Genomic DNA, 56,060 nt, shown 5'->3' with positions numbered 1-56,060 from the left:
TTGGAATGCGCGCCGTAGGACAGGCCGACCGAGGCCGAGGCGCGGGAGATTTCCTCCATCGCCACGCAATGGGCGAGATAGCCCATGCCCGCACCGCCATATTGCTCCGGCACGGTGATGCCGAGCAGGCCGATGTCGCCCAGTTTCGCCCAGAGATCGGCCGGGAAATCGTTGTCGCGGTCGATCGCGGCGGCGCGGGGGGCGATTTCGGCCGCGGCGAAGCGGCGGACCGTCTCGCGCAGGGCGTCGATCTCCTCGCCGAGATCGAAATCGAGCATGGTGTGGCTATTCGCGCGCATGGATTTGTCCTTCTCCCCGGTCGAGGCGTGCCGGCATCGCGGCTTCGAGCCAGCCCAGAGGCCGAGGGCGGCGCCGACGATGCCTTCGGTGCCGTTGTAGTTGATGACGGCGAGGATGCCGAGGGCGGCACCCGCGATGCCGAGCGGGCGGCGCGCGAAGGCGAAGCCGAGCAGGCCGAGCAGCAGGGCGGGAAAGCCGAACAGGCGTTCGTATTGCAGCCAGAGCACGGCGTGGCGTGGGGCGCAGACCAGCGGGGCGTGGGCGCTCGCACAGAGGCCGACATAGGCGCGGGGCGCGATCGTCGCCATGCGGAAGCCGATCGCGGCGGCGGCGAGCGCGATCACCACCGCGATTCCGATCAGGTCGGCCCGTGCGAATCTTGCCCTCATGCCCCTTGCCTCGTAATGGTGCGTCGCGAAAACGACTGCGACAGACCCGGCTGCATATCACGGACCCATGCAAGACCAGAAACACGCCCTGAGCTTCCAGGATATCATTCTCGCGCTGCACCGGTTCTGGGCCCGGCAGGGCTGCGTGACCCTGCAGCCTTACGACATGGAAATGGGGGCGGGAACCTTCCACCCGGCGACCACGCTGCGCTCGCTCGGGCCGAAACCGTGGGCGGCGGCCTATGTGCAGCCCTCGCGCCGGCCCTCGGACGGGCGGTATGGCGAGAATCCGAACCGGTTGCAGCATTATTACCAGTATCAGGTGATCATGAAGCCCTCGCCGGCGGAGGCGCAGGAACTGCTGCTGGCGAGCTACCGGGAGATCGGGCTCGATCCGCTGCGGCACGATTTCCGCTTCGTCGAGGATGACTGGGAGAGCCCGACGCTGGGCGCCTGGGGGCTCGGCTGGGAGATCTGGTGCGACGGGATGGAGGTGGGGCAGTTCACCTATTTCCAGCAGGTCGGCGGGATCGCGGTGGATGTGCCGAGCTTCGAGATGACCTACGGGCTGGAGCGGCTGGCGATGTATGTGCAGGGGGTGGAGAACGTCTATTCGCTCCGCTTCAACGACGCCGAGGGGCCGCGCGCGCTGAGCTATGGCGATGTGTTCCTCCGGGCGGAGAAGGACTATTCGGCGCATAATTTCGAAGTCGCCGATACCGCGATGCTGATGCGGCATTTCGGGGACGCGGAGAAAGAATGCGGGGCGCTGGTGGGGCGGGGGCTGGCGCAGCCGGCCTATGACCAGTGCATCAAGGCGAGCCATCTCTTCAACCTGCTGGACGCGCGGGGGGTGATTTCGGTGACCGAGCGCGCCGCCTATATCGGCCGGGTGCGGGCGCTGGCGAAGGCGTGTGCGGAAGCGTGGGTGGCGGGGGAGAAGGAACATGGCTGAGTTCTTTCTGGAGCTTTTCTCCGAGGAGATTCCGGCGCGGATGCAGGCGGCGGCGGCGGAGCAGCTCGCCAAGCTGGTGGGCGCGCAGCTCGCGCCATTGTCGCCGCGGGATGTGGTTGCCTTTGGCGCGGCGCGGCGGATCGCGGTGACGGCGACGATCGCGGCCGAGGTGCCGGCATCGGCGAGCGAAGTGCGGGGGCCGAAGCTCGCCGCACCGCCGCAGGCGCTGGAGGGGTTCCTGCGCAAGAACGGGGCGGCGCGGGAAGACCTCGTCGAGGAGGACGGGTATTTCCTGCTCCGGCGGAACCTGCCGTCGCGGCCGGCGGGCGAGCTGATCGCCGAGGAATTCGCGCAGGCGCTGGCCGGGTTCGGCTGGCCGAAATCGATGCGCTGGGGGCAGAGCGGGGCGTTCACCTGGGTGCGGCCGCTGCGGCGGGTGGTGTGTCTGCTCGATGGCGCGGTGGTGCCGTTCACGCTTGGGCCGGTTGCGAGCGGCGATGAGAGCGAGGGGCACCGGTTTCTGGCGCCGGGCGCGTTCAGGGTGGCCTCCGCCGCGCAATGGCGGGAGGAGCTGCGGGCGCGGTTCGTGATCGTCGATGCCGATGAGCGGCGGGAACGGATCAGGGCGGGGCTGCGCGCGGCGGCCGGAGACAAAGGGCTCGGCGTTGCCGAGGATGCGGGGCTGCTGGACGAGGTCGCGGGGCTGGTGGAGTGGCCGGTCTGCCTGATCGGGGCGATCGATCCGGGGCAGATGGCGCTGCCGCCGGAGGTGCGCGAACTGTCGATGAAGGTGAACCAGCGCTATTTCGCGACGCGGGACGCGGCGGGGACTCCGGCGCCCTATTTCGCCTTCGTCGCCAATATCGCCGCGAATGATGGCGGGGCGGCGATCATCGCCGGCAATGAGCGGGTGCTGCGGGCGCGGCTCGCGGATGCGGAGCATTTCTGGGCGCAGGATCGCAAGCAGAGGCTGGAGTCGTGGCTGCCGAAGCTCGATGCGGTAACGTTCCATGCGAAGCTCGGCACCCAGCATGCGCGGGCCGGGCGGATCGAGGCGCTGGCGCGGGAGATTGCGCTGGCGCTGGGCGCGGATGCGGCGGCGGCGGATGCGGCGGCGCGGGCCGGGCTTCTGTGCAAGGCCGATCTGGTGAGCGGGATGGTCGGCGAGTTTCCCGAATTGCAGGGGATCATGGGCGGGTATTACGCCGAGGCGTCCGGCGAGGGCGACGCGATTGCCGGGGCGATCCGCACGCATTACCAGCCGAAAGGCCCGTCGGACGAGGTGCCTTCGGGGGTTGTGTCCGCCGCCGTGGCGCTGGCGGACAAGATCGATACGTTGCGGGAGTTCTTCCGTATCGGCGAGACGCCGACCGGGTCGGGCGACCCGTTCGCGCTGCGGCGGGCAGCGCTGGGGGTGATCCGCATCGTGCTGGAGACCGGGCTCAGGCTGAACCTGATGCCGCTGGTGGGTGCCGAGGTGTTCGACTTCCTGATCGAGCGGCTGCGGGTGAAGCTGCGCGGCGAGGGCAAGCGGTTCGACGTGCTGAACGCCGTTCTGGATGCGGCGCGGGATGACGACCTGACCCGGCTGATCGCGCGGACCGAGGCGCTGGGGGCGTTTCTCGCCAGCGAGGACGGGGCGAACCTGCTCGCGGCGTATCGGCGGAGTACAAACATCCTCAGGATCGAGGATGCGAAGGACGGGCCGCACGAGGGCACGATCGATCCCGGCTTGCTGGCCGAGCCGGCGGAGATCGCGCTCGCGGATGCGCTGGAGGCGGTGGACCTCGAAGCGCGGCGCCGGCTGGAAGACGAGGATTTCGCCGGCGCAATGCGGGGTTTCGCGGCGCTGCGCGCGCCGGTCGATGCGTTTTTCGATCATGTGACGGTGAATGCGGCGGGTGCGGAATTGCGCCGCAATCGTCTGCGACTTCTCGCCCGCCTGCGCGACGTGATGCATCGCGTCGCCGATTTCTCGAAACTGGAAGGGTAACGCCCCGATGAGCAAATACGTCTACAGCTTCGGCCCCGGCGCCAGCGACGGTTCGGCCGCGATGCGCAACCTGCTCGGCGGCAAGGGCGCCAACCTTGCGGAGATGGCGAGCATCGGCCTGCCGGTGCCGCCCGGGTTCACCATCACCACCGAGGTGTGCACCGCGTTCTATGACAATGACCGCGCCTATCCCGAGGGGCTGCGCGCGCAGGTGGACGCGGCGCTGGCGAAGGTCGAGGGCGAGGTGGGGCGGCGCTTCGGCGACAAGCACAACCCGCTGCTGGTTTCGGTGCGCTCGGGCGCGCGGGTGTCGATGCCCGGCATGATGGATACCGTGCTCAATCTCGGGCTCAACGATGTGACGGTGCAGGGGCTGGCCGAGGGGGCGGGGGATTCGCGCTTCGCCTGGGATTCGTATCGGCGGTTCATCCAGATGTATGGCTCGGTGGTGCTGGGTGTGGCGCATCACCGCTTCGAGGAGATCATCGAGAACGTGAAGCTCGATGAAGGGGCGACCGAGGACACCCAGCTTTCGGCGCAGGACTGGCACCGCGTGGTCGAGGCCTACAAGGAGGTGGTGCAGGCCGAGACCGGCAAGCCCTTCCCGCAGGACCCGCACGATCAGCTCTGGGGCGCGGTGGGCGCGGTGTTCGGCTCGTGGATGAACCAGCGGGCGATCACCTATCGGCGGTTGCACGAAATTCCGGCCGACTGGGGCACCGCGGTGAACGTGCAGGCGATGGTGTTCGGCAATATGGGCGAGGATTGCGCGACCGGGGTGTGCTTCACCCGCGACCCCTCGACCGGGGCGAACGAGTTCTACGGCGAATATCTGCCGAACGCGCAGGGCGAGGACGTGGTGGCGGGCATTCGCACGCCGCGCCCGCTGTCGAACGCCTATGCGAAGCCGGGCGAGATCAGCCTCGAACAGTCGATGCCGGCGGCCTATGCCGAGCTGGTGCGGGTGCGCGAGACGCTGGAGCGGCATTACCGCGACATGCAGGACATCGAATTCACCATCCAGCAGCAGAAGCTGTATATGTTGCAGACACGCAACGGCAAGCGGACGGCGCCGGCGAGCGTGCGGATCGCGGTGGAGATGGCGGAGCAGGGGCTGATCGACCGGCGCGAAGCGGTGACGCGGGTGAACCCGCAATCGCTCGACCAGCTGCTGCATCCGACCCTCGATCCGAAGGCGAAGAAGACGCTGCTGGCGCGCGGGCTGCCGGCCTCGCCGGGGGCGGCCTCGGGCATCGTCGTGTTCTCGGCCGACGAGGCGGAGATGCGCGCACAGAAGGGCGAGGCGGTGATCCTGGTGCGGATCGAGACCAGCCCGGAGGATATTCACGGCATGCACGCGGCGCGCGGCATTCTGACCACGCGCGGCGGCATGACCAGCCACGCCGCGGTGGTGGCGCGCGGCATGGGCCGGCCCTGCGTGGCCGGGGCGGGCGGCATTCATGTCGATTACGGCGCGAAGACGCTCGCCGCCGGTGGGGTGACGCTGCGGGCGGGCGACACGATCACGCTGGATGGCGCGACGGGCGAGATTTTCACCGGCTTCGTGCCGATGATCGAGCCGCAGCTTTCGGGCGATTTCGCCAGGCTGATGGGCTGGGCCGACGAGGTGCGCCGGCTGCGGGTGCGGGCGAACGCGGAGACGCCGCTGGATGCCGAGACGGCGCGCAAGTTCGGCGCCGAGGGGATCGGCCTGTCGCGCACCGAACACATGTTCTTCGATCCCGAGCGCATCGGCGCGGTGCGGCAGATGATCATGGCGCATGACGAGGCCGGGCGGCGGGCGGCGTTGGAGAAGTTGCTGCCCTATCAGCGGCAGGATTTCGTGGCGCTGTTCCGCATCATGGCGGGGCTGCCGGTGACGATCCGCCTGCTCGACCCGCCGCTGCACGAATTCCTGCCGCATGGCGAGGCGGAGCTGGAGGAGGTGGCGGCGGCGCTCGGCATGGGCGTCGAGGCGATGCGCCAGCGCGCGGCCGAGCTTTCCGAGGCGAACCCGATGCTCGGCCATCGCGGCTGCCGCCTCGGCATTTCGTTCCCCGAAATCTATGAGATGCAGGCGCGGGCGATTTTCGAGGCGGCGCTGGAGGTGGAGACCGAGACCGGCAAGGCGCCGGTGCCGGAGATCATGATTCCGCTGGTGGGGATGAAGCGCGAGCTGGACATCACCCGCGGGCAGGTGGAGCGGGTGGCCGCCGCCGTGTTCGACGAGGCGGGGCGGGTGCTGGATTACAGCATCGGCACGATGATCGAGCTGCCGCGCGCGGCGCTGACGGCGGACACGATCGCGCAGTCGGCCGATTTCTTCTCCTTCGGCACCAACGACCTGACGCAGACGGTGTTCGGCCTGTCGCGCGACGATGCCGGCAAGTTCCTGCCGAAATATGTCGAGAGCGGGATTCTGCCGAAGGACCCGTTCGTCTCGATCGATATCGAGGGGGTTGGCGGGATGATCCGCATCGCCGCCGAGCGCGGGCGGAGCACCAAGGGTGGGCTCAAGCTCGGGATTTGCGGCGAGCATGGCGGCGATCCGGCTTCGATCGCGTTCTGCGAGGAGATCGGGCTCGATTACGTCTCGTGCAGCCCGTATCGGGTGCCGGTGGCGCGGCTGGCGGCGGCGCAGGCGGCGATTGGCGCGGGCGGCGACCGGACGGCATAGCCGGACGGATTTTTGCTCCGGCCGACGGGCGCCGGGGCAAAAATCCGGGGCGAAAAGCCTGGCGGGTCAGGTGGCGATGCTGGCGAGGATGCGGCGGACTTCCGCGTTGAATTGGGCGCGGTCGTTTTCCGCGCCGAGGCGTCGCAGCCCGGCGTTTCGCATCGCGGTCCATTGCGTTTCGTTGCGGTAGAGCGACGCGATCTGTGACGCGAAGGCCTTGGCGTCGTTGCGGGGGACCGCGGCGATTTCCTTGCCCTGTTTCCAGCCGAGCTGGCGGCAGAGCAGTTCGGTGGCGACGCAGGGCAGGCCGTAGGAGACGGTTTCGTAGACCTTGTAGGGCGTGCCGGCGGCGAAGCGGGTGGGGGCGATGAACAGGCGGTGTTCGTCGAAGGCAGGGCGGAGATCGGCGACCATGCCGCGCAGCGCGAGTCCGGGGATGTCGTCGAGTTCGGCGAGGTCGAGATCCGGCGCGGTGTAGCCGATGAAGGTGAGGGTCGGCGGGTTGTCCATCACCTTGCGCAGGGCGGGGAGGATCTCGTCGCGATACCAGCGGAGGCTGTCGAGATTCGGGCTGTCCTCGCGGTGGATGCTGCCGATGAAGAGCAGGCCTTCGCGTTCGGCGAAGGGGCGGGGCGTGGGGTCGAGGTCGCGGATGGTGCCGAGCACGGAGACGCTCGGCAGCCCGACGCCGCGCAGCAAGGCGGCTTCGGCCTCGTTCACGGCGGTGAGGTGGCGGCAGACCCTGGCCTCGCCGATTTCGGCGTTGATGGCCGCGGTGAGGTCGAAGTCATTGTCGCCGCGCAGGGCGGCGGCCTCGGCCTCGCGCGTGGCGGCGACGGCCTCGGTGTCGAGCACGAAGGGGATTTTTGTCGGGTCGATCCCGGCTTCGGCGAGGATGGGGGCGATGCGGGTGAGGTTGTGGGCGCGGGAGATCCAGAGCGCGTCGTAGAAGCCGGGCCGGTCGGCGAGGAGGTCGGGCAGGGTCAGGATGGTCTGGTCGTGCAGCACCTCGGCGGTTTCGGGCAGGTCGCCGAACTGGCTCATCAGGTCGTGCCGGGCGCCGTTGATCGGCAGGACGGAGACCTGCCAGCCGGCGGCGGCGATGGCGTGGACGACATCGTTGGCGCGGACGAAGCCGGAGCCGAGATGGCGGACGGGCACGGTGTCCTCGATGAAGAGCAGGTGCTTGCCGGCGCCGTTGCGCGCGCGGGCGCGGACCTCGCTGCCGGGGGTTCCGGCGGTGAGCTGACGGCGCATGAATTCGGCGTGTTTGCCGACGAACACGCGGCGGCCGCGGCGCATCAGCCGGGAGGCCGCTTCGGTGTTGGCGGAGCTGCCGTATTCGAGGTGATGGATCGTCACGTCCGGATCGTAGATGATGCGGAAGCCGGCCTCGATCATCCGCACGCAGAGATCGACTTCCTCGTAATAGGCGGGCTTGTAGTCTTCGTCGAACCCGCCGAGGCGCTGGACCAGGTCGGTGCGGCAGAGGAGGAAGACGCCGGAGCAGAAATCGACGTCGCGGACGAAATTGGCTTCCGGGGCCAGCGGCGAGGCGTCGCGCAGATAGCCCTGGGTTGAGCCGTCCGCCCAGATGATGGAGCCGGCTTCCTGCAACCGCCCGTGGGTGCGGATGACCTTGCCGCCGACGGCGCCGATATCGGGGGCGGTGGCGAGGCGGCGCAGCGCGGTGGCGATGGCGGCGTAGCCGAGTTCGATGTCGTTGTTGAGATAGAGCACGGCCGGGGCGGTGACGTGGGCGAGGGCGCGGTTGCAGGCGAGCAGGAAGCCGGGATTTTCGGGATCGTGGATGACGTGCGCGCCGTGGATGAAGGTTTCGATCCGCGTGGTGGCGTCGGTCGAGCCGTTGTCGACCAGCACCAGCTCGATATTGCCGGCGAAATTGGCGCGCAGCGAGGCGAGGGCCTGCATGGTGAGGTCGAACTTGCCGTGCACCACCATGATCACCGAGACGTCCGGCGTGCCGGAGACGGTGAAATCGATCCGCTGGCGGGCGAAGAGGGCGGAGTGGTTGCGGGCGCGCAGCTCGAAGAGCTGGCGGGTGGCGCGCTCCGGCAGGTCGGGCACGCGCTCGGGCGGGCAGTGGCCGAGCCCCTCTTTCAGCCCGATCAGGCGCAGATGGGCGAAGGCGTCACGCACCGCGCCGGTTTCGAGGTCGCTGCGGACGCGGGCATGGGTGTCGCGGTAATAGACGAGGTCGATATCGGCGCGGGGGCGGCGCAGCTCGAGCGCGCCGTAGCGGAGGAAGTGGTGAAAGCCGCTGCGCAGCGCGCCGGCCTGCACGGCGGCGGCGATGTCGTCATAGGTGTCGAGATGGTAGCTCTCGGAGAATTCGGCGACCGGATCGAGACCGGCGGCCTCGCCCCTGGTGATGTAGTGGTGCAGCGCGTTGAGGGCGTGGCCCTGGGCGATGTCGTCGCGGGCGGTTTCGTGGGCCGCGAGATACCAGGCGGGGTCGAAATAGGGCGAGGTGGGCAGCTCCGCAGAGCCGCTCCAGAGCGTGTGGAGATAGTGGGTGAAGGCGCCGATCTCGTCGAGCCGGGCGAGATCGCCGCCGGCCTCCTCGACCCGCTGGCGATAGAGGCTGCCGTCGAACAGGAAATGGCTGATCCGCTGTTCCCGCTGGCCACATTTCAGCCAGTGGTCGTAGCGGCCGCGGATTTCGAACTTGTCGAGATTATCGAGCGCCATGTCGGGGTAGAGCTCGCCATAGAGCGTGTCGTCGAACAGCCAGTGCGGGTTGAGGCCGCGATGGCCGAACTGGCAGAAATGGTCGAAGCCGGAACGATAGGTCCCCTCGGCCACGAGAACGGCGACATCGGGGTTCTGCGCCAGGTAGAACGGCTCGGCGAAGAGCGGGTTCGGGCTGTGGCCCAGCCGCGCGCCGATGGCGAGATAATAGTCGAGCAGGGCGGCGGGATCGGGTCCGCAGGGAAGCCGGGGATGGACGCGGCCATACCATTCGGCATCGAAAAATGCCCAGGCGGGTCGTTCCGCGGCGGGCAGGCGCAATAAAATATCGGCGGCCTCTGCCATTTTTGAAAGCTCTCTTGTCTTAAATAAATAAAATACTGAATTCGTAATCAGGTCATAACAAACTGCAAAACCGGCGGCGATGCAAGCCGAGGGTAATTTCAGGGGGCGAGCGGATTGTGCCGTCGCGCGGCGAGGGCGGCCCAGGCGGTCGGGGCGAGGGCGGGGACCGGGTAGTAGACGAAGGCGTGGGCGCCGCGGCCGGGGCCGGTGGTGAGGCCGGTGGCGAGCGGCGCGGCGGCGGTGGTCGTGCGCAGGAACCCCGAGACGCCGCGCGCCGCGACGAGGGTGGCGGCGAAGCGCGACGCGGCGGCCTTGTGGCCGCCGGCGCGGCGCAGGGCGAGCAGGGCGAAGGCGGTGCCCTCGGTCCAGAGCGCCCGGCTGGCGGCGCTGAAGCCGATCCCGGCCGGGTGGGTCTGCGGGCGGCCGAGGACGGCGAGGGCGGCGGTGAGGCTGGCGGCGACGCCGTCCGGCGGCGCGAGGCCGGCGAGAATCGGCCAGAGAGTGGCGTCGGCGGCGACGAGGCGGTTGATCCGGCCATCCGGCAGCAGGCCGGCGGCGAACAGGCCGGTCGCGGGATCGCGCATCGCGCGGACGAAGCCGGCGGCGTGGGCGGCCTCCGCGCGCCGGCCGAGCCGGGCGAAGGCGACCGCGAGATCGGTGTTTTGCTCCGTGCTGGTCCAGCCCAGGCGTTGCGGGTGCGGCGGGAAGCCGTAGAGCCCGCCGGTGAAGCCGCGCGGGGCGGCGCAATCGGTGGCGATCCAGTCCGCCGCGCGCATCGCCGCCTGGCGGTAGCGCGTGGCGTTCACCCCGGCGCGGGCGAGGCTGGTCCAGAGCAGGGTGGCCCAGGCGATGGGGCCGGTTTCGCTGCCGATCTGGTAGGGGTCTTCGGCCCAGTGGCCGCCCGCCGCGTCCCACCAGCCGGGCAGGGGGACGGCGCCGTGGAGCAGGCGCATGGGCCCGGCGCGATAGGCGTTGCGCAGGCGGGGGGCGGCGCGGTCGGGGTCGTGCGCCTGGGCGAGGGCGAGAGCGTCGGCGATGCGGGCGGCGCGCGGCGCATCGCCCGCGGCGAGGAGGGCGAGGCCGGCGAGGGCGTTGTCATAGACATAGGCGACGCCGTCATTGGCGGGGAAGAAGGCGGGGAAATGGCGATTGGCCGCGCTGTCGGGGTAGCTCGGCAGCAAAGCGGGGCCGGCGGGAATCGAGTCGAGGGCAGTGGCGATGGCGGCGCCGGGAGATGGCGGCGCGGCGGCGCGGGCAGTGGTGTGGGTGAAGGCCGGGCTCGTGGCGAGCCCGGCGAGAAGGGCGCGGCGGGGGATCATCCGCGCCGCGCCCCGTTGTCAGCCCAGCGCCTCGACCAGCGCCTCGGCGGTGCGGCCATTGGCGATGGTGGCGGCGCGGCGGTCGAAATGCACGCCGTTGACGCGGGCGAAGGCGTGGTGGACGGCGGGATAGACATGCGAGGAGACCAGGGCGTTGCTCTTCGTCGCCGCCATCACCGCATCGCGCGCCTCTTTCGGGGCGAACTCGTCGAGCTCGGCCATGTGCATCACCAGCTTGCGGCCGATATTGCCGAATTCGGGGATCAGCTTGTCGAGCATGACGCCGTAATAGGAGATGTTCACATCGGCGTCCGACCGTGTGGCCATCATCACCGCGAGGCGACCGCCGAGGCAGAAGCCGACGGTGCCGACCTTGCCGTTGCAGCCGGGCAGGGCGCGGGCGGTGGCGAGGGTGGTTTTCAGATCCTCGATCCCCTTGTCCTGGTCGAAGCCGTTCATCAGCTCGAAGGCGCGCTTCCACTCGGCCTCGGACTTGTCGGTGAGGTCGACGCCGGGCTCCTGGCGCCAGAACAGGTCCGGCGCGATGGCGATGAAGCCCATTTCGGCGATTTCGTGGCAGGTCGCGCGCAGCGCGTCGTTCACGCCGAAGATTTCCTGGATCACCACGACGGCGCCGGTCGGCTTCACGGAGGGGGTGACGGTGTAGGCCTTGAACGCGCCCGAACCGTCGGCGGCCTTGATGTCGATGCTGCCGATGGTGGTGGTGATCTGGTCGGTCATGAAGCTCTCCCTGAGCGCTGGTTGCAACAACGCGCCGCCCGGACACCGGGCAGCGCGGCTGGCTTACAGATAGTGCTCTTCCGGCGGGAGAAAACCGTTGAACCCCTGGCTTGCGTAACTTGTCACGTAGGCGCCGGCATCGTGGATCAGCACGCGGTCGCCGGCGGCGAGGGATGCGGGCAGCGGGCAGGGCGTGTTGCGGTACATCACATCGACGCCATCGCAGCTCGGCCCGGCGAGCACGGCCGGCGCGTCGGCGCCGGCGACGCCGGGGGCGGTGATGCGGTAGCGGATCGCCTCGCCTTCGGTTTCGGCGAGGCCGCCGAAACGGCCGAGATCGAGATAGACCCAGCGGCGGCCCTCATCCTCGTGCCTTGCGCAGGCGAGCACCACCTCGCTCACCGCCACCCCGGCATCGCCGACGATGGCGCGGCCGGGCTCGATCAGCAGGTCCGGCAGGTTGTTGCCGAACGCCTGGCGCACGGCGTCCATGATCGCGGCGCCGAAATCGCCGAGCGGCGGGATGTCGTCGCGGTAGCGGGTGGGGAAGCCGCCGCCGAGATTGAGCAGCCGCAAATCGATCCCGCGCGCGCGCAAATCGGTGAACACGGCGGCGGCCTGGCCGATAGCGGTGCGCCAGGCGCCGACGCCGGTCTGCTGGCTGCCGACATGGAAGGAGACGCCCCAGGGGATGAGGCCGAGCGCCTCGGCGCGGAGCAGCAGGTCGCGCGCATGGGTGCCGCTGGTGCCGAACTTGCGCGAGAGCGGCCAGTCCGCCCCGTCCTGGCTGACGGCGAGGCGGCAATAGACCTTTGCTCCGGGCGCGGCCGCGGCGAGCTTGTCCAGCTCCTCGTCGGAATCGAAGGCGAAGAGATCGACGCCGCTTGCATGCGCTTCGGCGATGGCGGCGCGCTTCTTGACGGTGTTGCCGAAGCTGATCGCGGCGGGGGCGGCGCCGGCGGCGAGGCAGGCGCGCACTTCCTCGATGCTGGCGGCATCGAAGCGCGAGCCGAGGCCGACCAGGCGATCGAGCACCGGGGCGGCGGGGTTGGCCTTCACCGCGTAATAGATCGCGGCGTCGGGCAGGGCGGCGCGCAGGGCGGCGAAGTTCGCCGCCACGCGATCGAGATCGACGACGATGGCCGGCGTGGACACCATGCCGGAGTCGAGAAAACGGGCGAGCCTGGGGGTCATTGCCCTCTCCCTTGCAAGTCTCGGAGCCAGGCGCGCCCGGGAGGGCGCGCGCGGCGGGTTGCGAAACGGTCGAACGAACCAGCGACCAGACGGAACCGGCGCGGAGGCCGGCAGTTGCCAGAACGCTTGACGTCGTTGCGTAACCCCCGATGGGAGGCAGAGGCACGTGCGTTGCTGCGTGAGCCGCGACATAGGGCCATCGCCGTCCGGCTGCAAGTGAAATTTCGGCCGGGGCGGGGTTGCGGATTTGCGTAAGGAAATGCAACTTGGCCCCCAAGGCGAAACGAATTCGGCTATTGTAACAGCCATGGAGACGATGCCGCATATTCTGGTGGTCGATGACGATCACGATATTCGCGAGCTGCTGGCGCGGTTTCTCGAACGCCAGCGCTTCCGGGTCACCGCGGTGCGCGATGCGCGCGAGGCGCGGCGGGCCTTTCTCAACGGGCATTACCAGCTCGTCGTGCTCGACCTGATGCTGCCGGGCGAGCCGGGGATCGATTTCGCCCGCTGGCTGCGCGCGGAATCGCAGGTGCCGATCATCATGCTCACCGCGCTCGGCGAGGAGCCGGACCGGATCATCGGGCTCGAACTCGGCGCCGACGACTATGTGACCAAGCCGTTCAACCCGCGCGAACTGGTCGCGCGCATCCGCGCCGTGCTGCGCCGGGTGGGCGAGGGCGAGGCGCACGGGCATGAGACCTCGGCGCGGCTCTACCGCTTCGCCGGCTGGATGCTGGAGACCGCACGGCGAAGGCTGGTCGACCCCAAGGGGGTCGAGGTGCCGCTGACCGGCGGGGAATATGACCTGCTGCTCGCCCTGCTCGACCGGCCCAACCGGGTGCTGACGCGCGACATGCTGCTCGACCTGCTGCGCGGGCGGCAGGCGGGGCCGTTCGACCGGGCCATCGACGTCGCGATTTCGCGGCTGCGGCGCAAGCTCGAGGATGACGGCCGGCGCGCGCAGATCATCAAGACGGTGCGCGGCGGCGGCTATGTTCTGGCCGCGACCGTCGAGCGGTCATGAAAACAGGATGGTGGCGGCCCGGCCGGTTCTGGCCGGCGAGCCTCGCCTGGCGCACCGGGCTCACGCTGCTGCTCGGCTTCTCGATCATCCAGGCGGTCGGCCTTGGCATTCACGTGCTCAACCAGATCGACGTCAACCGGGTGGTGGCGGAGCGGGCGATCGCCTCGCGGGACGGGGCGATCTATCGCCGGGTGGCGAGCGCGCCGCCGGAGCGGCGGGCGGTGATCGTCGCCGCCATCAACGGCGAGGCGGGCGACCGGGTGAGCCTCGATTCGAGCCCGCCCTTCGCCGACAGTTTCACCCTGCCGCTGCCGACGCGGCAGATGATCCAGGGCTCGCTGCTCGCCTTTCCGACGCCGGAATTCCTCCAGCCGCGGCAGGTGATGATGCGCGGCAGCATGTCGCCCTCGACCCTGATCCTGAGCTTCCAGCTTCCCGACAGCCCGGACTGGCTGACGGTGCGCAGCCCGTTCCGGCCGAGCCCGCCCTGGGCGCAGCCGGGCTTCGCCAGCGCCTTCCTGGTGATGTTCGTGCTCGGCGGGCTGCTGATCTTCTGGGGGGTGGTCCGGCTGACGGCGCCGGTGCGGACGCTGGCGGCGGCGGCGGAGCAGCTCGGCCGCGACATCGCCCACGCGCCCGCGCTGCCGGAGCGCGGGCCGGTGGAGATCGCGACCGCGGCGGTGGCGTTCAATACCATGGCCGCGCGCATCCGCCGCTTCGTCGAGGACCGGACCTTCCTGCTCACCGCGATCGGGCATGATTTGCGCACGCCGATCACGCGGCTGCGGCTGCGGGCGGAATTCCTGGAGGACGACGCCCAGCGGGAGAAGATCCTCGCCGATCTTGCCGAGCTGGAGGCGATGCTGGCCGCGACCATCGCCTTCGGCCGCGACGTGGCGCAGACCGAGGCGTCGGTTCCGGTCGATCTCGCGATCCTGCTGCGCACGGTGATCGACGAGACCGCCGATATCGCGCCGGGGGCGGCGCGGCGGATGCGCTATCAGGGGCCGGATCATGTCACGATCCGCGGGCGGCCGCTGGCGCTCAAGCGGGCCTTCGCCAACCTGATCGGCAATGCGGTGAAATATGGCCATGCCGCGCGGGTGTCGTTGCAGAAGGCGGAGCGGCACACGATGCGGATCGATATCGAGGATGACGGGCCGGGCGTGCCGCCGGGCGAGCTGGAGCGGGTGTTCGAGCCGTTCCGCCGGCTGGAGATCAGCCGCAACCGCGAGACCGGCGGCTCGGGGCTCGGCCTCGCCATCGCCCGCAACGCCATTCGCGCGCATGGCGGCGACATCACGCTGGCGAACCGGCCGGGCGGCAAGGGGCTGGTCGCCAGCGTCTATCTGCCCGAATGAGGCACGGCGCCAGGGTCTTGGAGGCGGGCGCGGGGATGTTTTGATCGCTGCGGAACGATCAAGACCAATCAAGGCATGTTCGCGATGCCGTGATAAAAATGGCATGGATGCTGCATTTATTTCTTGAAGGCCGGGCGGGTGCGGCCATATCTGACCATGGTTATCGATCCGCCGGCGCCCGTTCGGGGCGCCTGATCCATTTGTCGCCGTTCGGCCCGGTTGCGGGTGTTCGGCGGGCTGGACGCCCCGTGGGGCGACCGGCGCCGGCATGACGCAACGCCGTCATCCCGGCCGCAACATATCCCCCGCCCGGCCCGCGCCGCGCCGCCCCTGACCGGGTGTGGCGGGGCATCGGCGTCGCGGGGGCAAGACAGCGAGGCCCGACATGTCGCAACCCACATCCGCCGCCGCCACACCCGCCCCTGCATCTGGGCGGCTCAAGCAGCACCACACACTCTCGCTCGGCAATCTCGGCGCCGGGACCATCGGCAATGTGCTGGAATGGTACGATTTCGGCCTTTACGGCTATCTCGCGCCGATGATCGGCAGCCTGTTCTTTCCCTCGACCGACAAGATCGCCTCGCTGCTCGGCGCCTATGGCGGGTTCGCCATCGGGTTCATGATGCGCCCGATCGGCGGGGTGATTTTCGGCCATCTGGGCGACCGGGTGGGGCGGCAGACCGTGCTGGTGACCTCGGTGGTGATGATGGGGCTGGCGACCACGGCGGTCGGGCTGTTGCCGACCTATCAGCAGATCGGCTTCTGGGCGCCGGTGCTGCTGCTGGTGGTGCGGCTGTTTCAGGGCCTGTCGGTGGGCGGGGAGTTCACCGGCTCGGTGTCGTATCTCGTGGAAACCGCGCCGGCGAACCGGCGGGGGTTCGCCGGCAGTTTCGCGAATTTCGGTTCGACCGGCGGCTATCTGCTCGCCGCCGGCTTCGCCGCGCTGACCACGCTGTTCGCCGGGCACGGCGCGGTGCAGGGCTGGGCCTGGCGGCTGCCGTTCCTCGCCGGCGGGGTGCTCGCGGTGCTGGCCTATCTGGTGCGCTCGCGGCTGAGCGATACCGGCTATGAGCCGGACCAGGCGGCGACGGATGGCGAGCTGCCGATCCGCCAGGCGTTCCGCCGCAGCCCGAAGGTGATGGTGCTGGCGATGCTGTTCACCTGGGGCTATGGCGTGGCGGATTATCTCACCCTGGTGTTCCTGCCCACGTTCGGGGCGAAGTTCGGCGCGATTTCGGACAGTCTGGCGCTGTAGATCGTCACCGTCACGCAGCTGTTCGTGCTGTTCCTGATTCCGCTGTCGGGCTGGCTGACGGATCACTGGATCTTGCGCCGCTCCTGGCTGATCGGCAGTTTCGGGCTGCTGCTGGTGCTCGCGCTGCCGTTCTTCGCGATGGCGGAGCACGCGATGACGCCCTTCGCCATCGCGCAGGTGGTCTCGGGCCTGCTGCTGGGGGCGATCATGGGGGTGGCGCCGGCGATGCTCTCCGAGCAGTTCCGCTCGGAATACCGGCTGTCGGGCTATTCGCTGGCGTTCAATGTCGGGCTCGGGATCGGCGGCGGCACCGCGCCGCCGATCGCCACCGCGCTGATCGGGCTGACCGGGTTCAAGCTCGCGGCCGGCGCCTATCTGCTGGTCGGCTGCGCGATGTCGGTGGTGGCACTCTGGATGCTGAAGGATCGCGGCCGCCAGCCCTTGCGCTGAACGCCGCGATCGGACAGGTTTCGGGCGAGGAATGTCATGAAACCTGCTCCATTCGATTATGTCCGTGCCGGGTCGGTCGCCGAGGCGATCGGCCTGCTTGCCGCCCGTGAGGGGGCGGTGCTGCTGGCCGGCGGGCAGAGCCTGCTGCCGGCGCTCAATTTCCGGCTGTCGGCGCCGGGGCTGTTGGTCGATATCGGCCGGATCGCGGAACTGCGGCGGATCGAGGTGACGGCGACGCATCTGCGGATCGGCGCCGGCTGCACCCATGCGATGCTGCTGGAAGCACCCGAGATCGCCGCCCATGCGCCGCTGATCGCAACCGCACTCGCCCATGTCGCGCATCCGGCGATCCGCACGCGCGGGACGATCGGCGGCAGCCTCGCCAATGCCGATCCGGCGGCGGAACTGCCGGCCTGCATGCTGGCGCTCGACGCGGTGATGATCGCCGAGGGGGCGCCGGGGACGCGGCGGATCGCGGCGGCGGATTTTTTCACCGGATTGTTCGGGACGGCGCTGGAACCGGGGGAGATTCTGACCGCGGTGGAGATTCCGCTGGTGAAGGGGCGGCGGCATGGCTTCGCCGAGCTGGCGCGGCGGCATGGGGATTACGCGCTGGTCGGGCTCGCCGCCGCGGTGGAGGGGCGCATCGTGCGGCTCGGGCTTTTCGCGGTCGGCCACGCGGCGCTGCGCGCGCCGGCGGCGGAGCGGGCGCTTGCGGACGGGTTAGCGGGGCTCGAGGCGGCGTGCGCGGCGCTGGACCATGATCTGCCGCCGCATGCGGATTCGGAGATTTCGGCGCCGGTGCGGCTGCACCTGGCGCGGGTGCTGCTGCGGCGGGTGATGAAGGAATGTCTGGCTCCATGACGGCGATTTCCCTGATCGTGAATGGCGAGCGCGTCGAGGCGGAGGTGCCGGCGCGGCTGCACCTCGCCGATTTCCTGCGCGAGCGGCTGGGCCTGACCGGCACGCATCTCGGCTGTGAGCACGGCGTATGCGGCGCCTGCACGGTGCGGCTGGACGGGGCGATCGTGCGCGGCTGCCTCGTGCTCGCGGTGCAGGCGGAGGGATGCGTGGTCGAGACCATCGAGGGCGTGTCGGATTCGGGCGAGGTGGCGGATTTGCAGGAGGCGTTCTGGCGGCGCAACGCGCTGCAATGCGGCTATTGCACCCCGGGGATGGTGCTGGCGGCGGCGGATTTCCTCGCCCATGCGCCCGATGCGACCGACCGCGCGGCGATCCGCGAACATCTTTCGGGCAATTACTGCCGCTGCACCGGGTATGAGGCGATCATCGACGCGGTCGAGGCGACGGCGCGGGCGCGGAGGGGGGCATGAACGGCGCGGACCGGCCGATCGGGCGGGCGATGGCGCGGCCGGATGCGCGGCGGCTGACGCAGGGGCGCGGGCTGTTTGCCAGCGACATCGCGCTGCCGCGCATGGTTCATGCGGCGTTCCTGCGATCGCCCTACGCGCATGCGCGGATCGGGGCGATCGACCTCGCGCCGGCGCGGGAGATGAGGGGCGTCGTCGGCGTGTTCGACGCGGCGGCGCTGGAGGGGTGGTGTGCGCCCTGGGTCGGCGTGCTGATGCATCTGCAAGGGTTGAAATCGGCGCCGCAATATCCGCTGGCGCGCGGGGTTGCGCGGTTCCAGGGCGAGCCGGTGGCGATGGTGGTGGCGGCGAGCCGGGCCGAGGCGGAGGATGCGGCGGAGCGGATTGTCGTGGACTACGATCCGTTGCCGCCGGTGGTCGATCCGCTGGCCGCCCTGGCACCGGGGGCGGCGGCGATCCATCCCGAGCTTGGGGACAATCTGGCCTTCGCGCGGACGATCGAGGCGGGCGGCGGGGCGGCGGCGATCGACGCGGCGGCGGAGTGCGTGGCGCTGGAGTTCGACTTCGCCCGCCATACCGGGGTGACGCTGGAGCCGCGCGCGCTGGTGGCGGACTGGAACGAGGGCGAGCAGCGGCTGACGGTGCATCTCGGCACCCAGGTGCCGCATATGTTCCAGACCGTGCTGGCGACGCTGCTCGGCCTCGCCGAGCGGCAAATTCGGGTGATCGGGCCGGATGTCGGCGGGTCGTTCGGGATCAAGATCCATGTCTATCCCGACGAGATGGCGGCGGTGGCGGCGAGCCGCATCCTGCGCCGGCCGGTGCGGTTCGTGGCCGACCGGCTGGAGAGTTTCACCGGCGACATCCATGCGCGCGGGCATGTGGTTTCGGCGCGGATCGGGGTGGCGGAAGACGGGCGGATCGAGGGATTCGCGGTGGATGACCTGACCGGGGTGGGGCCGTATTCGGCCTATCCGCGCACCTCGGCGGTGGAGGCGAACCAGGTGATCAATCTGGTCGGCGGGCCGTATGCGTTCGCGCATTACGCGGCGCGGGCGCGGGTGGTGTTCCAGACCAAGGCGATGATGTCGCAATATCGCGCGGTGGGGCATCCGATCGCGACCGCGGTGACCGAGGCGCTGGTGGACGAGGCGGCGCGGCGGCGGGGGATCGACCCGGTCGAGATGCGCCGGCGCAACCTGATCGCCGACGACGCCTATCCCTGCGTCTCGCCGGCGGGGATGAAGTTCGAGGCGCTGTCGCACCATGCGTGCCTCGACGAGCTGGTCCGGCTGATGGACTATGACGGGCTGCGGGCGGAGCAGGCGGCGCTGCGGGCGCGCGGGGTGTGGCGGGGCATCGGGATCGCGAGTTTCATCGAGATCACCAATCCGGGGGCGGCGTTCTACGGCGTCGGCGGGGCGCGGATCGCGGCACAGGACGGGGCGACGGCGCGGCTCGATGCCGCCGGCGACGTGGTGCTGCTCTCCGGCACCACCGAGCAGGGGCAGGGGACGACGACGATGCTCGCCCAGGTGACGGCCGCGGCGATGGGGGTGGACCCGGCGCGGGTGCTGGTGAAGCTCGGCGATACCGACGCGACACCCTATGGCGGCGGCACCTGGGCCTCGCGCGGGGCGGGGGTGGGCGGCGAGGCGGCGTTCCGCGCGGCATCGGCGTTGCGGGAGGGCGTGCTGGCGCTGGCCGCGAGCATTCTGCAGGCCGCCCCGGAGGCGCTCGATATCCGGGATGGCGTGATCGTGGATGCGGCGGGCGGGGCCGCGCGGATGAGCCTCGCCGAGCTGGCGCGCATCGCCCATTTCCGGCCCGACACGCTGCCGCATGGGGTGGAGCCGGCGCTGGTGGCGAGCCGGCATTACGTGCCGCGGGACTATCCCTTCGCCTTCACCAACGGGGTGCAGGCTTCGGTGGTGGAGGTGGACGCCGAGACCGGCTTCGTGCGGCTGCTGAAGCATTTCGTGGTCGAGGATTGCGGGACGATCATCAATCCGCTGCTGGTGGACGAGCAGATTCGCGGCGGCGTGGTGCAGGGGCTGGGGGCGGCGCTGTTCGAGGAATGCCGCTACGATTCCGAGGGGCAGATGCTGAACGCGACGATGGCGGATTATCTGGTGCCGATGGCCGCCGAGATGCCGGATATCGTGATCGGCCATGTCTGCACGCCGACGAAGGAAAGCCATATCGGGGCGAAGGGCGTGGGCGAGGCCGGCACCGCGGCGGCGGCGGCGGCGGTGCTGAACGCGGTGAACGATGCGCTGTCACCGCGCGGCGCGCGGATCACCGCGCTGCCGATCACGCCCGCGCTTGTGCTGGACGCCCTCGGCATCGGCTGACCGCGGCCAGAAAGAGGCTGGCCGCGGTCAGCGGCCGGGGAGACTCTGACGCGGTCAGCGGCCGGGGAGACTCTGACGCGGTCAGCGGCCGGTGAGAATCCGTTCGACGAGCTGCTTCACGGTGGGGATGAAGCCGTTGGAGTAGAACGGGTCGGTCGCGAAGCGGTAGCCGTTATGGCCGCTGAACATCAGGTTCTGGTCGACCGATTCGGGATCGTTATGGGTGTGGGCGATGTCCTGCAGGGTTTTCTGGATGCAGAAGCTGCGCGGGTCGGACTTTTTGCCGTTGGAGAAATCGGGCTCCTCCTGCGACCAGTTGGAGAAGCGGCACTGCGAGAGGCAGCCCATGCAGTTCACCTGGTCGCGCCGGATGTCCTCGGCGGCTTCGGGGGTTTCGAAGACGAGGGTGGAATCCGGGGTGCGCATCGCCTCGGTGAAGCCTTCGCGTTCCCAGGCGTGGACGTCCCTGAGGTCGGCCGGGGTGAGCCAGACCGGGCGCTTGCGCGGGCCGACGCCGTATTCCTCGGTATGCTCGCCGACCGGCTCGGTGGTGTAGGCGACCTGGCGCTCGTTGCGGGCGCGCAGGCCCTGGATGAAGCCGTTGTTCACCGCGCTGGAATAGAAGCCGGTGGGGGAGAAGCGGTTGAGATAGACATCGCCCTGTTTCAGGGTGAGCAGTTTCTGCTTCCAGACGTCGCTGATCGGGCTTTCCTTCGTCAGCAGCGGGCGGGTGCCGAACTGGAAGGCGACGGGGCCCAGCTCGGGATTGTCGATCCAGTCTTCCCATTCCTCGAGCCACCAGACGCCGCCGGCCATGATGATCGGGGTGTCGTCGAGGCCGAAGGCGCGCATCTGCCGGCGCAGCTCGATGACGCGGGCAGCGGGCTTTCGGGCTTCGTCGGGTCTTCGGAATTGGACAGGCCGTTATGACCGCCGGCGAGCCAGGGGTCTTCGTAGACGACGCCGCCGAGCAGTTCCTGCGCCTTGTGGTAGGCGCGGCGCCAGAGCGCGTTGAAGGCGCGGGCGGAGGAGACGATGGGGTAGTAGTGGATGTTGAATTTCGAGGCGATTTCCGAGAGCCGGTAGGGCATGCCGGCGCCGCAGGTGATGCCGTTCACCAGGCCCTTCGCCCCTTCGAGAATGCCGGTGATGACGCGCTCCGCACCGCCCATTTCCCAGAGGATGTTGGCGTGGATGCGGCCGGCGCCGCCGGATTCCTCGTGGGCGCGGCGGGCCTGGGCGATGCCGCCCTCGATCGCGTAGGCGACCAGCTCGTCGTGTCGGGCGCGGCGAGTGGTGCCGCGATAGACCTGCGGGATCGGGCGGCCGGAGTCGTCGTAGCTGTCGGCATTGACGGCGCTGAACGTGCCGACGCCGCCCGCGGCGGCCCAGCTTCCGGCGGACAACCCGTTGGAGACCGCCACACCCTTGCCGCCCTCGACCAGCGGGAGAACCTCGACGCCACCCATTCTGATCGCATTGATCGTCTTCATCGTCTCGCTAACCTGTGCGCCGCCCGTGCGGCGCTTGCGTGAGTTTCAACACCAACCGACGTCTTGCCGATGTCGCGATGCGGACCGCGGGCCTGGCGGACGGCCCGGCTCCGGCGGGAGATGCCGCCGGCGCGCCGGAGCGGCGTCCTGTCCCGGCCTGCGGTGCGGCGTCGCGACCGTCTGCACCACCCGGATACGTGATCATATCATCAAATGGATGCACGAGAAACAGCCGGAGGGCCCGAGGGTATGTGAAACTGTCACGAGCCGGTCACAAAAGCCGCCCGTCCGGCGCGCCAGCGCCGCCAGCCGGCGGCGCGCAGGTCGCAGGCCGGGCAGGCGCCGCAGCCATGGCCCCAGTCGTGCAGCGTGGCGCGCTCGCCGCGATAGCAGCTATGGCTGAGGGTGCGCAGCGCCTCGACCAGCGCGGCGCCGCCGAGGCTGGCGGCGAGGTCCCAGGTGGCGGCCTTGTCGCGATACATCAGCGGGGTTTCGACCGTGACGGCGCGGTCGAGCCCGAGGGTGAGGGCGAGCTGCATGGCCTGCATCGTCGTGTTCCGGCAGTCGGGGTAGCCGGAATAGTCGGTCTCGCACATGCCGCCGACCAGGGTGGGGATGCCGCGGCGATAGGCGAGGGCGGCGGCATAGGTGAGGAAGAGCAGGTTGCGGCCGGGGACGAAGGTGTTGGGCAGGCCGGAGGCGGTGGTTTCGATCTCGATGTCGGCGGTCATCGCGGTGGCGCCGAGCGTGGCGAGGGCGGCGCTGATGTCGAGCATCGTGTCGGCGCCGAGTGTGCCGCGCCAGGGGCGCAGGGCAGCGATGGCGGCGCGCAGCGGGGCGCGGCATTCCAGCTCGACCGCGTGGCGCTGGCCGTAGAAGAAGCCGATCGTCTCGACCCGGTCGTAGCGGTCGAGCGCCCAGGCGAGGCAGGTGCCGCTGTCCTGGCCGCCGGAAAAGAGGACGAGTGCCGCGCTGGCGGCTTCCTGGGGGGGCGTGGTCATCGGGAGAGGATGCCGGGCGGGGCGGTTGCGATCAAGCGGTGATCGGCGAGGTTGGTCGGGTAGAGCGGGCGCGGTGATCCGCGCCCTTGCGAAGGGCGGCGGGCGGTGCGATTTGACGCAGCATGGATCTGGATTTTACCGAAACCGAAATCGCGCGGTATTCGCGCCACATCCTGCTGCGCGAGGTGGGCGGCACCGGGCAGGCGCGGCTGCGCGCGGCCTCGGTGCTGATCGTCGGCGCGGGCGGGCTCGGCTCGCCGGCGGCACTCTACCTGGCCGCCGCCGGGGTGGGGCGGATTTCCATCGTGGATGACGACGTGCTGGAACTCTCCAACCTGCAACGCCAGATCGCGCATGGCGTGGCGTTTCTCGGCGCGCCGAAGGTGGAGAGTGCCGCGGCGACGATGCGCGGGCTCAACCCGGAGGTCAGCGTCAACCCGATACGCGCCCGGCTGGAGGCGGGGAATGTCGGCGAACTGGTCGCCGCGCACGACATCGTGCTCGACGGGACCGACAATTTCGCGACCCGGTTTCTCGTCGCCGATGCCTGCGTGGCGGCGCGGCGGACGCTGGTTTCGGCGGCGGTGCTGCGCTTCGAGGGGCAGATCTCCACCTTCAAGCCGCATGCGGGGCCGGATTGCCCCTGTTATCGGTGTCTCTATCCCGAGGCGCCGCCGGCGGGCATGGTGCCAACCTGTTCGGAGGCTGGCGTGCTCGGCCCGGTGACGGGGGTGATGGGGACGTTGCAGGCGACCGAGGCGATGAAGGAGATTCTGGGCATTGGCACCTCGCTGGCCGGGCGGCTGTTGCTGTGGGACGCGCTGGATGCGCGGTTCCGGACGATCGCGGTGCCGCGCGCGCCGGGATGCGGCGGCTGTGGCGGCGGCTAGAGGGCGGCTGCTGCCCGGCGCGGCGCTGGTGGCGGCGGCGCTGCTGCTCGGCGCCTGGCAGGCGCCGCCGGCGGGACCCGGGCCGGGGCCGGCCAAGGGATCGGCGACCGGCTGGCCGGTGCCGCGCTTCGAGAGTTTCCGCTCGAAGGAAATCTACATGCGGGCGGGGCCGGGCTTCCAGTATCCGATCGTCTGGGTCTATCACCGTTTCGACCTGCCGGTGGAGGTGACCGGCGAGTTCAACGTGTGGCGGCGCGTGGTGGCCCCCGATGGCGGCGATGGCTGGGTGCACGAGGCGCTGCTGCACGGGGTGCGCAGCTTCATCGTCACCGCGACGCGCGGCACGCTGCGGGCGGCGCCGCGACGGGACGCGGCGGCGGTGGCCTATCTCGACAAGGGGGTGATCGGCGTGATCCGGCGCTGCCGCGCGGGGGCGACGTGGTGCCGGGTCGAGGCCGGGCACCGGACCGGCTGGCTCCGGCGCGCCGCGTTCTGGGGCAGCTTCGCCGGCGAGGCGGTGAAATAGGCCGGCGCGGCGGGTTTTCCACAGAAATCTGGCCTGGGCGTCTCAACTAGATGTTGAGAACGATACGCCGCTCGGCTACAGAATGTTGTAGCAAAAGAGAGGGACAGGACAGGCCATGGAATGGACCGACGAGATCGTTTCCCGGCTCCGCCAGCTCTGGGACGAAGGGCTTTCGACCGCAGAGATCGGCCGGCGGCTGAATATTTCGAAGAATTCGGTCGTTGGCAAGGCGCATCGGCTCGACCTGCCGGCGCGGCCATCGCCGATCCGGCGCGATCCCTCGGGGCGGCGCCCGCGCGGCCGGCGCCGGCGCGGGTGACCGGGCCGACCCTGCCCTCGCTCGCGGTGCCGGCCGAGCCGGCCCCGGCCGCGATGCCGGTGGCGGAAGCGGCGCCGCCGGTTCGCCAGGCGGCGCCCGCGCGGGCCGTGCCGGCGCGGCCGACGCTGGTGTCCTCGCGCCCGGCGCAGCCGCAACCGCGGGCCGCGGCGCGCGCGCCCTCGTGCTGCTGGCCGATCGGCGAGCCGGGGACGCCGAGCTTCCGGTTCTGCGGCGATCCGGCGCTGGTGGGCAAGCCGTATTGCCAGCCTCATGCCGAGATCGCCTATGTCCGGGTGCGGGACCGCCGCGAGGACGTCGCCTGAGGCATTTTGCGGGTCCGGGTCACGATCCGGGCTTGCGCGGACGGCGGCCTGCCGCAGTGTCGGGGCAAGGGCGTCCGGGGAGGCGCGGTGATGGGGTGTCGTGCGCTTCCGGCGGGGGCGCGCGGGGCTCGGTGCCGCGGCGATGCGGACGGCAGCAGCGACAGGAGCGGTCTGCGGGTATGAGCGAAGCATATAATGACGCGCCGGGCACCGTGGATGCGGAGGGGCTGGCGCGCGGGTCGTCGCTCGATGCGGATGCCGTGCGGGCGGCGTATCGCCGCTGGGCGGGCGTGTATGACCGGGTGTTCGGCGCGGTGTCCGCCCCGGCGCGGCGGGCGGCGGTTGCCGCGGTGAACGCGGCCGAGGGGGTCGAGGTTCTCGAAGTGGGGGTCGGCACCGGGCTGGCGCTGCCGCATTATCGCCCGGAGAAGCGGATCACCGGGATCGACCTGTCGACCGAGATGCTGGAGCGGGCGCGGGCGCGGGTGGCGCGCGAGGGGTTGGGCAATGTGCGCCAGCTGCTGGAGCTGGACGCCGAGGCGACCGGGTTCGAGGATCACCGTTTCGATATCGCGGTGGCGATGTTCGTCGCCTCGGTGGTACCGAATCCGCGCCGGCTGGCGGCCGAGCTGCGGCGGGTGGTGCGGCCGGGCGGGCTGATTCTGTTCGTCAATCATTTCGCCGCCGAATCGGGGCCGATGGCGCTGGTCGAGCGGGCGCTGGCGCCGGCCTCGCGGGCGCTGGGCTGGCACCCGGATTTCGCCATCGAGCGGCTGATTCCGGCGGAGCAGCGCAAGGCGGCGAGCGCGGTGCCGATGTGGCCGTTCGGCCTGTTCCGGCTGGTCTCGCTGAGCAACCCTGATTCTGCATCGGCGCGGCCGGGTTAATGACACGGACGGCTTGATCGCGGGGTGGGGGTGTTATATCCAGTTTGTTGAATGCGCGTGAACCGGGCGTAATCCGCTCCGTGTGCGCCATGGCTTGTTTTTGACCCAACTGACCTAGACGGTCGCGCTGAACGCGGCCCGAGCACACGGAATTGGCGGAGCTGATGAAACGATCCAATCAATATCTGTTCATGGGCCTGATCGGCCTCGCGGTGGCGATCGCCGCGACGCAGCCGGCGCTCGCTGACGCGAAGAACGCGGTGGGCTTTCCGGTCCACGCGCCGCGGCCGTGGGAGTGGTGGTTCCAGCCGGCGGGCAGCCCGATCCAGAAGAGCATCGACTGGCTGATGCAGTTCGTGCTCTGGATCATGGCGGGCGTGGTCGGGCTGGTTGGCGTGCTGCTGGTCACGGTGATGGTGCGGTTCCGCGCCTCGAAGAACCCGGTGGCCTCGACGACGACGCACAACACGCTGATCGAGGTGATCTGGACGGTGGTGCCGGCGCTGCTGCTGATCGTGATCTTCGTGCCGTCGCTCAACCTGATCTACGAGCAGTCGAACTACAAGCACGCTTACATGACGGTGAAGGTGACCGGGCACCAGTGGTATTGGGAATATGACTATCCCACCGCCAAGGGGGTCGATTTCACCTCGTATCCGGTGCCGGACAACCAGATCAAGCCGGGGCAGATCGCGCGGCTTTCGGTGGATCATCCGCTGGTGGTGCCGGCGAACGAGAAGATCGTGTTCAAGATCACCAGCGCCGACGTGCTGCACTCGTTCTTCATTCCCTCGCTCGGCGTGCAGCGCTATGCGATTCCGGGGCAGTACTGGCGGCAATGGACGCAGATCGACGCGCCGGGTGTTTATTATGGGGAATGCAACCAGATATGCGGCATGAATCACGATAACATGCCGATCGAGATCGTTGCCCTGCCGATGAAGGAATTCCAGGCGTGGCTGGCCGAGGCGAAGGCCGACGCCGCCCAGGGCAATGTGCCGCCTGTGCACAAATACGAGGTGCTGGCCATGAAGGCGGCGGCGCAGAAGGCCGCCTCGGCCGGCAATACGGGGATCGCGCTGGCGAGCGCGGCTCCGGCTGAAACCGCGCGATAAACTGTAGTCGGCGACCATCAGGAGCATATGACAATGTCCGCGACCGCACTGCACGATGCCCATGGTGAGCATGCCCACCACCAGCCCGGCTTCTTCCGCCGCTGGGTGATGAGCACGAACCACAAGGATATCGGCACTCTCTACATTACCTGGGCTGTGATCGCCGCGATCGAGGGGGGTGTCCTCTCGATGATCATGCGCGCGCAGCTCGCGCATCCGAACAACACGCTGGTCACCTCGGGCCAGGCGTGGAACGCGATCGTCACGGCGCACGGGCTGCTGATGATCTTCTTCTTCGTGATGCCGGCGCTGATCGGCGGGTTCGGCAACTGGATGGTGCCGATGATGATCGGCGCGCCGGACATGGCCTTCCCGCGGCTCAACAACATGAGCTTCTGGTTCCTGTTCATGGCGTTCATCTTCGTCAATCTGGGGCTGCTGGTCGGCGCCGGGTCGGGCGTGGGCTGGACGCTGTATCCGCCGCTGTCGGACATCACCTACCAGCCGGGGGTGGCGACGGATTTCACGCTGTTCTCGCTGCATCTGGCCGGCATTTCCTCGCTGCTGGGGGCGATCAACTTCATCGCCACCATCCTGAACATGCGCGCGCCGGGCATGACGATGCACAAGATGCCGCTGTTCGTCTGGTCGATGCTGGTGACGGCGTTCCTGCTGCTGCTGGCGATTCCGGTGCTGGCCGGCGCCATCACCATGCTGATCATGGACCGCAATTTCGGCACCTCGTTCTTCGAGCCGGCCGGCGGCGGCGACCCGGTGCTGTTCCAGCATCTGTTCTGGTTCTTCGGTCATCCGGAAGTGTACATCATGATCCTGCCGGCCTTCGGCGTGATCAGCCATGTGGTGTCGACCTTCTCGAAGAAGCCGATCTTCGGCTATCTCGGCATGGTGTACGCGATGGTGGCGATCGGGTTCGTCGGCTTCGTGGTCTGGGCGCACCACATGTTCGTCTCCGGCATTTCGGTGGACAGCAAGGTGTATTTCGAGGCGGCGACGCTGGTGATCGCGGTGCCGACCGGGGTGAAGGTGTTCTCGTGGATCGCGACGATGTGGGGCGGCTCGATCGAGCTGAAGACCCCGATGATCTGGGCGATCGGGTTCATCTTCATGTTCGTGATGGGTGGCGCGACCGGCGTGGTGCTGGCCAATGCCGGCCTCGATACCGAGCTGCACAACACGTATTTCGTGATCGCGCACTTCCATTACGTGCTGTCGATGGGTTCGGTCTTCGCGATCTTCGCCGGTTTCTACTACTGGATCGGCAAGATGTATGGCCAGCCTTATCCCGAGGCGGCGGCGAAGCTGCATTTCTGGATGTTCTTCATCGGCGTCAACCTGACCTTCTTCCCGCAGCACTTCCTCGGCCTCGCCGGGATGCCGCGCCGCTACCCGGACTATCCGGTGGCCTTCGCGGGGTGGAACTATGTGTCGTCGGTCGGCGCGATGATCTCGGGGCTGAGCACGCTGGTGTTCTTCTACATCCTGTTCAAGATCTTCACCGGCCGGCAGACCCTCGCCGCGAATTACTGGGGCGAAGGGGCGACGACCCTGGAGTGGACGGTGCCCTCGCCGGCGCCGCACCACACCTTCGAAGACGTGCCGGTGATCCGCTGACGCGGATCGCCCGGACATGGCAGGGGCGGCGGGGTGTCTCCGAGGGAGGGGCCCCGCCGCGCATGACACCGGCAATACCGGCCGCGGCGACGCCGTGCCGGCAGGATTGATGGAATGAGCGATACCATCCTGCGGACCTCCGCGTCCGCCTCGCCCGACCCCGTGCTGCTCGACCAGTCGATTCTCGGGGCGACGGCGGGCGACTGGCTGGCGCTGCTGAAGCCGCGGGTGCTGTATCTCGTGGTGTATTCGGGCGCCGCGGGGCTGCTGGTGGCGCCGGGCGGGATCAATCCGGTGCTGGGGTTCAGCGCGGTGCTGTGCATCGCCATGGCCGCGGGCGCGGCCGGCGCGATCAACATGTGGTATGACCGCGACATCGACGCGGTGATGCGGCGGACCGCGCGGCGGCCGATTCCGGCCGGGCGGATCGCGCCGGAAAGCGCGCTGGCCTATGGCGTGGCGCTGTCGGCGCTGTCGGTCCTGCTCATGTGGATGTCGACCAACCTGCTGGCGGCGATGTTGCTGGCCGGCTCGATCGGGTTCTATGTGTTCATCTACACGATGTGGCTGAAACGGCGCACGCCGCAGAACATCGTGATCGGCGGGGCGGCGGGCGCGTTTCCGCCGGTGATCGGCTGGGCGGCGGTGACCGGGCATGTCGGGCTGCTGCCGCTGGTGCTGTTCGCCATCATCTTCTTCTGGACGCCGCCGCATTTCTGGGCGCTGTCGCTGTTCGCCTCGGGCGACTACGCCAAGGCCGGCGTGCCGATGCTGCCGGTGGTGGCGGGGCAGAAGGCGACGCGGCTCGCGGTGATGCGCTACACGCTGTGGCTCGTGCCGCTCTCGCTGCTGCCCTACGTGCTGCACCTGACCGGGCCGGTCTATGGCGCGAGCGCGATGGCGCTGGGGCTGATGTTCATCTGGTATTCATGGCGGGTGCTGCGCGACCGCCAGGACGAGCAGGGCAACAGCCTGACCCGCGACGCGCCGGCCAAGGCGGCGTTCAAGTTTTCGATCCTCTACCTGTTCCTGATGTTCGGCGCTCTGGTGGTGGACCACCTGGTATGACCGAGCCGCGGCACGTGACCAGCAAGGACTGGAGTGAAGAGGAACGGCGCGAATTCTATCGCCGCCGGCGGGGCAGGAACTGGGCGCTGCTCGCCGCGCTGGTCGGGCTGTGCGGGCTGATTTACGCGGTGGCCGTCGTGAAGCTATATCACGCCGGGCAGATGTGGTGAAACATACTGGGGCCATAGCGGCCGGCTTCTATCGGGAGAGAGTGTCTCATGAGCGCTGAAAGTCATACTGCCGAAGGGCAGATCGCGGGTCGGGTGCCCCACCCGTATCATCTGGTGGAGCCGAGCGTCTGGCCGCTGACGGGTGCGATGTCCGCCATCCTGATCGCGACCGGGATCATTTTCGTCGCGCATTTCAACGATTACTGGTTCCTGATCGCCGGCTTCCTCGGCGCGGTCAGCACGATGTTCGTGTGGTGGCGCGACGTGGTGCGGGAAAGCCGCACGCCGGGGCTGCACAAGCTCGTCACCCAGATCGGCCTGCGCTACGGCATGGCGCTGTTCATCTCCTCCGAGGTGATGTTCTTCGTCTCGTTCTTCTGGGCGTATTTCAACTTCTTCTTCTACCCGCGCACCAGGGCTACATGCATCAGCCGGTGTGGCCGCCGGCGCATATCACGACGATCGATCCGTTCGCCGTGCCGCTGTTCAACACCATGGTGCTGCTGCTCTCCGGCACGACGATCACCTGGGCGCATCACGCGCTGATCGAGGGCGATCGGCGCGGGCTGATCCAGGGGCTGGGGGTGACCGTTCTGCTCGGCCTCGCCTTCCTTTGCGGGCAGACCTACGAATACACGCACTCGCCGTTCAACTTCTATCATGGCGGGATCTTCCCCTCGGTGTTCTTCATCGCCACCGGGTTCCACGGGTTCCACGTGATCGTCGGCACCACCTTCCTGATCGTGAATTTCTTCCGCGCGCTCAGGAACCAGTTCACCCAGAAGCGGCATTTCGGCTTCGAGGCGGCGGCGTGGTACTGGCACTTCGTTGACGTGGTGTGGCTGTTCCTGTTCGTCTGCATCTATTATTTCGGCCGCAGCGCCATTACCGCCGCCTGACGCATGACCGGTCAGGCTCTGCCGCGCACGCGCTGGCGGCGCCTGATCGGGATGGGCGTGTTCAGCCTGGTGATGCTGGTGCTGCTGATCGCCCTCGGCGTCTGGCAGGTGCATCGCTGGCATTACAAGGACCGCATCCAGCGGGAAATCCGCGCCGCCCAGCTGCGCGCGCCGGTGCCGCTTGGGCCGAAACCCTCGCCTTATGAGAAGGTCGCACTGCGCGGGGCCTGGATCGCCGGCAAGGCTGCGTTCTATGGCGACCAGATCCGCAATTCCCCGAAGGGCCCGTTGCAGGGCGGGCAACTGATCGTCCCGTTCCGGAGCGAGGACGGGGTTGTCGTGCTGGTCGATCTCGGCTGGGTGCGGGGGCAGGCGCCGCGCGCGGTGCCGCTGCCTGAGGGGCCGGCGGTGGTGTCGGGCTATGTGCAGGCGCCGCAGAAATTCGGGCCCTTCGCGCCGGCGCCGAACCTCGCGCGGAGGGTGTTCTACACGCTCGATCCCGCGGCGATCGGGGCGGCGCTGGGGTTTCGCCGCGTCGCGCCGTTCACGCTGGTGGCGGTGGGGCCGAAGCCGGTGGCGGGCGGGCCGATTCCGGCGCCGAGCCTGCCGCTGCCGCCCAACAATTCCGAGCAATACGCGCTGACCTGGTTCGGCCTCGCGCTCGTCGTCGTGTTCGAATACATTTTCTATGTCCGTAAAGTGTTGCTGGAGCCCGCGTGAACGAACTTTCCGTGATGTCGGCGTATGGGCGGCTGGAAGCCCGGTTCGGGCGGATGGCGGTCGTTGAGGAGGCGAGCGCCATGCTGGGCTGGGACCAGGCGGCGGTGATGCCGGAGGGCGGCGCGCCGGCGCGCGGCGACCAGCTCGCGACGCTGGCGGGGATCGCGCATGAGATGCTGGTCGCACCGCAGACCGCGGCCGATCTGGACGCGGCGGCGATGGCGCCGCCGGCCGATCCGCTGGCGCGGCGCAACCTTGAGCTGATGCGCCGCGCGCACCGGCGGGCCACGGTGCTGCCGGCATCGCTCGTCGAGGCGCTGGCGCGGGAGGCGGCCGCCTGCGAGGCGGCCTGGCGCGGGGCGCGGCGGGAGGCGGATTTCGCCGCGGTGAAGGCGCCGCTCGCCCGGCTGCTCGGGCTGGTGCGCGAACAGGCGGCGGCGCTGTCGGGCGCGCTCGGGCTTTCGCCCTATGACGCGCTGATCGACGCCTATCAGCCGGGCGTGACCTCGGCGGAGATCGCGCCCGTGTTCGCCCGCTACGAGGCGTTTCTGCGGGAGAACCTGCCCGCCGCCGAGGCGCGGCAGCGCCGCGCGCCGGCGCCGGGCACGCCGCCTTTCGCCGAGGCGGCGCAGGAGGCGCTGTGCCGCCAGCTTGCCGCGCGAGCGGGGCTCGATTTCACCGCGGCGCGGCTCGACCGCTCGCTGCACCCGTTCTGCGGCGGCACGCCGAGCGACATTCGGATCACCACCCGCTATGACGAGGGGGATTTTGCCTCGGCGCTGATGGGCGTGCTGCACGAGACCGGGCATGCGCTGTATGAGGCGGGGCTGCCGAAGGACTGGGCGCGCCAGCCGCTCGGGGCGGCGGCGGGGATGGCGGTGCATGAGAGCCAGTCGCTGATCATCGAGTTGCAGGCGGCGCGGTCGGACGCGTTTCTCGCCTGGCTCGGGCCGCGGCTGGCCGAGGCGTTCGGCCAGGCGGCGGCGGATTTCGCGCCGGCGCGGCTGGCGGCACGGCTGCAACGGGTGGAGCGGAGCTTCATCCGCGTCGAGGCGGACGAGATGACCTATCCCGCCCATGTGATCCTGCGGTTCCGGCTGGAGGCGGCGATGGTGGCGGGCGACCTCGCCGTGGCGGACCTGCCGGGGGCGTGGAACGAGGGGATGCGGGCGCTGCTCGGCATCGTGCCGCCGGACGACGCCAAGGGGTGCTTGCAGGACATTCACTGGTATGCCGGGCTGTTCGGCTATTTTCCCTCGTATACGCTGGGGGCGATGGCGGCGGCGCAGCTGATGCGGGCGGCGCGGCGGGCGCGGCCGGAGATCGACCCGGCGCTCGGCCAGGGGGATTTCACGCCGCTGCGCGACTGGCTGCGGGCCAATGTGCATGGGCACGGGGCGCGGTTCGGCTTCAACGAGCTGCTGGTGGAGGCGACCGGCAAGACGCTCGACCCCGCCGATTTCGAGGCGCATCTGCGGGCGCGCTATCTCGACTGAGGCGGTCCCGTTCGGGATATGATCAGGCGGCGTCCCGCCGGGGGTGTGACTATGCGGCGTCGCGCCGGGGGTGTGACTATGCGGCGTCCCGCCGCAGGCCGGCCTTGAGCGAGGCGCGCGAGGTGGCGAGATGGGTTTCGAGCCCCTGGCGGGCGCGCGGCATGCTGCCGGCGCGCAGGGCGTCGAGCACGGCCATGTGCTCGGCGATGGCGACCGCGGTGCGCTCGATCTCGTGATGCCGGTCCCACTGGTAGTGATAGTGGAACAGGAAGGACACGATATCGTAGAAATCGTGGGCGAAGCGGTTGTTGAGAAAGCCGATGATCCAGAGGTGGAAATCGCGGTCGAGAGCGGCGAATTCGGTGTGGCGGCGGGCGATGGCGGCCTCGATCTCGCGGTGGCGGAGGATCAGCGCCTCGGCGGCCTCGGCGATGGCGGGGTCGCCGCCGCGGGGCATGCGGGCGAGGGCGGCAAGCTCGATCAGCTCGCGCATGTCCGCCACCTCGGCGGCGAAGCCGTCGTGGAATTCGCGCAGCACCCAGCCGCCGCGCGGCTGCTTGGCGATCAGGCCGAAGCGGGAGAAGCCGATCAGGAATTCGCGCACCGAGACGGTGCTGGCGTTGCTGTCGCGCGCGAGTTCGGCCTCGGAGAACATGTGGCCGGGCCGCCAGTCCCCGAGCAGGACGCGCTGCATGAAGACGCGCTCGATCTGGTCCTGCGGGCCGTCGGTTTCGGATTCGGCGTAGTAGTCGGTGCGGTCGGGGCGGCGCAGCACTTCCAGCCCCTCGGCCCCGCGGGCGAGGATGCCCTGGGCGATCATCGCCTCGACGGCGGCGCGGACGGTGGTGCGGCTCACCCCGAAATGGCGGGCGAGGGCGCTGTCGGAGCCGAGCGACGTGTCGCCCGTATCGAGTGTGGCGATATGATCGAGCAGGGCGTTGCTCGTTCGTTTCAGCAGCGTATTCGGTTTGGCCATTCCGCTCCGGCTTGTCCCCTTGTCGGTGTGGCCGGCGGGGATGCCGCCGGCCCATCCGTCATGTGATCGTAATTTATTTTGTGGCGAGCTTCGCCGCGTTGGCAAGCCCGGACTCGTAGATTCCGGAGATCGCCTTGATCGCGGTGGCGTTGTCCTCGCCCTTTTTCGGGTGGGCGGAGAGGTCGAGCCGGCGGAAATGACCGCTCCAGACCAGCTTCGTCTCGTCGGCGCCGAGGCGGTGGACCGAGATGGTCGAGACATAGTCGCGCACCGGCAGGATTTTCATGTTGTTGGCGGTGTGCTGGATTTCGTAGGTGTAGTTGGTGTGTTTCGGGTTGTAGTGCAGGAGCTGCTCGGTGAGGACCGGGCCGCCGAGATCGAGATGGCGGACCGAGCCGGGGTGGTTGCCCTTGCTCGCCTTGCTGCTCTTGACCGCGGGAACCCAGGTGAGATCGCCGAAATTGTGGACGACCGACCAGACCTTCGCCGCCGGCGCCTTGATGACGACGCTGCGGGTGACGTGAAGGACGGGCGCCTTGGCCTGGGCGGGGGTGGCGAGGAAGGCGGCAAGGGCGAGGGGCAGGCCGGCCAGGGCGGCACGGCGGGCGATCTGGATTTTCAAGACATTCCTCCTGTTGACGGTCCGGTTATGCCGGACGTAACGATCTACACGCAGGCGTGATGCAATGCCATAGCGACAACAGTGTACAAATTTTTCGCGGTCGCGACATTTTCGCCCGCAAGACCCGTCGGCGGGACGGGGCGGAGCCAGACCGGGACCATGACCCTCGAACAGTTGCGGATCTTCATTGCGGTGGCCGAGCGCGAGCACGTGACGCGGGCGGCGGAGGCGCTGGGGCTGACGCAGTCCGCCGCGTCGGGGGCGGTTGCGGCGCTGGAGCGGGAATTCGGCACCAGGCTGTTTCACCGGGTGGGGCGCGGCATCGCGCTGACCGAGGCGGGGCATGTGTTCTTCGCCGAGGCGCGGGCGATCCTGAACCGGGCGGAGCAGGCGGCGCTGACGATGCGCGAGATTGCCGGGCTGGCGCGCGGGCGGCTCGCGATCAAGGCCAGCCAGACCATCGCCAATCATTTCCTGCCGCTGCGGCTGGTGGCGTTCCATGCCGCCTATCCGGGGATCGGGCTTGCAGTGTCGATCGGCAATTCGGCCGAGGTGGCGCGGGCGATTCTGGAGGGGGATGCGGAGCTGGGTTTCGTCGAGGGGCCGGGCGAGACGCTGATCCAGCCGCTTCTGGCGGCCGAGCCGATCGCGCAGGACCGGCTGGTGATGGTGGTCGCGCCCGATCATCCCTGGGCGGGGCGGCGCGGGCTGCGGCCGGCCGAGCTCGCCGCCGGCAGCTGGGTGCTGCGCGAGGACGGTTCGGGGACGCGCGCGGTGCTTTTCGAGGCGCTGGCCGGGCTCGGGATCGACCAGGCGGCGGTGGATGTCGCGATCGAGCTGCCGGCGAACAATTCGGTGCTGACCGCGGTGAGCGGCGGCGCGGGGGCGACGATCCTGTCCGAGCTGGTCTGCGCCGACGCGCTGGCGGCGGGCAAGGTGGTGGAGGTGCCGGTGAAGCTGCCGCGGCGGACCTATTTCGCGGTGCAGCACCAGGACCGCACGCGGACCCGCGCGGCGGCGGCGCTGCTGGCGCTGCTGCGCGAGGCCCCGCCGCCGGAGGGCGGCCATAGCTGCCGCCGGAGGGCGGCCATAGCTGCCACCGGAGGGCGGCCATAGCTGCCGCCGGAGGGCGGCCATAGCTGCCGCCGGAGGGCGGCCATAGCTGACGCCGGAGGCCGGCCGCGACTGACGCCGCGGCCGGCCTCGGATTTCAGGCGGCGTCGAGATCCTTCATCGTTTGCACGATGCGGCTGACCATGCCGTAGGTGATCGCCTCGTCGGCACCCATCCAGTAATTGCGGTCGGTGTCCTTCTCGACGCGGGCGTAGTCCTGCCCGGTTTCGCGGGCGATGATGCGGTTGATCCGCTCGCGCATCTTGATGATCTCGCGGGCCTCGATGTCGATATCGGTGGCCGGGCCGCGCACGCCGCCATCGGCTGGTGCAGCAGGAAGCGGGTGTTGGGCAGGCAGAAGCGGCGGTCCTTGTGGCCGGCGAGGTAGATCAGCGCGCCGGCGCTGGCCACCCAGCCGGTGCCGATGATGCGGACCGGGGCGGTGGCGTCGACGAAGCGGATGACGTCGTGGATGGTGTCGCCGCTCTCGACATGGCCGCCGGGCGAGTTCACGAAAACGTCGATCGGCGCGTCGCTCGCGCCGGCGAGGGCGAGGAGCTGGCCGGTGACGGCGCGGGCGATGCGGTCGTGGATTTCGCCGAAGATCAGCACCTTGCGCTGTTTGAACAGCCGGTTCTCAAGCTCGCCACCCTTGGCCGCGCGGCCAGTGTCCGGCGTTTCGGTCTCGGGGGTTTCCGTTTCCGGCGCGTCCTCGTCATCCGCGGTGATGGCGATGCGGTTGCTGCTGTCGGGTGTCATGCCTGCTCCTCAAATCCGGTTGCCTTATTGTGGTGTATGCGGCCCTCGCTGTCGAGACGAGGGGCGGCGCAAGGCTGGCGTCTTGACAGCGCGGCCCGCACATGGTGCGAGCTTGGCAGACCGGCATCACGATTGTGGCATAATTGCCGCTTTGTAAGGATACGGTGCGACACAATATTTCCGAACATGGGGGGCCAGGATGGCGCCCGGTGTTGAACGAGGGGATGGACAATATGCGTCTTGCGGTTTTGAAGGAGCGCCTGCCGGGCGAGACCCGCGTCGCCGCCGTGCCGGATTCGATCAAGAAGCTGAAGGCACTCGGGCTTGACGTGGTGATCGAGGCGGGGGCCGGCGAGCGGGCTTCGGTGTCCGACGCGGCGCTGCGCGAGGCCGGCGCCGAGATCGCGCCGGATGCGGCCTCGGCGCTCAAGGGCGCCGGGATCGTGTTCACGGTGCAGCCGCCCGGCGACGAGATTCTCGGCCAGATCGAGCGCGGCGCGCTGCTGGTCGGCACGCTCGGCGCGATGGGCAATCAGGAGCGGGTGCAGGCCTATGCGAAGGCCGGGATCGACGCCTGCTCGATGGAGCTGCTGCCGCGAATCACCCGCGCGCAGTCGATGGACGTGCTGTCGAGCCAGGCGAATCTCGCCGGGTATCGCGCCGTGATCGAGGCGGCGGAGGCGTTTCCGCGCGGCTTCGCGATGATGATGACGGCGGCCGGCACCGTGCCGCCGGCGCGGGTGTTCGTGGTCGGCGCCGGGGTTGCCGGGTTGCAGGCGATCGCCACCGCCCGCCGGCTCGGCGCCATCGTTTCGGCGACCGATGTGCGGCCGGCGGCGAAGGAGGAGATCAAGTCGCTCGGCGCCACGTTCATCGGCGTCGAGGACGAGGAGAGCAAGGCGCAGACCGGCGCCTATGCCAAGGAAATGAGTGCGGAGTTCCGCGCCAAGCAGGCGGCGCTGATCGCCGAGACGGTGGCGAAGAACGACATCGTGATCTGCACCGCGCTGGTGATGGGCCGCAAGGCGCCGATCATCGTCACCGCCGACGCGGTGGCGAAGATGCGGATGGGCAGCGTGATCGTGGATATCGCGGCGGATGCCGGCGGCAATTGCGAGGCGACGGTGCCGGGCGAGCGGATCGTGACGGAGACCGGCGTGATCGTGCTCGGGCACCGGAACTGGCCGTCGCGGATCGGCGTCGCCGCCAGCACGCTCTATGCGCGCAACCTCTCGACCTTCCTGACCGGGTTCTGGGACAAGGAGGCCGGGCGGCCGAAACTGCCCGCCGATGACGACATCGTGAAGGGCGTTCTGCTCACGCGGGACGGCGCCATCGTCCATCCGAACTTCCAGCCGCAAGCCGCTGCCTAGGAGCCTCATCATGACCCCTGCACAACTCGCGGACCAGGCCGCAGCACTGGCCCACAAGGCCACGATCCTCGCCCAGAACGCCGCCGGCTTCGCCGCCCAGGCGGCGGCGCACGCGCCGCACGGCGCGCCGCTGATCGACCTGTTCGCCATTTTCGTGATGGCGGTGTTCGTCGGCTATTACGTGATCTGGAGCGTCACCCCGGCGCTGCACTCGCCGCTGCTGGCGGTGACCAACGCCATCTCGTCGGTGATCATCGTCGGCGCCATGCTCGCGACCGGGCTGAAGGGCGGCTATGCCGCGCATGCCTTCGGCTTCATCGCGGTGCTGCTCGCCAGCGTGAACATCGTGGGCGGCTTCCTCGTGACCCAGCGCATGCTGGCCATGTTCAAGAAAAAAGCGAAGTAAGGGCGGCGCGACAATGAATTACGCAACTGATCCCGGGATCACGCTCGCCTATCTGGTGGCGGCCGTCCTGTTCATCCTGGCCCTGCGCGGGCTTTCGCATCCCGAAACCGCGCGGCGCGGCAACCTGCTCGGCATGGCCGGCATGGCGATCGCGGCGCTGGCGACGCTGGCGCATCCGGCGATGCTGCTTTCGGGCGTGGGGCTCATCGTGCTCGGCGTCGTCATCGGCGGTGCGATCGGCGCCGTGGTGGCGCGGCGGGTCAACATGACCGCGCTGCCGCAGCTCGTCGCCGCGTTCCACTCGCTGGTGGGTCTTGCCGCCGTGTTCGTCGCCGCCTCGGCGCTGAACGCGCCGCAGAGCTTCGGCATCGGCACGCCGGGGCACCTGCATCTCGAAAGCCTGATCGAGATGTCGCTCGGCCTGTCGATCGGCGCGGTCACCTTCACCGGCGCGGTCATCGCCTTCGCCAAGCTGCAGGCGCTGATGAGCGGCGCGCCGATCAACTTCCCCGGCCAGCACAAGCTCAATCTCGGCCTCGGCATCCTGCTCGTGGTGCTGATCATCGCCTTCGTCGCCTCGGGCGGCTCGCAGATGCTGTTCTGGCTCATCGCGGCGCTGGCGCTGGCGCTCGGCGTGCTGCTGATCATCCCGATCGGCGGCGCGGACATGCCGGTGGTGATCTCGATGCTGAACTCGTATTCCGGCTGGGCGGCCGCGGGCATCGGCTTCACCATCAGCAATATCGCGCTGATCGTGACCGGCGCGCTGGTCGGCTCGTCGGGTGCGATTCTCTCCTACATCATGTGCAAGGGGATGAACCGCTCGATCATCAACGTGCTGCTCGGCGGCTTCGGCACCGATGCCGCCGCCGCGGCGGGTCCGGCGGGCGCCGCCGGCGACAAGGCGGTGAAGATCGGCTCGGCCGAGGATGCGAGCTTCATCATGAGCAACGCCTCGAAGGTGATCATCGTGCCGGGCTACGGCATGGCGGTGGCGCAGGCGCAGCACGCGGTGCGCGAGATGTCCGACCTGCTGAAGGGCGCGGGCGTCGAGGTGAAATACGCGATCCATCCGGTCGCCGGCCGCATGCCGGGGCACATGAACGTGCTGCTCGCCGAGGCGCAGGTGCCCTATGACGAGGTGTTCGAGCTGGAAGAGATCAACAACGAGTTCTCGACCGCCGACGTGGTCTATGTGATCGGCGCCAATGACGTGACCAACCCGGCGGCCAAGACCAATGCGGCGAGCCCGATCTATGGCATGCCGATCCTCGAGGTCGACAAGGCGAAGACGGTGCTGTTCGTCAAGCGCTCGATGGCCTCGGGCTATGCCGGCGTCGACAACGAGCTGTTCTTCCGCGACAACACGATGATGCTGTTCGGCGACGCGAAGAAGATGACCGAGGAGATCGTGCAGTCGCTCGGCAAGTAAGCCGGGCGCGCGCGGGACGATCGGGCGGCGGGGCCACTGGCTCCGCCGCTTTCGTTTGGGGGCGTCCTTGCCAGCGGCGGGAAATTCGGCCATAGGCGAGGGAGGTAAGGCCGTCGCGCTGCGAGTTTCGCACCGCGGCGCGTTTTTCGTTGATGGAGCGGGTTGCGATGTTTGACGCCCTGTCGGGCAAGCTCGGGGATGTTTTCGACCGGTTGCGCCGGCGCGGCGCGCTGTCCGAAAGCGATGTGATCGAGGCGATGCGGGATATCCGCCTCGCCCTGCTCGAAGCCGACGTCGCCTTGCCGGTGGTGCGGGACTTCATCGCCAAGGTGCGGTTGCAGGCGGTGGGCGCCGAGGTGCTGCGGGCGGTTTCGCCGGGGCAGCAGGTCGTCAAGATCGTCAACGACGCGCTGGTGGACGCGCTTGGCGGCGAGGGGGCGGTGCCGCTCAACCTCAACGCGGCGGCACCCATTCCGTTCCTGATGGTGGGGTTGCAGGGCTCGGGCAAGACCACGACCTCGGGCAAGATCGCGCTGCTGCTCAAGGAGAAGCAGCGCAAGAAGGTGCTGGTGGCGAGCCTCGATACCCAGCGCCCGGCAGCGCAGCTGCAGCTCGCGCAGCTGGCCGAGCGCGCCGGGGTGGCGAGCCTGCCGATCGTGCCGGGGGAGACGCCGGTGCAGATCGCGCGGCGGGCGATGGAGACGGGGCGGCGCGAGGTCTTCGACGTCGTCATCCTCGACACCGCCGGGCGGCTCGCGATCGACCAGGCGCTGATGGACGAGGTCAGGGCGATCCGCGACGTGGCGGCGCCGGCGGAGACGCTGCTGGTGGTCGACGCGATGACCGGCCAGGACGCGCTCGCCACGGCGACGGCGTTCAACGAGGCGGTGAGCATCACCGGCATCGTCATGACACGGCTGGATGGCGACGCGCGCGGCGGCGCCGCGCTGTCGATGCGGGCGGTGACGGGCGCGCCGATCAAGCTGATGGGCATGGGCGAGAAGCTCGATGCGCTGGAGCCGTTCCACCCCGAGCGCATCGCCGGGCGCATTCTCGGCATGGGCGACATTGTCAGCCTGGTCGAGAAGGCGGCGGAAAACGTCGATCAGCAGAAGGCCGAACAGCTCGCCAGGAAGATGGCGCGCGGCAAGTTCGACCTTGAGGATTATGCCGAGCAGCTCAAGCAGATCACCAAGATGGGTTCGCTCTCGGGCATCATGGGCATGCTGCCGGGCGTGGGCAAGATCAAGCAGCAGCTCGCCGAGGCGGATCTCGACACCTCGATCCTGAAGCGGCAGGCGGCGATCATCTCCTCGATGACCAAGGCCGAGCGCGCCAATCCGGACATCATGAAGGCGAGCCGGAAGAAGCGGGTGGCGGCGGGCTCGGGCACCTCGGTGCAGGAGGTCAACCGGCTGCTCAAGCAGTTCGAGCAGATGAAGGACATGATGAAGCGGGCGCAGAAGCTGGGCCAGAAGGGCCTCGCGCGCGGCGGGCTCGCCGCGCTGCTGCCGCAGGGAGGCGGGCGCCGCCCGTTCTGAGGCGGGGGGTTTTTGCTCGTTTTGAGACTGCGGGCTTCGGCCCGGACTGAAATAATGGGCTTCGGCCCGGAGTGAAATAACGGGCTTCGGCCCGGACTGACACCACGGCGGCCGGGCTGGCCGCCATCGTGACTACTGACCAGGAGACAATGGAATGTCGTTGAAGATCAGACTGGCCCGCGCGGGCGCGAAGAAGCGGCCGTTCTACCATATCGTCGTCGCCGACTCGCGCAGCCCGCGCGACGGCAAGTTCATCGAGCGGATCGGCACCTACAACCCGATGCTGCCGGCCGATCACGAGGATCGCATCCGCCTCGTGTCCGAGCGGGTGACGCACTGGCTGAGCCAGGGCGCGCAGGCGACCGACCGCGTCGCCCGCTTCATCGGCAAGGCCGGTCTCGGGCCGATGCCGGCGTTCCGCGAGCAGCCCGTGCAGTCGGCGCCGAAGAAGAAGGCGCAGGAGCGGGCCGCCGAGCGCGCCAAGGCCGCCGAGGCCTGATCTCGCGGCTGAACGATGGATGATCGCCTGATCCTGATGGGCGTGATCGGCCGGCCCCACGGTGTGCGCGGGGCCGTGCACGTGACCGCCTATTCGCCGGACCCGGAGGGGCTGGCCGAGCTGCCGTTGCGCGACGAGCGCGGCCGGCGGATCGGGCTGGCCTGGACCGGGGCGGGGATCGCGCGCGTCACCATCGGCGAGGGTGACGAGGCCGCCGCGATCGCCGATCGCGATGCCGCGGCGAAGCTGACCAACCTGAAGCTCTATGTGCGCCGGGACGACCTGCCGCCGCCCGAGGACGAGGACGAGTTCTATTTCGCCGACCTCATCGGGCTGCATGCCGTAGCGCCGGATGGCGCGGCGCTCGGCACGATCCGCGCGGTGCATGATTTCGGCGCCGGCGCGAGCATCGAACTCTCCGACGGCTCGCTGCTGCCCTTCACCCGCGCGGTGGTGCCGGAGATCGACCTGCACGGCGGCCGCGCCGTGGTGGTGCGGCCGGCCGAGGTGGAGATGCGGGAATGAGCTTCCGCGCCACGATCATCACCCTGTTCCCCGAGATGTTTCCGGGGCCGCTCGGCCAGTCGCTGGCCGGACGCGCGCTGGAGGCGGGGATCTGGGCGCTGGACTGCGTGAACCTGCGCGATTTCGGCCTCGGCCGGCACCGCGCGGTGGACGACACGCCGTTCGGCGGCGGCGCGGGCATGGTGCTGCGGCCGGATGTGCTGGATGCCGCGATCGGCCGGGCACGGGACGAGCGGCCGCTGTTGGCACTCACCCCGCGCGGCGCGCCGCTGACCCAGGCGCGCATCCGCCGGCTCGCCGAAGGACCGGGTGCCGTGCTGCTCTGCGGCCGCTTCGAGGGGTTCGACCAGCGCGCCCTCGACGCCAACGCGGCCGAGGAGATCAGCCTTGGCGATTTCGTGCTCTCGGGCGGCGAGATCGCGGCGCTCGCGCTGCTCGATGCCACCATCCGCCTGCTGCCGGGCGTGATGGGGGCGGCGGAGAGCGCGGAGGAGGAAAGCTTCTCGGACGACACGCTGCTCGAATATCCGCACTATACCCGTCCGGCCGTGTGGCAGGGGCGGGCGGTGCCGGAGGCGCTGCTCTCCGGCCATCATGCCGCCATCGCCGCCTGGCGCCGCGCCGAGGCCGAGGCCGTGACCAGGCGGCGCAGACCAGATCTATGGGCCCGGCACATTGCCAGCCAGCCGGCTCTTCCGTAAATGAACTCCCCCGAAAGGATGCCAGACATGAACGTGATCCAGACCATCGACGCCGAGCAGATCGGCAAGCTCGCGGAAGCCCGCGCCGTGCCGGACTTCAAGCCGGGCGACAATCTCCGCGTTTCGGTCCGGGTGACCGAGGGCGAGCGCACCCGTATCCAGGCGTTCGAGGGCGTGTGCATCGCGCGGTCGAACCGCGGCATCAACTCGAACTTCACCGTGCGCAAGATTTCGTATGGCGAGGGCGTGGAGCGCGTGTTTCCGCTGTATTCGCCGAACGTGACCGAGATCGCCGTTACCCGCCGGGGCGTGGTGCGCCGGGCGAAGCTGTATTACCTGCGCGGCCGCCGCGGCAAGTCCGCCCGCATCGCCGAGGCCGCGCGCGAGACCAACGCCGACTGACGCGCCGGGGGAGGGCCAGGGGGCTGCGCGCCCCCTGCAATCCCCGCCGGGCGGCGCACCGCCCGCGCGGCATGGTTTCAGCCGGAGGGGCATCACGCGGGCGCGTTTGCGTCTGCCGCCCGATGCCGCTCTGACCGAAACCCCGAAAGTGTCAGGGCCCGCGCGCTCATGCCTTGTGCGGAGCGAGGATCCGGCCCGTGCCGACACTTCGAGCATCAATATGATAGAGCACTACATCCGATCCAATCGGATCGGAAAGTGCTCTAGACCCGGAGGACGCACGCATGGCTTCGACATTGTTCGACAAGATCTGGGCGGCGCATGTCGTCGATCGCATGCCGGACGGCACGGCGGTTCTCTATATCGACCGGCATCTCGTCCACGAGGTGACCAGCCCGCAGGCCTTCGAGGGGCTGCGGATGGCCGGGCGCAAGGTGCGGCGGGTGGACGCGACCATCGCGGTCGCCGACCATAACCTGCCGACCGAGGACCGCGCCGCCGGCATCGCCGAGCCGGAAAGCGCCTTGCAGGTCGCCACCCTCGAACAGAACGTCGCCGCGTTCGGCGTGCCCTATATCCCGGTGACCGACGCCCGGCAGGGCATCGTGCACGTGATCGGGCCGGAGCAGGGGATTTCGCTGCCGGGGATGACGATCGTCTGCGGCGATTCCCACACCTCGACGCATGGCGCGCTGGGCGCGCTGGCCTTCGGCATCGGCACCTCCGAGGTCGAGCACGTGCTGGCGACGCAGACGCTGTTGCAGAAGCCGGCGAAGAACATGCTGGTGCGGGTGGACGGCGCGCTGCCGCCGGGCTGCTCGGCGAAGGACATCGTGCTGGCGATCATCGGCGAGATCGGCACCGCCGGCGGCACCGGGCATGTGATCGAATATGCCGGCGCGGCGATCCGCGCGCTCGACATGGCGGGGCGGATGACCGTCTGCAACATGTCGATCGAGGCTGGGGCGCGGGCCGGGCTGATCGCGCCGGACGAGACGACGTTCGCGTATGTGCGCGGCCGGCCCTATGCGCCGAAGGGCGAGGCGCTGGAGCGGGCGATCGAATACTGGAAGACGCTCGCCTCCGACGAGGGCGCGCAGTACGACCGGGTGGTGACGATCGACGCGTCCGCCCTCGTGCCGCAGGTGACCTGGGGCACCAGCCCGGAGACGGTGGTGCCGATCACCGGCCATGTGCCCGACCCCGCGGCCGAGCCGGATGCCGGCCGGCGGGCGCAGATGGAGCGCATGTTGCAATATATGGATCTCGCACCGGGGCAGGCGCTGAAGGGCACGAAGATCGACGCGGTGTTCATCGGCTCCTGCACCAATTCGCGGATCGAGGATCTGCGGGTGGCCGCCGGGATCGTGCGGGGCAGGCAGGTTGCCGGCCACGTGCGGGCCATGGTGGTGCCGGGCTCCGGCCTGGTGAAGGCGCAGGCCGAAGCCGAGGGGCTGGCGCAGGTGTTTCTCGATGCCGGGTTCGAATGGCGCGAGGCGGGGTGTTCGATGTGCCTTGGCATGAACCCCGACAAGCTGAAGCCGGGCGAGCGTTGCGCGAGCACCTCGAACCGGAATTTCGAGGGCCGGCAGGGGCCGGGCGGACGCACCCACCTGGTGTCGCCGGCCATGGCGGCGGCCTCGGCGATTACCGGCGCGCTCGCCGATCCACGGGAGATGGCATGATGGACAGGTTCGAACGGCTGGAGGCGGTCGCCGCCCCGCTCAGGATGGCGAATGTCGATACCGACAAGATCATCCCGGCGCGCTTCCTCAAGACGATCAAGCGCTCGGGGCTGGGCAAGCACGCCTTCGCCGGGCTGCGCTACAACGAGGATGGCAGCGAGACCCCCGATTTCGTGCTGAACCGCGAGCCCTACCGGCACGCGCAAATCCTGGTCGCCGGGGAGAATTTCGGCTGCGGCTCGTCGCGCGAGCACGCGCCCTGGGCGCTGCTGGATTTCGGCATCAAATGCGTGATCGCGCCGAGCTTCGCCGACATCTTCTTCAACAATTGCTTCAAGAACGGCATCCTGCCGATCGTGCTGCCCAGCGCGCAGTGCGAGGCGCTGATGGAGGATGCGGAATCGGGGGCGAACGCGCGGATCATCGTCGATCTCGCGGCGCAGACCGTCTCGCGGCCGGATGGCGAGGCCTATGGGTTCGAGATCGATCCGTTCCGCAAGCGCTGCCTGCTGGAGGGGCTCGACGATATCGGCCTGACGCTGGAGAAGGCGCCCTCGATCGACGCCTATGAGGCGAAGCTGGATGGCGCCGCCTGGCGGCCGCGGATCGAGGCGGTCTGACCCGCCCGCCATCCGGCGAGACGACATTCTGCAAGCGACCCCAAGGGAGAGACGATCATGATTGCGAACCGGAAACTGCTGCTCCTGCCGGGGGACGGCATCGGCCCCGAGGTGATGGCGGAAGCCCGCCGGGTGATCGACTGGCTGGCGCGCAGCGGCCGGGCGCGGTTCGAACTCGCCGAGGATCTGGTCGGCGGCGCCTCGATCGAGGCGACCGGCAAGCCGATCACGGAGCCGGTGATCGGGCGGGCGCTGGAGGCCGATGCCGTGCTGTTCGGCGCGGTGGGCGGGCCGCAATGGGATTCGCAGCCCTTCGACAACCGGCCGGAACTCGCCATTCTCGAACTGCGCAAGCGGCTCGGCCTGTTCGCCAATCTGCGTCCGGCGCCGGTGTTCGACGCGCTGATCGACGCGAGTCCGCTCAAGCCGGAGATCGTGCGCGGGCTCGATATCATGATCGTGCGGGAATCGACGGGCGGGATCTATTTCGGCGAGCCGCGCGGGGTCGAGACGCTGGCGGACGGCACGAAGCGCGGGATCAACACCGAGGTCTATACCACGCCGGAGATCGAGCGGGTGGCGCGCGTCGCCTTCGAGCTGGCGCGCAAGCGGCAGGGACGGCTGACCAGCGTGGAGAAGGCGAACGTGATGGAATCCGGCCTGCTCTGGCGGCAGACGGTGGCGGCGCTCGGCGCGGCGGAGTATCCGGACGTGCAGCTCTCGCACATGTATGCCGATAATTGCGCGATGCAGCTGGCGAAGAATCCGCGCCAGTTCGACGTGATCGTGACCGGCAACCTGTTCGGCGACCTGCTCTCCGACCTCGCCTCGATGCTGACCGGCTCGCTCGGCATGCTGCCTTCGGCCACACTCGGGGCGCCGGATGCGGCGGGGCGGCGGCATGCGCTCTACGAGCCGATCCACGGTTCGGCGCCGGACATCGCCGGCAAGGGCATCGCCAATCCGCTAGCGCAGATTCTCAGCCTGGCGATGCTGCTGCGCTATTCCTTCGACATGCAGGAGGATGCGGCGGCGATCGAGGCCGCCGTCTCGAACGTGCTGGCCAGCGGCATGCGCACCGCCGATATCGAGCAGAAGGGCACGGCGCGGATCGGCACCCGCACGATGGGCGATGCGGTGCTGCGCGAGCTGGACCGCATCGGCGGCTGATCCGGCCGGAAAATGGCCGGGGCGGCAGGTTTCGCGCCTGCCGCCCCTTTTTTGTGCGCGATGCGAAACCCTGGCCGTCAGTCGCCGGCGGCGGTGCGGGCGCTGATCGGCATGCGGGAGCGGGGGAGAATGGACGCCTGCCGGACCGGCAGGGCCTGCCGCGCCGTGCCGGGAAGGGCGGCGATGACCGAGACCGAGACCGAGGCGAGATAGGGCAGGGACTGGGTCAGCAGCACCACGCACCAGAGGCGGCATTCCGGCGTTGCCCAGTGATGGCTGAAGCCGACGCCGAGCAGCGCGCCCCAGGTGAGGACGAGAAGGGCGAGTTCCTCGCGCACCATGAACAGGCCCTGCACCAGCGCGGGCGCGTTCTCCATTTTCGGGGTGCGGATGAAGGGCAGGCGGTTGGTGAACAGGCCCTTCCAGACCGCCTTGCCGATGCTGTGCGAGAGCGCGAGGCCGGCGATGGCCGCCCCCAGCCGGTCGGCCGGGCCGCAGGGCACGCGGGCGGCGTAGAGGGCGAAGATCTGCACGATCTTGAAGGCGAACAGGCCGATCGATGGCAGCATGAACAGGATGATCGGGAATTCGAAGCGCACCGGGTCGAGGATCAGCCCGGCCGACCAGGCGAGGCCGAGCAGCACGAAGGCGAGACCCAGCGCATCGCCGATCCAGGGCAGCCAGCCGGTGACGAAGTGCCAGCGCTGGCCGATCGTCAGCGTGCGGTCGAAGGGCGAGAGGAACGCCTTCCAGTGGCGGCGGGAAATCCGCATCGCGCCATAGGCCCAGCGGTAGCGCTGCTTGCGGAAGGCGTTGAAATCGTCCGGCATCACGCCGCGGCCGAAGCTGCGGCTGGAATAGACCGCCTCGAACCCCTCGCGGAACAGGCGCAGGCCAAGCTCGCTGTCTTCGGTGATGCACCATTCGGCCCAGCCGCCCTCGGCGGCGAGCGCCGCCTTGCGGATCAGCGTCATCGTGCCGTGCTGGATGACGGCGTTGCGCTCGTTGCGGTTGACCATGCCGATATGGAAGAAGCCGGCATATTCCCAGAACATCATCCGCTTGAAGAGCGAGCCGTCATTGTCGCGGTAGTCCTGCGGCGACTGGGTGAAGCCGATTTTCGGATCGGCGAAGGCGGGAACCATGCAGCGCAGCCAGTCGGGATCGACGATGTAGTCGGAGTCGATGATGCCGACGATCTCGGCGTCCGGCGCGGTTTCGCGCAGGGCGAAGTTCAGCGCGCCGGCCTTGTAGCCGGGGTACTGGCCGAGGGTGAAGAAGCGGAAATGCTCGCCGAGCCGGGCGCAATGGGCGGCGACGGGCTCCCACATCGCCGGATCGTGCGTGTTGTTGTCGATCACCAGCACCTCGAAATTCCCGTAATCGAGGGCGGCGAGGGCGTTGAGCGTCTGTTTCACCATCTCGGGCGGTTCGTTGCAGATGGCGACGTGCAGCGAGACCTTGGGCAGCTTCGCGCCCTGAGGGGCGGGCACCGGCTCGAAATGGCGCATCCGCACCCGGCCGAACAGGGTTTCGACCAGGTCGAAACTGTCGGCGACGAGCAGGAGGAGCAGCAGCGCCTGGCCGGCGGCGAGCGTCGCCCAGACGGCGGCGGCGGACCAGGAGAGGTAGGTTTCGCCCATCGTCATCAGCAGCGACGCGAGGGCGGCGCCGAAGCCCTGCACCAGGGCGGCGAAGAGGAGCTTGCCGGGCCAGCGCAGATCGGGCCGGGTGCGGAGCATCAGCAGGGTGACGAGGGCGCCGAGCAGGGTGGAGCCGAGCGCCCAGGCGAGCCAGGCGCGGTTCTGCTGCACCGGGCCGGTGAGCGACCATTTGGCCTGGCGGTTGAGCGACCACATGCCCCAATAGCCGGCGGCGCGGCCCTCGAAGCTGGTTTTCCATGGCTGGTCGAACGCCTCCATCACGAAATAGTCGAGATGCTGTTTCTGCGCGATGTTGAAGAAGTCGCGCAGGAAGCGCGCCTGCAGGACGCGCGAGGCGCGGGCGGCGCCGATATCGATGCCGTCCGACGGCCAGCCGATCTCGCCGATGACGACCTTCTTGCCGGGGAAGCGCTTCTCGACCTCGTGCAGCCGCATCAGCGCGTAGTTCACCGCGTCCTTTTCCGGAACGCCCTCCCAGTAGGGGAGGAGATGCACGGTGATGAAATCGACCGATTTCGCAAGTTCGGGGTGGTGCAGCCAGACATGCCAGGGCTCGGCGGTGGAGACCGGCACATGCACGCGCTGCTTGACGTAATTGATGTCGGCGGCGAGTTCGGGGACGGTGAGGTTGCGGCGCAGGATCACCTCGTTGCCGACCATGACGGATTTCACGTCGGCATTGGCGTTGGCGACCTTGACGACCTTTTTCAGCTCGGCCGCGTTGGCTTTCGTGTGCTGGTCGAGCCAGGCGCCGAGGGTGACGTTGAGATGATAGGGGGCGGCGAGGGCGGGAATTTGGCCGAGATCGCCCTCGACCGTGTAGGTGCGGATGTCGTGCGTGTGTTTCGCGACGAGGGCGAGATCGGCGCGGATCTGGGCGACCGAGGGATAGACGCCGCTTTGCGGGCTCTGCCCGGCGCGGAAGGGCGAGAAGGCGAAGCCGCCGATCTCGCCGCGATAGGCGGGAATGTTGGTGGCGGGGCGGTTGAGTACGGCCCATATGCCGAACGCGGCGGCGCCGGTGGCGATGGCGGCGAGCCAGGCGCCGGCATGGCGCCAGCCGCCGGCGGTCCGGCGCGGGCTGGTGCGAGGCGACAGGGGGCTGATCCGCGCGAGATGCGTCATGAGCGATCGTCCGGTTGAGCCGCGGAAGAAGTCCGCGGTGGTCCGGTTCTGATGGCGCAGTGCGGCAACGCGTCGGCTGGATTATGGCCAAAGAAAGGCGTGTGGTTCGCGGCGCGCGTGTCGGCTATGCTGGGTTGGGGGAGATCGTTGCGGGGGTGGCACCGGTTTTCCTTTCACCGGAACTGAAGGATCGCATGCACGTTATTGTTCTGGTTATGATCTTGACCTTGCTCATTCTGCTGAACGCGGGATTCGCGCTGGCGGAGATGGCGCTGGTCTCGTCGCGCAAGGCGGCGCTGGCGCTGTTCGCGCGGAAAGGTGTCGGCGGGGCCGCGCGGGCCCGCGCGCTGGCGGAGACGCCGGAGCGCTTCCTGCCCACCGTTCAGGTCGGGATCACCGCGATCAGCGTGCTGACCGGCGTGGTGGGCGGCGCGCAGCTCGCCCAGTCGCTGGCGCCGGCGATCGCGCTGATCCGCCCGCTGGCGCCGCTGGCCAATACGCTGGCGCTGGCGATCACGGTGGTGGGCGTGACGCTGCTGACGCTGGTGTTTGGCGAGCTGGTGCCCAAGCAGCTGGCGCTGCGCAATGCCGAGCGGATCGCCTGCCTCGTCGCCTGGCCGATCGACATGTTCGCCCGCGCCGCCGCCCCGCTGGTCTGGCTGCTGGGGGCGACCTCGGACCTGGTGTTGCGGCTATTCGGGCCGGTCGATCCGCACCGGCGGGCGATCAGCGAGGAGGAGCTGAAGGCGATCCTCGCCGAGGGGACCGAGTCGGGCATGCTGGAATACGAGGAGCGGGACATGATGGAGCGGGTGATGCGGCTGGCCGACAAGCCGGTGCGCGCGATCATGACGCCGCGGCAGGACATCGCCTGGCTCGACCGCACGGCGCCGCGCGGGCAGGTGATCTCGGCGCTGAAGGCGGCGCCGCATTCGCGTTTCGTGGTGTGCGACCGCAGCATCGACAACGTGGTCGGCATCGTCCAGGCCAAGGACATTCTCGACCGGATGCTGGATGGCAAGGACATCTCGATCGCCACCGCGCTGCGCCAGCCGCTGGCGGTGCCGGACGCGGTCTCGGCGCTGGATGCGCTGGAGCGGCTGAAATCGGACCCGCTCGGGGTGGCGTTCGTGCTCGACGAATATGGCAGTTTCGAGGGGATGGTGACGGTGGGCGACCTGCTGGAGGCGATCGTCGGCGATGTCGAGGAGGCGGCGTATGGCGAGGTCGGCGAGCCGGCGCCGGACCGCTACGAGCTGGACGGGCTGGAGCCGATCGACGAGGTGGCGCACCGTTTCGGGCTGGAAAGCCTGCCGGCGCATGGATCGTATCATACGCTCGGGGGGTTTCTGCTGGCGCTGCTCAAGCGGGTGCCGCGGCAGGGCGACGCCATCGCCTATGGCGGGTGGCGGTTCGAGGTGCTGGAGATGAACGGGCGGCGGGTGGAGCATGTGCGGATCAGCCGCGACCCGACGGCGGCGCCCTGAGTTTGAATAATTTAGACTTTTGTTAACGCGCTCCTGATATCTCGATGGCTTGGGTCTTTATGCAAAGGACCTGTCTGGCGAGAGGAGCCTGGCCGATGAAGTCCGATCCCGTCACGTTTCTGGGCGCACGCGGCGTGCGGGCGCTGGCGTCGTGATCATCGGGACGCTGGCGGCATGCGCCGTGGTGGCCGCGGCGGCGGTGGCGATCATGGGGCGGCTGTTCGCCGTCAGGATCGGGCGCCTGGCTGCCGACCTGCACGCGGTGGCGCAGCATGCCGCCGAGTCGCAGCGGGACATGACGGCGCAGAACGGGCTCGACCGCAATATCGACGCGCTGCGCAGCCGGCTGGCCGAGCTTGGCGAGCCGCGGATCGAGGATGACAGCCTGTGGTTCGGCGGATACCGGATCAATGGCGATGAGAGCATCGTCGATGACATCAAGGCGCGGTTCGGCGGCACGGTGACGATCTTCATGCGCGACCTGCGGGTGGCGACCAATGTGCAGAAGCCGGAGGGCGGCCGGGCGGTGGGCACGCGGCTGGCGCCGGGGCCGATTCATGACGCGGTGCTCGGCAAGGGCATCACCTATCGCGGCGAGGCGGAGATTCTGGGTGAAAAATATTTCTCCATCTACGAGCCGGTGATCGCCAATCACGAGACGATCGCGATCATCTATGTCGGCGTGAAGAAGCTCGCCGTGCCGCAGGATCGGGTGCTGCGCCGGGCCGGGAGCTTCGCGCGCATGCGGGCCGATATCGAGGTGCTGAAGACGGTGCTTGCCGGGCAGGTGACGACTGCCGGCGAGGCCGTGGCGCAGCGGCAGGCGGCCGATGATACGCGCCGCGCGCTCGATGCCGAGCGGATCGAGCGCGCCCGCCAGCAGGCGCAGGCGATCGAGGCGCTCGGGAACGGGCTCGAACGCCTGGCGGGCGGCGACCTGCTGTTCCAGCTCAACCGGCCGCTTGCCGCCGAGTACGAGAAACTGCGCCACGATTTCAACGGCGCGACCAGTCAGCTGCACGACGTGATGGTGATGATCGCGCGCAACGCCGATGCCGTGCGGTCGGGGGCGCATGAAATCACCGCCGCCTCGGACGATCTGGCGCGGCGGACCGAGCAGCAGGCGGCGACGCTGGAGGAGACGGCGGCGGCGCTGGAGCAGATCACCGCCACGGTGCGGCGCACCGCCGAGGGCACCGGCGAGGCGAAGAAGCTGGTGGGCGGCGCACGGTCGGAAACCGACCACTCTGACGATATCGTGCGCAAGGCGGTGCAGGCGATGAGCGCGATCGAGGCGTCGTCACGCGAGATCGGGCAGATCAGCGGGCTGATCGACGAGATCGCGTTCCAGACCAATCTGCTGGCCCTGAATGCCGGGGTCGAGGCGGCGCGGGCGGGTGATGCGGGCCGCGGCTTCGCGGTGGTCGCCACCGAGGTGCGCGCCCTGGCCCAGCGCTCGGCCGCGGCGGCGCGGGAAATCCAGGGGCTGATCGCTACCTCCGATCGGGAAGTGTCGGCCGGCGTGCAGCTCGTGGGCGAGACCGGCTCGGCCTTGCAGCGCATTGCGCGGCAGGTTTCCGCGCTCGATGGGCTGGTCGCGGAGATCGCCGCGTCGTCGCAGGAACAGTCGACCGGGCTGGCCGAGGTCAATCTCGCGGTCAGCCAGATGGATCAGGTGACGCAGCAGAACGCGGCGATGGTGGAGGAAACCACGGCGGCGAGCCATAGCATGTCGTCCGAGGCGGCATCGCTCGCGGAATTGCTGGGCCAGTTCCGCATCGCCGCGGACGCGAACGTTCAGCTTCTGCCGGCCCGGATGGCCTGAGCGGCAGAGCGGCGCGCGGCCCGGCGGGACCGGACCGCGTTCCGCGGTTCCGGCCTGACGCGGCCGGGCGGCTCAGGCGTGGATGAGCGTGCCGATGCCGCCTTCGGTGAAGAGTTCGAGCAGGCAGGCATGGGGAACGCGGCCATCGAGGATGGTGGCGCCCTTGACGCCGTGGCGGACGGCGTCGATGCAGGTTTCGACCTTCGGGATCATGCCGCCGGAGATCGTGCCATCGGCGCGCAGCGCCTCGATTTCGGGGATCGACAGGTCGGGGATCAGCGCGCCGCCGCGGTCGAGCACGCCGGGGACATCGGTCAGCATCAGCAGCCGGTTGGCGCCGAGCGCGCCGGCGATGGCGCCGGCCACCGTGTCGGCGTTGATGTTGTAGGTTTCGCCATCGTCGCCGACGCCGACCGGGGCGACGACGGGGATGAGCCCCGCGCCGGTGAGCGCGTGGATCACCCGCACATCGACATGCGCGGGTTCGCCGACGAAGCCGAGATCGAGCGCGCGCTCGATCGCGCCATCCGGGTCGCGCGTCGTCCGCGTCAGCTTGCGGGCACGGATCAGCCCGCCATCCTTGCCGCAGATGCCGACGGCGAGGGCGCCGGCCCGGTTGATCAGCCCGGCGACCATCTTGTTCACCGTGCCGGCGAGAACCATTTCGACGACCTCGACCATCGCCGCGTCGGTCACGCGCAGGCCATCGACGAAGGTGGACTGGATCGCCAGCCGCTTGAGCATGGCGTTGATCTGCGGCCCGCCGCCATGCACCACCACGGGGTTGATGCCGACCTGCTTGAGCAGGGCGATGTCGCGGCCGAATTCCTCGGCGAGCGAGTCCTCGCCCATGGCATGGCCGCCATATTTCACCACGATCGTCGCGCCGGCATAGCGGCGCAGATAGGGCAGGGCGAGGGCGACGATGCGGGCCTGTTCGGCGGCGTCGGCGTGGCGGTCGGAAATCGTCATGACGGCAGGATCTTCCCTTGCTGTTCCGGCTGTCTATGAAGGCGGGCGCGGGCGGTCAAGCCAGCAGGCTGTTGATCGCCGCGCGCAGTTCGGCGATGCCGGCGCCGGTTTCGCCGGAGGTGAGGAACACCTCGTTCAGCGCCGCCGGATGGCGCCGGGCGATCGTCTCGATCGCGGCGCGCTTGGCGGCGAGCGCCTCGGGCTTCATCTTGTCGGCCTTGGTCAGCACGACCTGGAAGGAGACGGCCGCCTGGTCGAGCAGTTCCATCACCGCGTGGTCGGCCGGCTTGTCCTCGATCCGCGCGTCCATCAGCAGCAGCACGCGGCGCAGGTTGGGCCGGCCGCGCAGGTAGCGGAACATCAGGCCCTGCCAGTCCCGCTTCACCGCCTTGGGGGCGGCGGCGTAGCCATAGCCGGGCATGTCGACGATGGTCAGCGGTCCGTCGCCGATGCGGAAGAAGTTGAGCTGGCGCGTGCGGCCGGGCGCCTGGGCGACGCGGGCGAGGGCGACCTGGCCGGTGATCGCGTTGATCAGCGTCGACTTGCCGACATTCGAGCGGCCGGCGAGGGCGATTTCGATGCCTTCCGGCTCGGGCAGGCCCTCGGCGGTTTGCGCGGCGTGGAAGAACCGCGCCCCGCGGGCGAAGAGTTTCCGCCCGTCCTCGATCGGGTCGATCGCGTCGGTCGGGTCTTGCGCCGCGGGTGCTTCGGTTTCGTCCATGAACGCGCGCTCAGCCCTTGGCGTTGGCGTTGGCGGCGGCGCGCGGGGCGGCGTTGGTGCTGCGCATGATCGTCCATTGCTGGATGATCGTGAGCGTGTTGTTCACGCAGTAATACAGCACGAGGCCGGCGGCGAAGCGGCCGAGCATGAAGGTGAAGATCACCGGCATGAACTGCATCATCTTCGCCTGGGTCGGGTCCGGCGGCGGCGGGTTCAGCCGCTGCTGGCCCCACATGGTGATGCCCATGATGATCGGCAGGATGCCGAGATGCAGGAAGGGCGAGAGCGTGCTCGGGTGGAACGGGATGAGGCCGAAGAGGTTGAAGAGGTTGGTCGGGTCCTCGGCCGAGAGATCGTGAATCCACAGCGCGAAGGGCGCGTGGCGCATGCCGATGGAGATGAAGATGACCTTGTAGAGCGAGAAGAAGATCGGCACCTGCGGCAGCATCGGCAGGCAGCCGGCGGCGGGGTTGACGCCCTCGGCCTTGTAGAGCGCCATGATCTCCTTCTGCTGCTGCATCTGGTCGTCCTTGTAGCGCTCGCGCAGCGCCTGGACCTTGGGGGTGATCGCGCGCATCCGCGCCATCGAGCGGTAGGAGGTGCGGACCAGCGGGAACAGGACCAGCTTCAGCCCGATGGTGAAGACGATGATCGCCACACCCATGTTGCCGAACGCGGCGGCGAGATAGTCGAGGGCGATGAAGATCGGCTTGGTGAGGAAGAAGAACCAGCCGAAATCGATCGCCCGCTCGAACAGCGGGATGCGATATTGCGTTTCGTAGTGGCTGAGGATGCTGAGCACCTTGGCGCCGGCGAAGACATGTGTGGTGGCCGAGGCGGTGGCGCCGGGGGCGGCGTCCACCGGTTTCGCGGTCATGTAATCGACCTGATAGGCGCCGTGATCGGTCTTGCCCGGGGTCGCGAGGTAGCGATAGGCGCCGATCGACTCGCGGCCCTGGCTCGGGATCAGCGCGGTCAGCCAGTATTTGCCGGTGATGCCGGCCCAGCCGCCGAGATTGGTGGTCTGGTAGGCGGTGCCGGGCGCCTCGCCGGCATTCGGGTGCTTGCCGCCGGATTTCACCCCCTCATAGCCCATCTCGTGCAGCGTGCCGTGGAACACGCCGATCGGCCCCTTGTGCAGGGTGAAGGAGCCGGGCTCCTGCGGCAGGAAGTCGCGGCGGATGCGCGACCAGGGATAGACCTCGATTTGCGCCGTGCCGTGATTGATCACGCGCTGCTGGACGGTGAACATGTATTGCCGGTCGACCGCGAGGAGAAGTTCGAAGGTGACACCGGCGCCGTTGCTCCAGGAGAGGGTGACCGGATGGCCGGGCGAGAGATCGCCGCCGGAGCTGGTCCAGACCGTCTGCGGGCCGGGCACCTTGAGGCTGCTGCCGGGGGCGGCATCCCACCCGAACTGCACGTAGTAGGATTTCGCGCTGCCGGCGCGGGAGAGCAGGCGCACCAGCGGCGAGGTTTTCTGCACCGTTTCGTGATAGC

47 protein-coding genes and 3 pseudogenes (1 of these 50 running past the window's edge) are annotated in these 56,060 nt (G+C 69.1%); 36 read left to right on the top strand and 14 right to left on the bottom strand.

The window, feature by feature from the left end; genetic code table 11:
• Positions 1 to 299 carry the 5' portion of an isovaleryl-CoA dehydrogenase gene (locus tag ACIDOCELLA78_RS000000108935; protein ID WP_201729285.1) on the bottom strand. Its footprint begins 874 nt before the window's first position, so 299 of the gene's 1,173 nt are visible here — the first part of the coding sequence; its start codon is at positions 297 to 299; the stop codon falls past the left edge of the window.
• Between the two features lie 457 nt (positions 300 to 756).
• Here ACIDOCELLA78_RS000000108935 and ACIDOCELLA78_RS000000108930 point away from each other — a divergent pair, with 457 nt between their 5' ends.
• Genes ACIDOCELLA78_RS000000108930 through ppdK form a run of 3 tightly spaced genes read left to right on the top strand, consistent with a single transcriptional unit; the run spans position 757 to position 6,314 of the window.
• Complete coding sequence (locus ACIDOCELLA78_RS000000108930) at positions 757 to 1,644, top strand: glycine--tRNA ligase subunit alpha (protein WP_201729284.1); 888 nt, start codon at positions 757 to 759, stop codon at positions 1,642 to 1,644.
• On the top strand, positions 1,637 to 3,637 hold the full coding sequence (gene glyS / locus ACIDOCELLA78_RS000000108925) for a glycine--tRNA ligase subunit beta (RefSeq protein WP_201729283.1): 2,001 nt from the start codon (positions 1,637 to 1,639) through the stop codon (positions 3,635 to 3,637). Before ACIDOCELLA78_RS000000108930 ends, glyS begins: the two co-directional genes overlap by 8 nt.
• 7 nt (positions 3,638 to 3,644) lie before the next feature.
• A complete protein-coding gene (gene ppdK / locus ACIDOCELLA78_RS000000108920; RefSeq protein ID WP_201729282.1) occupies positions 3,645 to 6,314 on the top strand; it encodes a pyruvate, phosphate dikinase in 2,670 nt (889 codons plus the stop codon).
• 66 nt (positions 6,315 to 6,380) lie between these two features.
• Here ppdK and ACIDOCELLA78_RS000000108915 read toward each other — a convergent pair whose 3' ends face one another.
• The 4 genes from ACIDOCELLA78_RS000000108915 to ACIDOCELLA78_RS000000108900 form a co-directional block, all read right to left on the bottom strand.
• Positions 6,381 to 9,371 (bottom strand): glycosyltransferase, encoded by a 2,991-nt coding sequence (locus ACIDOCELLA78_RS000000108915; protein ID WP_201729281.1) that lies wholly within the window; start codon positions 9,369 to 9,371, stop codon positions 6,381 to 6,383.
• A 98-nt stretch (positions 9,372 to 9,469) separates the two neighbouring features.
• The gene (locus tag ACIDOCELLA78_RS000000108910; protein WP_201729280.1) at positions 9,470 to 10,690 is read right to left on the bottom strand and encodes a hypothetical protein; all 1,221 of its coding nucleotides are present in this window, start codon (positions 10,688 to 10,690) and stop codon (positions 9,470 to 9,472) included.
• 18 nt (positions 10,691 to 10,708) lie between these two features.
• The gene (locus ACIDOCELLA78_RS000000108905; RefSeq protein WP_201729279.1) at positions 10,709 to 11,431 is read right to left on the bottom strand and encodes a dienelactone hydrolase family protein; all 723 of its coding nucleotides are present in this window, start codon (positions 11,429 to 11,431) and stop codon (positions 10,709 to 10,711) included.
• 63 nt (positions 11,432 to 11,494) lie between these two features.
• Complete coding sequence (locus ACIDOCELLA78_RS000000108900; protein WP_201729278.1) at positions 11,495 to 12,625, bottom strand: type III PLP-dependent enzyme; 1,131 nt, start codon at positions 12,623 to 12,625, stop codon at positions 11,495 to 11,497.
• Positions 12,626 to 12,932: 307 nt separating this feature from the next.
• Between ACIDOCELLA78_RS000000108900 and ACIDOCELLA78_RS000000108895 the strand changes: the two genes are divergently transcribed.
• The 7 genes from ACIDOCELLA78_RS000000108895 to ACIDOCELLA78_RS000000108865 all read left to right on the top strand — a co-directional run bounded on the left by ACIDOCELLA78_RS000000108895 (position 12,933) and on the right by ACIDOCELLA78_RS000000108865 (position 20,403).
• Positions 12,933 to 13,652, top strand: a complete 720-nt coding sequence (locus tag ACIDOCELLA78_RS000000108895) for a response regulator (RefSeq protein ID WP_201729277.1) — start codon at positions 12,933 to 12,935, stop codon at positions 13,650 to 13,652.
• Complete coding sequence (locus ACIDOCELLA78_RS000000108890; protein WP_201729276.1) at positions 13,649 to 15,013, top strand: ATP-binding protein; 1,365 nt, start codon at positions 13,649 to 13,651, stop codon at positions 15,011 to 15,013. Before ACIDOCELLA78_RS000000108895 ends, ACIDOCELLA78_RS000000108890 begins: the two co-directional genes overlap by 4 nt.
• A 385-nt stretch (positions 15,014 to 15,398) precedes the next feature.
• Complete coding sequence (locus tag ACIDOCELLA78_RS000000108885; protein WP_249676320.1) at positions 15,399 to 16,268, top strand: MFS transporter; 870 nt, start codon at positions 15,399 to 15,401, stop codon at positions 16,266 to 16,268.
• Entirely contained in the window at positions 16,269 to 16,718 is a 450-nt protein-coding gene (locus ACIDOCELLA78_RS000000108880; RefSeq protein ID WP_307850929.1) for an MFS transporter, read from the top strand. It begins immediately after the preceding gene.
• 36 nt (positions 16,719 to 16,754) lie between these two features.
• Positions 16,755 to 17,582, top strand: a complete 828-nt coding sequence (locus ACIDOCELLA78_RS000000108875) for a xanthine dehydrogenase family protein subunit M (protein ID WP_201729275.1) — start codon at positions 16,755 to 16,757, stop codon at positions 17,580 to 17,582.
• Positions 17,579 to 18,052 carry a (2Fe-2S)-binding protein gene (locus ACIDOCELLA78_RS000000108870; RefSeq protein WP_201729274.1) on the top strand — a complete coding sequence of 158 codons (474 nt, stop codon included), beginning with the start codon at positions 17,579 to 17,581 and terminating at the stop codon, positions 18,050 to 18,052. The genes ACIDOCELLA78_RS000000108875 and ACIDOCELLA78_RS000000108870 overlap by 4 nt, the downstream gene beginning before the upstream one ends.
• Entirely contained in the window at positions 18,049 to 20,403 is a 2,355-nt protein-coding gene (locus ACIDOCELLA78_RS000000108865; protein WP_201729273.1) for a xanthine dehydrogenase family protein molybdopterin-binding subunit, read from the top strand. Before ACIDOCELLA78_RS000000108870 ends, ACIDOCELLA78_RS000000108865 begins: the two co-directional genes overlap by 4 nt.
• Positions 20,404 to 20,484: 81 nt before the next feature.
• On the opposite strand, the pseudogene ACIDOCELLA78_RS000000108860 reads toward ACIDOCELLA78_RS000000108865, so the two are convergent.
• Positions 20,485 to 21,896, bottom strand: a pseudogene (locus ACIDOCELLA78_RS000000108860) (NAD(P)H-dependent flavin oxidoreductase).
• Positions 21,897 to 22,156: 260 nt separating this feature from the next.
• Positions 22,157 to 22,897 (bottom strand): 7-cyano-7-deazaguanine synthase QueC, encoded by a 741-nt coding sequence (gene queC, locus ACIDOCELLA78_RS000000108855; protein WP_201729272.1) that lies wholly within the window; start codon positions 22,895 to 22,897, stop codon positions 22,157 to 22,159.
• 122 nt (positions 22,898 to 23,019) lie between these two features.
• Here queC and ACIDOCELLA78_RS000000108850 point away from each other — a divergent pair, with 122 nt between their 5' ends.
• The 12 genes and pseudogenes from ACIDOCELLA78_RS000000108850 to ACIDOCELLA78_RS000000108795 all read left to right on the top strand — a co-directional run bounded on the left by ACIDOCELLA78_RS000000108850 (position 23,020) and on the right by ACIDOCELLA78_RS000000108795 (position 32,942).
• Entirely contained in the window at positions 23,020 to 23,787 is a 768-nt protein-coding gene (locus tag ACIDOCELLA78_RS000000108850; protein WP_201729271.1) for a molybdopterin-synthase adenylyltransferase MoeB, read from the top strand.
• Entirely contained in the window at positions 23,774 to 24,313 is a 540-nt protein-coding gene (locus ACIDOCELLA78_RS000000108845; protein WP_249676314.1) for an SH3 domain-containing protein, read from the top strand. The genes ACIDOCELLA78_RS000000108850 and ACIDOCELLA78_RS000000108845 overlap by 14 nt, the downstream gene beginning before the upstream one ends.
• A 115-nt stretch (positions 24,314 to 24,428) precedes the next feature.
• Positions 24,429 to 24,955, top strand: a pseudogene (locus tag ACIDOCELLA78_RS000000108840) (GcrA family cell cycle regulator).
• 179 nt (positions 24,956 to 25,134) lie between these two features.
• Entirely contained in the window at positions 25,135 to 25,842 is a 708-nt protein-coding gene (locus ACIDOCELLA78_RS000000108835) for a class I SAM-dependent methyltransferase (RefSeq protein WP_201729269.1), read from the top strand.
• A 164-nt stretch (positions 25,843 to 26,006) separates the two neighbouring features.
• Positions 26,007 to 26,957: a cytochrome c oxidase subunit II gene (gene coxB / locus ACIDOCELLA78_RS000000108830; protein WP_201729268.1), complete on the top strand. Its 951-nt coding sequence runs from the start codon at positions 26,007 to 26,009 to the stop codon at positions 26,955 to 26,957.
• A gap of 33 nt (positions 26,958 to 26,990) precedes the next feature.
• The gene (gene ctaD / locus ACIDOCELLA78_RS000000108825) at positions 26,991 to 28,589 is read left to right on the top strand and encodes a cytochrome c oxidase subunit I (RefSeq protein ID WP_201729267.1); all 1,599 of its coding nucleotides are present in this window, start codon (positions 26,991 to 26,993) and stop codon (positions 28,587 to 28,589) included.
• Between the two features lie 114 nt (positions 28,590 to 28,703).
• Positions 28,704 to 29,657 carry a heme o synthase gene (locus ACIDOCELLA78_RS000000108820; RefSeq protein ID WP_201729266.1) on the top strand — a complete coding sequence of 318 codons (954 nt, stop codon included), beginning with the start codon at positions 28,704 to 28,706 and terminating at the stop codon, positions 29,655 to 29,657.
• Positions 29,654 to 29,827 (top strand): hypothetical protein, encoded by a 174-nt coding sequence (locus ACIDOCELLA78_RS000000108815; RefSeq protein ID WP_201729265.1) that lies wholly within the window; start codon positions 29,654 to 29,656, stop codon positions 29,825 to 29,827. Before ACIDOCELLA78_RS000000108820 ends, ACIDOCELLA78_RS000000108815 begins: the two co-directional genes overlap by 4 nt.
• Positions 29,828 to 29,875: 48 nt before the next feature.
• Positions 29,876 to 30,373 (top strand): cytochrome c oxidase subunit 3, encoded by a 498-nt coding sequence (locus ACIDOCELLA78_RS000000108810; protein WP_307850926.1) that lies wholly within the window; start codon positions 29,876 to 29,878, stop codon positions 30,371 to 30,373.
• Positions 30,304 to 30,726: a cytochrome c oxidase subunit 3 gene (locus ACIDOCELLA78_RS000000108805; RefSeq protein ID WP_307850925.1), complete on the top strand. Its 423-nt coding sequence runs from the start codon at positions 30,304 to 30,306 to the stop codon at positions 30,724 to 30,726. The genes ACIDOCELLA78_RS000000108810 and ACIDOCELLA78_RS000000108805 overlap by 70 nt, the downstream gene beginning before the upstream one ends.
• 3 nt (positions 30,727 to 30,729) lie before the next feature.
• Positions 30,730 to 31,446 (top strand): SURF1 family protein, encoded by a 717-nt coding sequence (locus tag ACIDOCELLA78_RS000000108800; protein WP_201729264.1) that lies wholly within the window; start codon positions 30,730 to 30,732, stop codon positions 31,444 to 31,446.
• Positions 31,447 to 31,460: 14 nt separating this feature from the next.
• On the top strand, positions 31,461 to 32,942 hold the full coding sequence (locus ACIDOCELLA78_RS000000108795) for a carboxypeptidase M32 (RefSeq protein ID WP_201729288.1): 1,482 nt from the start codon (positions 31,461 to 31,463) through the stop codon (positions 32,940 to 32,942).
• A 76-nt stretch (positions 32,943 to 33,018) separates the two neighbouring features.
• On the opposite strand, the gene ACIDOCELLA78_RS000000108790 is transcribed toward ACIDOCELLA78_RS000000108795, so the two are convergent.
• Both ACIDOCELLA78_RS000000108790 and ACIDOCELLA78_RS000000108785 read right to left on the bottom strand, forming a co-directional pair.
• Positions 33,019 to 33,918, bottom strand: coding sequence for a GntR family transcriptional regulator (locus ACIDOCELLA78_RS000000108790; protein ID WP_201729263.1), 900 nt, complete (start codon positions 33,916 to 33,918; stop codon positions 33,019 to 33,021).
• Positions 33,919 to 33,991: 73 nt separating this feature from the next.
• Entirely contained in the window at positions 33,992 to 34,540 is a 549-nt protein-coding gene (locus ACIDOCELLA78_RS000000108785; RefSeq protein WP_201729262.1) for an SRPBCC family protein, read from the bottom strand.
• Positions 34,541 to 34,699: 159 nt separating this feature from the next.
• On the opposite strand from ACIDOCELLA78_RS000000108785, the gene ACIDOCELLA78_RS000000108780 reads away from it, so the two are divergent.
• A complete protein-coding gene (locus tag ACIDOCELLA78_RS000000108780) occupies positions 34,700 to 35,656 on the top strand; it encodes a LysR family transcriptional regulator (RefSeq protein ID WP_201729261.1) in 957 nt (318 codons plus the stop codon).
• A gap of 94 nt (positions 35,657 to 35,750) precedes the next feature.
• On the opposite strand, the pseudogene ACIDOCELLA78_RS000000108775 reads toward ACIDOCELLA78_RS000000108780, so the two are convergent.
• Positions 35,751 to 36,412: pseudogene (locus ACIDOCELLA78_RS000000108775) on the bottom strand (ATP-dependent Clp protease proteolytic subunit).
• A 233-nt stretch (positions 36,413 to 36,645) separates the two neighbouring features.
• Here ACIDOCELLA78_RS000000108775 and ACIDOCELLA78_RS000000108770 point away from each other — a divergent pair.
• The 11 genes from ACIDOCELLA78_RS000000108770 (at position 36,646) to leuB (ending at position 46,766) form a co-directional block, all read left to right on the top strand.
• Complete coding sequence (locus ACIDOCELLA78_RS000000108770; RefSeq protein WP_201729260.1) at positions 36,646 to 37,785, top strand: Re/Si-specific NAD(P)(+) transhydrogenase subunit alpha; 1,140 nt, start codon at positions 36,646 to 36,648, stop codon at positions 37,783 to 37,785.
• A 10-nt stretch (positions 37,786 to 37,795) separates the two neighbouring features.
• Positions 37,796 to 38,191 carry an NAD(P) transhydrogenase subunit alpha gene (locus tag ACIDOCELLA78_RS000000108765; RefSeq protein WP_174503876.1) on the top strand — a complete coding sequence of 132 codons (396 nt, stop codon included), beginning with the start codon at positions 37,796 to 37,798 and terminating at the stop codon, positions 38,189 to 38,191.
• A gap of 13 nt (positions 38,192 to 38,204) precedes the next feature.
• Positions 38,205 to 39,623, top strand: coding sequence for an NAD(P)(+) transhydrogenase (Re/Si-specific) subunit beta (locus tag ACIDOCELLA78_RS000000108760; RefSeq protein ID WP_201729259.1), 1,419 nt, complete (start codon positions 38,205 to 38,207; stop codon positions 39,621 to 39,623).
• Positions 39,624 to 39,790: 167 nt separating this feature from the next.
• Positions 39,791 to 41,164: a signal recognition particle protein gene (ffh, locus tag ACIDOCELLA78_RS000000108755; protein ID WP_201729258.1), complete on the top strand. Its 1,374-nt coding sequence runs from the start codon at positions 39,791 to 39,793 to the stop codon at positions 41,162 to 41,164.
• A 154-nt stretch (positions 41,165 to 41,318) separates the two neighbouring features.
• Positions 41,319 to 41,663, top strand: a complete 345-nt coding sequence (gene rpsP / locus ACIDOCELLA78_RS000000108750) for a 30S ribosomal protein S16 (RefSeq protein WP_201729257.1) — start codon at positions 41,319 to 41,321, stop codon at positions 41,661 to 41,663.
• Between the two features lie 15 nt (positions 41,664 to 41,678).
• Positions 41,679 to 42,188, top strand: coding sequence for a ribosome maturation factor RimM (gene rimM / locus ACIDOCELLA78_RS000000108745; RefSeq protein ID WP_201729256.1), 510 nt, complete (start codon positions 41,679 to 41,681; stop codon positions 42,186 to 42,188).
• Positions 42,185 to 42,889 (top strand): tRNA (guanosine(37)-N1)-methyltransferase TrmD, encoded by a 705-nt coding sequence (gene trmD, locus ACIDOCELLA78_RS000000108740; RefSeq protein WP_201729255.1) that lies wholly within the window; start codon positions 42,185 to 42,187, stop codon positions 42,887 to 42,889. The genes rimM and trmD overlap by 4 nt, the downstream gene beginning before the upstream one ends.
• Before the next feature lie 27 nt (positions 42,890 to 42,916).
• The gene (gene rplS / locus ACIDOCELLA78_RS000000108735) at positions 42,917 to 43,291 is read left to right on the top strand and encodes a 50S ribosomal protein L19 (protein WP_012039844.1); all 375 of its coding nucleotides are present in this window, start codon (positions 42,917 to 42,919) and stop codon (positions 43,289 to 43,291) included.
• 284 nt (positions 43,292 to 43,575) lie between these two features.
• Positions 43,576 to 44,976, top strand: a complete 1,401-nt coding sequence (gene leuC / locus ACIDOCELLA78_RS000000108730) for a 3-isopropylmalate dehydratase large subunit (RefSeq protein WP_201729254.1) — start codon at positions 43,576 to 43,578, stop codon at positions 44,974 to 44,976.
• Entirely contained in the window at positions 44,976 to 45,596 is a 621-nt protein-coding gene (leuD, locus tag ACIDOCELLA78_RS000000108725; protein WP_201729287.1) for a 3-isopropylmalate dehydratase small subunit, read from the top strand. The genes leuC and leuD overlap by 1 nt, the downstream gene beginning before the upstream one ends.
• A 57-nt stretch (positions 45,597 to 45,653) precedes the next feature.
• Positions 45,654 to 46,766 (top strand): 3-isopropylmalate dehydrogenase, encoded by a 1,113-nt coding sequence (gene leuB / locus ACIDOCELLA78_RS000000108720; RefSeq protein WP_201729253.1) that lies wholly within the window; start codon positions 45,654 to 45,656, stop codon positions 46,764 to 46,766.
• A gap of 77 nt (positions 46,767 to 46,843) precedes the next feature.
• Here the strand turns inward: leuB and ACIDOCELLA78_RS000000108715 are convergent, their stop codons facing one another.
• A complete protein-coding gene (locus ACIDOCELLA78_RS000000108715) occupies positions 46,844 to 49,555 on the bottom strand; it encodes a glycosyltransferase (RefSeq protein WP_201729252.1) in 2,712 nt (903 codons plus the stop codon).
• A 194-nt stretch (positions 49,556 to 49,749) separates the two neighbouring features.
• Here ACIDOCELLA78_RS000000108715 and ACIDOCELLA78_RS000000108710 point away from each other — a divergent pair, with 194 nt between their 5' ends.
• Both ACIDOCELLA78_RS000000108710 and ACIDOCELLA78_RS000000108705 read left to right on the top strand, forming a co-directional pair.
• The gene (locus tag ACIDOCELLA78_RS000000108710) at positions 49,750 to 51,042 is read left to right on the top strand and encodes a hemolysin family protein (RefSeq protein ID WP_201729251.1); all 1,293 of its coding nucleotides are present in this window, start codon (positions 49,750 to 49,752) and stop codon (positions 51,040 to 51,042) included.
• A 151-nt stretch (positions 51,043 to 51,193) separates the two neighbouring features.
• Entirely contained in the window at positions 51,194 to 52,867 is a 1,674-nt protein-coding gene (locus tag ACIDOCELLA78_RS000000108705) for a methyl-accepting chemotaxis protein (protein ID WP_249676299.1), read from the top strand.
• Positions 52,868 to 52,939: 72 nt separating this feature from the next.
• Here the strand turns inward: ACIDOCELLA78_RS000000108705 and argB are convergent, their stop codons facing one another.
• The 3 genes from argB to yidC form a co-directional block, all read right to left on the bottom strand.
• Complete coding sequence (argB, locus tag ACIDOCELLA78_RS000000108700) at positions 52,940 to 53,839, bottom strand: acetylglutamate kinase (protein WP_201729250.1); 900 nt, start codon at positions 53,837 to 53,839, stop codon at positions 52,940 to 52,942.
• A 55-nt stretch (positions 53,840 to 53,894) separates the two neighbouring features.
• Positions 53,895 to 54,560, bottom strand: coding sequence for a ribosome biogenesis GTP-binding protein YihA/YsxC (gene yihA, locus ACIDOCELLA78_RS000000108695; protein ID WP_201729249.1), 666 nt, complete (start codon positions 54,558 to 54,560; stop codon positions 53,895 to 53,897).
• Positions 54,561 to 54,570: 10 nt separating this feature from the next.
• A partial coding sequence (yidC, locus tag ACIDOCELLA78_RS000000108690) for a membrane protein insertase YidC (protein WP_201729248.1) occupies positions 54,571 to 56,060 on the bottom strand: 1,490 nt, incomplete at its 5' end.

It is taken from the genome of Acidocella sp. C78 (assembly GCF_907164655.1).
Note: the sequence above shows the minus strand (reverse complement) of the source record. Positions and strands in the feature narration are given on the sequence as shown.

What these genes read in the sequence shown, in the direction of transcription:
- ACIDOCELLA78_RS000000108930 (WP_201729284.1), top strand. Translation starts at nt 757, where the DNA reads ATGCAAGACCAGAAACACGCCCTGAGCTTCCAGGATATCATTCTCGCG.
- glyS (WP_201729283.1), top strand. Translation starts at nt 1,637, where the DNA reads ATGGCTGAGTTCTTTCTGGAGCTTTTCTCCGAGGAGATTCCGGCGCGG.
- ppdK (WP_201729282.1), top strand. Translation starts at nt 3,645, where the DNA reads ATGAGCAAATACGTCTACAGCTTCGGCCCCGGCGCCAGCGACGGTTCG.
- ACIDOCELLA78_RS000000108915 (WP_201729281.1), bottom strand. Translation starts at nt 9,371, where the DNA reads ATGGCAGAGGCCGCCGATATTTTATTGCGCCTGCCCGCCGCGGAACGA.
- ACIDOCELLA78_RS000000108910 (WP_201729280.1), bottom strand. Translation starts at nt 10,690, where the DNA reads ATGATCCCCCGCCGCGCCCTTCTCGCCGGGCTCGCCACGAGCCCGGCC.
- ACIDOCELLA78_RS000000108905 (WP_201729279.1), bottom strand. Translation starts at nt 11,431, where the DNA reads ATGACCGACCAGATCACCACCACCATCGGCAGCATCGACATCAAGGCC.
- ACIDOCELLA78_RS000000108900 (WP_201729278.1), bottom strand. Translation starts at nt 12,625, where the DNA reads ATGACCCCCAGGCTCGCCCGTTTTCTCGACTCCGGCATGGTGTCCACG.
- ACIDOCELLA78_RS000000108895 (WP_201729277.1), top strand. Translation starts at nt 12,933, where the DNA reads ATGGAGACGATGCCGCATATTCTGGTGGTCGATGACGATCACGATATT.
- ACIDOCELLA78_RS000000108890 (WP_201729276.1), top strand. Translation starts at nt 13,649, where the DNA reads ATGAAAACAGGATGGTGGCGGCCCGGCCGGTTCTGGCCGGCGAGCCTC.
- ACIDOCELLA78_RS000000108885 (WP_249676320.1), top strand. Translation starts at nt 15,399, where the DNA reads ATGTCGCAACCCACATCCGCCGCCGCCACACCCGCCCCTGCATCTGGG.
- ACIDOCELLA78_RS000000108875 (WP_201729275.1), top strand. Translation starts at nt 16,755, where the DNA reads ATGAAACCTGCTCCATTCGATTATGTCCGTGCCGGGTCGGTCGCCGAG.
- ACIDOCELLA78_RS000000108870 (WP_201729274.1), top strand. Translation starts at nt 17,579, where the DNA reads ATGACGGCGATTTCCCTGATCGTGAATGGCGAGCGCGTCGAGGCGGAG.
- ACIDOCELLA78_RS000000108865 (WP_201729273.1), top strand. Translation starts at nt 18,049, where the DNA reads ATGAACGGCGCGGACCGGCCGATCGGGCGGGCGATGGCGCGGCCGGAT.
- queC (WP_201729272.1), bottom strand. Translation starts at nt 22,897, where the DNA reads ATGACCACGCCCCCCCAGGAAGCCGCCAGCGCGGCACTCGTCCTCTTT.
- ACIDOCELLA78_RS000000108850 (WP_201729271.1), top strand. Translation starts at nt 23,020, where the DNA reads ATGGATCTGGATTTTACCGAAACCGAAATCGCGCGGTATTCGCGCCAC.
- ACIDOCELLA78_RS000000108835 (WP_201729269.1), top strand. Translation starts at nt 25,135, where the DNA reads ATGAGCGAAGCATATAATGACGCGCCGGGCACCGTGGATGCGGAGGGG.
- coxB (WP_201729268.1), top strand. Translation starts at nt 26,007, where the DNA reads ATGAAACGATCCAATCAATATCTGTTCATGGGCCTGATCGGCCTCGCG.
- ctaD (WP_201729267.1), top strand. Translation starts at nt 26,991, where the DNA reads ATGTCCGCGACCGCACTGCACGATGCCCATGGTGAGCATGCCCACCAC.
- ACIDOCELLA78_RS000000108820 (WP_201729266.1), top strand. Translation starts at nt 28,704, where the DNA reads ATGAGCGATACCATCCTGCGGACCTCCGCGTCCGCCTCGCCCGACCCC.
- ACIDOCELLA78_RS000000108815 (WP_201729265.1), top strand. Translation starts at nt 29,654, where the DNA reads ATGACCGAGCCGCGGCACGTGACCAGCAAGGACTGGAGTGAAGAGGAA.
- ACIDOCELLA78_RS000000108810 (WP_307850926.1), top strand. Translation starts at nt 29,876, where the DNA reads ATGAGCGCTGAAAGTCATACTGCCGAAGGGCAGATCGCGGGTCGGGTG.
- ACIDOCELLA78_RS000000108800 (WP_201729264.1), top strand. Translation starts at nt 30,730, where the DNA reads ATGACCGGTCAGGCTCTGCCGCGCACGCGCTGGCGGCGCCTGATCGGG.
- ACIDOCELLA78_RS000000108795 (WP_201729288.1), top strand. Translation starts at nt 31,461, where the DNA reads ATGTCGGCGTATGGGCGGCTGGAAGCCCGGTTCGGGCGGATGGCGGTC.
- ACIDOCELLA78_RS000000108790 (WP_201729263.1), bottom strand. Translation starts at nt 33,918, where the DNA reads ATGGCCAAACCGAATACGCTGCTGAAACGAACGAGCAACGCCCTGCTC.
- ACIDOCELLA78_RS000000108780 (WP_201729261.1), top strand. Translation starts at nt 34,700, where the DNA reads ATGACCCTCGAACAGTTGCGGATCTTCATTGCGGTGGCCGAGCGCGAG.
- ACIDOCELLA78_RS000000108770 (WP_201729260.1), top strand. Translation starts at nt 36,646, where the DNA reads ATGCGTCTTGCGGTTTTGAAGGAGCGCCTGCCGGGCGAGACCCGCGTC.
- ACIDOCELLA78_RS000000108765 (WP_174503876.1), top strand. Translation starts at nt 37,796, where the DNA reads ATGACCCCTGCACAACTCGCGGACCAGGCCGCAGCACTGGCCCACAAG.
- ACIDOCELLA78_RS000000108760 (WP_201729259.1), top strand. Translation starts at nt 38,205, where the DNA reads ATGAATTACGCAACTGATCCCGGGATCACGCTCGCCTATCTGGTGGCG.
- ffh (WP_201729258.1), top strand. Translation starts at nt 39,791, where the DNA reads ATGTTTGACGCCCTGTCGGGCAAGCTCGGGGATGTTTTCGACCGGTTG.
- rpsP (WP_201729257.1), top strand. Translation starts at nt 41,319, where the DNA reads ATGTCGTTGAAGATCAGACTGGCCCGCGCGGGCGCGAAGAAGCGGCCG.
- rimM (WP_201729256.1), top strand. Translation starts at nt 41,679, where the DNA reads ATGGATGATCGCCTGATCCTGATGGGCGTGATCGGCCGGCCCCACGGT.
- trmD (WP_201729255.1), top strand. Translation starts at nt 42,185, where the DNA reads ATGAGCTTCCGCGCCACGATCATCACCCTGTTCCCCGAGATGTTTCCG.
- rplS (WP_012039844.1), top strand. Translation starts at nt 42,917, where the DNA reads ATGAACGTGATCCAGACCATCGACGCCGAGCAGATCGGCAAGCTCGCG.
- leuC (WP_201729254.1), top strand. Translation starts at nt 43,576, where the DNA reads ATGGCTTCGACATTGTTCGACAAGATCTGGGCGGCGCATGTCGTCGAT.
- leuD (WP_201729287.1), top strand. Translation starts at nt 44,976, where the DNA reads ATGGACAGGTTCGAACGGCTGGAGGCGGTCGCCGCCCCGCTCAGGATG.
- leuB (WP_201729253.1), top strand. Translation starts at nt 45,654, where the DNA reads ATGATTGCGAACCGGAAACTGCTGCTCCTGCCGGGGGACGGCATCGGC.
- ACIDOCELLA78_RS000000108715 (WP_201729252.1), bottom strand. Translation starts at nt 49,555, where the DNA reads ATGACGCATCTCGCGCGGATCAGCCCCCTGTCGCCTCGCACCAGCCCG.
- ACIDOCELLA78_RS000000108710 (WP_201729251.1), top strand. Translation starts at nt 49,750, where the DNA reads ATGCACGTTATTGTTCTGGTTATGATCTTGACCTTGCTCATTCTGCTG.
- argB (WP_201729250.1), bottom strand. Translation starts at nt 53,839, where the DNA reads ATGACGATTTCCGACCGCCACGCCGACGCCGCCGAACAGGCCCGCATC.
- yihA (WP_201729249.1), bottom strand. Translation starts at nt 54,560, where the DNA reads ATGGACGAAACCGAAGCACCCGCGGCGCAAGACCCGACCGACGCGATC.